Here is a 41,634-nt window from a genome sequence, read left to right as displayed (position 1 = left end):
TTGCAATGGTTGGAAGAATTTAAGAAATGTGTGGGCCCGAAGGGATTTGAACCCTTGGCCGCCCGGTTATGAGCCGGGCGCTCTACCAGGCTAAGCTACGGGCCCAGGAGCGCCGCCAGCAGGACTCGAACCTGCGACCATTCGATTAACAGTCGAGCGCTCTACCTACTGAGCTATGGCGGCATGAAGATTCCGATTTCAGAATCATATATAAAACTTTCTATCCTTGAAAATTATCTCCAACAATTATCCTAAAAAATATTTAATAAATACAAAATAGGAATCAAAGTGAACCATAGTATATATGATAAAGAAATTTGAAGTAGTTTGTCTATTCTTGTTTCTATTAAATTTTGCATGACTTTAGAATATAATAAGTATAATAGTGCAATTCCGTGAATTATAACGATTAGGAAAATCACGCTTGCAAACCCAAGTATGCCAAAATATGCTATTAAAATACTAGAAATAATAGAAAGAGATATGGATAAAAAAGATACTATTGAAGCATTTCTTTTTCCTAAAACAACGGTAATCGTTCTTTTTCCTATTTTTTCATCTGCTTCATAATCTGGAAAGCCAGCAAGAATTATTGCCCCAAAAATTGCAAAAAAAAGAGGTATTGATACTAACCAAGGAAGAAGAATACCTGGTGTAGGTGCCTGCAACAAAAATCCAGCCAATACAATGTAAAAGCTATGTGTTATTCCTACATCCATTTCTCCCAATCCTCGGTAGGATAATTTAAGAGGGGGCACAGTATAAGCCAAACCTAGTAACGCCCCAATTGACACTATATAGATTGAATATCTATTATAGATAAATGTTAGAAAAATCCCCAAAATTAGGGCTAAGACAAGGGAGATAACTATGGCATTTCTTGCTTGCTTGAAGGTAATCTTTCCTTCAACAATCATTCTAGATCCACCAGTAAATTGACTATAGTTTTTGTTGATTTTATCTGTTTCATAGTCATAATATTCATTTGAAACTACAGTTGCAAATTCTATCAAAAACATAGTGACGTATCCAAGAATATATGCCATAAAATTGAAGTTATCCAGAATCTTAAAAGAACATAAAGCACCTACTGTATACGCAAGCCAAGTCATGGGATAAAATTGTAGCCTAGTTATCTTAATCCAAGAAGTCAAGTTTCCTTTTTTTAATCCCATTTTATCTAATTTTTAAAATATATAAAAATTATAAATGTTTCGATTTATTTAGAAAATTAAATTTAGCTTCACCGAAAATTTTTTATATATAGTTAATTGAAATTAAACAAATTCTCATTGAGGATATTGCATATGGTGATTAAATGTTTGATACCGATTTAATTGAAAAACTCGTTTCTTCTGAAAACTATTTCAAAAAAAGGGAAGATGTACAAAAACTAAGACATAAAGCAATTAGGATGTCTCACAAGTATCATTTTGAAAACAATAAATTTTATCACGATTATTGTAAGTTAAAGGGAATTAATGGAGAGATTAAGCCTGAAGATTTTCATAAGATCGTAATACCTGATGGCGTATTTAAGTCGTATCAAATGGAATCGCCAGAAAAGAGCCCACAGGAATTTAAAAAATGGATTGATAGAATATCTTCAGTTCCTATAGACTTCACCCCTAAGGGCATGGGTTCACTGGAAAGTTTTCTTCAAGAATTTTATTCAAATGGAATGTTACTTGGTTTTAGTAGCGGTACTTCTGGGAAACTTACATTTTTGCCAAGAGACGAATTTACTAGGTCAATACTTATTAGATCTTACACTGAAGCAATTGATGCAACTCTAAAACTTGACAAAGGTAAGGAGAAATTCATTCTTGGAATTCCAAAAAAAACTTTTCTCCAAGTAGGATTCAATGGAAAAGTTGTTGCTGACTACATATCTCCGGGCAATGTCTTCCATGCATTCGAGGAATTAAAAGCTGATATAATAAGGCTTAGAATGAGGGGTCCAAGATCTTCTAAAGAGAAGGCAATGAATTATTTTATCAAGAAGATGCTCCCCAGGATTGAGAAGAATGCAATACGAAACATAGTAAATGAGCTTGAAAAAAATCAGGGGAAAAAAGTAGTCTTTATGGGGCCACCATTTTTAATAATTGACACTGCAAAATATGTTTTGGAACATGGAATTAATGCAAAGATTGGCGAAGATAGCTTTTTGGCTTCAACAGGTGGATTTAAAGGAAGATCAATTGTCAGCAGAGATAAAATGAATGAGTTGATTGAAGAGGCTTTTGGATTAGATCCAAAGAGATATATCGATCTTTATGGAATGACAGAGGCAAACTCAATTATGATTGATTGTACGGAAGAAAACAACAAGCATGTTCCTCCTTGGATGGAAGTAATATTGTTTGATGAGCATATGGAACCCATACCCCAAGAAGGTAAGGTTACTGGAAACTATGCGTTCCTCGAACCATCTTCAAGATCCTTCCCTGGATTTATTACTACAGGAGATAAATTAAAGGTAGACTATGATGGATGTCCAGGATGCAACAAAACTACTCCAATTCTTCTTAGCATTGAGAGACTCCCAAGAATTGAAAGTAGAGGGTGTTCTGGAGTACTTGCAAAAACGGTGGCTGGTTAAATGTCAGAGTTAAAAGGCTACTACTTACCTAACTCTCTAAAGTCAATTGAAAAAGAAATGGAATTTAGTGAGAAAAAAGTTAATGACTATACTTTACTGATACCAAGTATTAATCAGGATAACATAAAGGAAATAGTAAGAGGTCTAAAGGAAAATAGGAAAAAATACCTCACAGATATGCCATTTTCTGAGATTGCCAGGGCGTATGGAGAAGTATCAAGAACTTGGTCAGATAATAAATATGAAAAAAAGAAGATTGCTCTTGAGTTGTTACCCGTACTTACAAATCTTTCTCCAGAGTTAATAGAATTTTTTCAATTTAGGTCTATATATAAAATCGATGAAAAAACTATTAATTTCTTGTCAACTTTGAGCTTACCTCCTGAAGTCTTCAAAAGTTTCGCCCCAATTGAAGGGGCAAATACTTTTGTTAGGGCCTATGCAGGATTTAGAGATAAAATTGCCCTAAAAAAAATATCCCAATATGGTAAAGAAATAGAGTTAGTGACTTACATAACGCCTTCTAATGTTCCAGGTTTTATTGAAAGTCTGGGCATCTTTATTGCAAGTATTGTAAAGGCTTCGGGCCTAATTAAAACACCTTCAGTCCAACCTCTATTTGCACCGTTATATGCTGAATCTGTTGCAGAAAAAAGCAAAGAGATTGGTGAAACAATCGCTGTTGTTCCATGGGCGGGAGGGGACCAATCAATTGAGGACGTGATTTTCAGAAATTCAAATGTGGTCAGTGTTGTTTCGAGTACTCAAACAGCAATGTCCGTTAAGGGCAGAATAGATGAGCTAAATAAAGAAGGCATCTCCATCAAAGGTTGCTACCACGGTGGAAAATTTGGGGTAGAGCTAATTGCGAAAGAGATGGCAAATAGGGACGTTGCTGGGCTTGCTGCAATTGATGGAATTGGATATGAAGGTTATATGTGCGGGTCTCCTGCTTTTGGATTTTTTGTTGAAGAAGGCGGGGAGCTTAGTCCAATAGAATTCGCTGAGGCATTAGCCGATGAAATGGAAAAACTATCAAAGTCAATTCCCCAGACAAACTTTTTCAGAAAATTAAGGGAAGTTAAAATTGGAGAAATTATTTCGAGGCCAGAGTTTGACGGAGGTCAGAGGATTTTTTCATCTTCAGAACAAAACTTTGCAGTGATCTATGAATCTAAATTTAATCTAAATCCTATAGGGCAAAACAGACTAATCAGAGTTTTCGGTGTTAAAAGTCTTGAAGAAGTAATAGATAAAATGAAACCATGGAGAGAATATCTCCAGACTGCAGGAGTTGCAATAGGGAATAATAGGCTTCAAAAAATATCCGAGTTAATGGGAAAAACTGGATTTTCAAACATCAGAATTGCTGGAACTGTAGCCTTGCCGCGATTGGGGGAAGCATGGGATGGAAACTACCCCATCTATGAATTTTTTATTCCTGATTCGATCCATTGGACCTCTATCAATGCCATAGATTTTGAAAAAGAAATAATGGAACTTGCCAAACTCAAGGATCAAGTAATTGAAAGTGGAGTTTTTAATCCATCACTCGGAATTCATTGAAAAGCATTATATCTCCAAATTAATTTTTAATTTTTTCTATTTTGACGTGATAAAAAGAAATGTTTAAATACTTTGTATACTAACATAATATAGGTGCTCTAATGGTATATGCATATGTGTTAATAACTGTATCAATTGGAAAAATAAAAGAAGTTATTGAGTCTGTGAAGAAGATCGAAGGAGTAATAGAAGCTGATGTTATAACTGGACCATACGATGCAATTGCAAAAATAAAAGCAAATGACCTTGGGGAGTTAACAAAAACTGTAATCCAACAGATTCATTACATAGAAGGTGTAATTGATACAACAACTGCTATAGTAATATCAGTATAAATATAATTTATTTTTTTTGGTGGTCTCTTGAATAAAAGTACGGCTATTTGTGATGTTTCTCTTTTTGTTTCAAAAAGTAAGTATTCTCAAGCTGAATCATTGATGAAATCTCTTCATATCGAAGAGGTTATCATGCCAGAAGAACTAGTGGATATCCTTATGAAAGTTCACCGTGGTGAAGAGCTACTGGGTGAACAGGTAAGAGTATTATCTTACTGGGCAAAGGGGCCAGTTCCAAAAGATGAAGAGATAAGAACTTTTTATGAAACTCTTATTGAAAAAGGAATCAAAATTAGGACTATAAAAGAATACGTTCTAAAGAAAGAAGTTGAACTTGGTTACACAAAGTTAAGAGAAGGTATGGAAAAAGATGAAATGGAAGTCTATAATAAAAGTTGGAGAAATCTGTATAACAAATTCTCTGAAACAATGCCCGATCAAACTGCGATCATATGTTCCAAAATATTATCCCTTTCTCTAGTTTTCAATGAAAAGATTGTCGCCGTTAATAGGAAACTATTGAGATTCCTTTATGATTCAGGGCTTGAAGTATCTAAAGTTACATCTAAAATTGAAATTGATAAAAATACAGTTGAACACAATATAATTTTCTTAAATGTATATGGATCTAAAACATTTGAACCTCTCTTTTATGAAATAAAAAATTCTATAACAGAGAGTACAGAGATTCAAGTAGAGCTAGAAAAAGATGTGGGTTCAATATTGATGTTTAATCTATAATTCTTAAAAATTAAATTATTATTTTTATCAATTATAGCTATTAAAAACTATTCTGTTTATTTTTTAGATAGAAAGCTTTTTATATCACTTCTAATACATCAAAAAATAGCTATATTTTTAATGAGGTGTAAATTATGGCAGAGATTAGACAACCAATGAGTGTCCAACCTGAAGGCGCTCAGAGATTTATGGGCAGAGATGCTCAAAGAATGAATATTCTAGCTGGAAGAATTGTAGCAGAAACAGTAAAGACGACACTTGGTCCAAGAGGAATGGACAAAATGCTCGTTGACTCACTTGGAGACGTAGTTATTACAAATGATGGTGCTACAATCCTTAGTGAGATGGATATTGCTCACCCAGCAGCAAAAATGATTGTTGAAGTAGCAAAGACACAAGATGAAGAAGTTGGAGATGGAACAACAACAGCAGTTGTCATTGCCGGAGAACTTCTTAAGAAGGCTGAAGACCTTCTCGATCAGGATGTACACGCAACAGTAGTTGCATCTGGTTACAAAATTGCAGCTGAAAAAGCTGAAGAAATATTGAAAGAAATCGGTGACAAGATTACAATTAACGATGATGACGTTCTTCTTGAAATTGCAAAGACAGCAATGACTGGAAAGGGTGCAGAAAAATCAAAGGATACATTAGCACCTTTGGCACTTAGTGCAGTAAAACAGGTAGCAGTAAAAGAAAATGGAAACTACACAGTTGAAACAGAAGACATTAAGGTAGAGAAGAAAGAAGGTGGCAGTGTAGAAGATTCCAAACTCATCCAGGGATTAATTATAGACAAGGAAAGAGTCCACGATGGAATGCCAAGGAAACTAAAAGATGCAAAAATAGCTTTACTTGACTGTGCTCTTGAAGTAAAAGAAACAGAAACTGACGCAGAAATTAGGATTACATCCCCTGACCAACTTCAAGCATTCTTAGACCAGGAAGAAGCAATGCTAAAGAAGATGGTTGACCAGATTAAGGCATCTGGAGCAACAGTTGTTTTCTGTCAGAAGGGAATTGATGATTTGGCTCAGCACTACCTTGCAAAGAGCGGAATATACGCTGCAAGAAGAGTCAAAAAGAGTGACATGAAGAAACTAGCTAAAGCAACTGGTGCAAGAGTTGTAAACAAAATAGCCGACCTTGAAGCAAAGGACCTTGGTCATGCAGGCTCTGTCGAAGAAAAGAAGATCGGTGGAGACGAAATGACATTTGTCGAAGGATGCAAAGATCCAAAATCTGTAAGCTTATTGTTAAGGGGAGGAACTGAGCACTTTTTAGAGGAAGTAGAAAGAGCTCTTGAAGACGCTATAGGTGTCATTTCCACAGCAATTGAAGATGGAACAATATGTGCCGGTGGAGGAGCTGCCGAAATGGAACTATCAAAGAGACTTAACGAATATGCTGAGAAGATTAGCGGCAGAGAACAGCTAGCAGTAAAGGCATTTGCACAGGCAATGGAAATCATCCCAAGAACTTTAGCAGAAAATGCAGGTATGGATCCAATCGATACAATCGTTGCACTCAAAGCTTCACACGAGACAAAGGATCACAAGAGATTCGGAATCGATATCTTTGACGGTAAAGTTAAAGATATGATGAAAGCCGGTGTTGTAGAGCCACTCAGAATAAAAGAACAGGCTGTAAAGAGTGCTTCTGAATCCGCCATAATGATCTTAAGAATCGATGACGTTATCGCTGCAAGTGGAATAGGCAAGAGAAGAGGCATGGGCGGCGACGATGACATGGATATGGGCGGTATGGGCGGAATGCCCGGCGGCATGCCTGGAATGATGTAAAATAAAATATAATTTTTCTTTATTTTAATATTTTTATACAACTTTTTTCTTAAGACAATCTTTATTAATTTCTCTTGACTTTTTATTACATGGACTCTCAATCAATTCTAAAAAGATTAAAGGAACTTGCAGATCCTAGTGTATTGGATGGAATGTCAAGATATGGAATTAATACTTCTAAGGCGCTAGGAGTTACAATTCCTAAGATAAGATTCCTGGCAAAAGAGATGGGGAAAGATCATGAGTTGGCTTTAGAACTATGGAGTATAGATTTTCATGAAACTAAGTTTCTTGCTAGTATGATAGACGATCCACAAATGCTCACGTCTGAGCAGATGGAAGAATGGGCCAAAGATTTTGACTCTTGGGACGTATGTGATCAAACATGCAACAATCTATTTAGAAAAAGTTCCTTAGCTTTTGATAAATCATTCGAGTGGTGTAAAAAGAACGAAGAATTTGTTAAAAGAGCAGGATACGTTTTAATGGCAAACTTAGCAGTTCACGATAAAAATAGAAAAGATGAAGATTTTCTGAATTTCTTTCCAGAAATTTATAATGGCTCAATAGATGATAGGATATACGTCAAGAAAGCAGTTAATTGGGCTTTAAGACAAATTGGAAAGAGAAGTCTCTTTTTAAATAAAAAAGCAATTGAATGTGCAAATGATATACAGAAAATAGATTCTAAATATGCAAGATGGATTGCCACAGATGCGCTGAGAGAACTGAAAAATCCTAAAATAGTTGAGCGAATTAAAAAATGAAACTCCAAAAATAATTTAAAGAGTTTAAATATATTTTCATTCGGTGTAAATATGTTAGAATTACAAGGACTTAGTACTGAAGCTAAGATTGGAAAAATATTGATATTGGTTTCGCTTATACTTGGGATAGTTGGGGTATTGGGGATGCTCGCTGGATTTAGTTCCGTAGCTTTATTCCCGCTCAGATACACTAGAGGCATTCCCATATTTGCCGGATTCTTCATTGTTATTGCGGCAGTTATTAAAATTCTAGGCCTTATAGTAGGTTTCATGGCATTATCTTCAACAAATATCAAAAATTTCAACAAAGCAGGGATGTACGCCATAATATCTAGCTTACTACCTCCACTTGATCTAATAATGCTCATAGGTGGAATTTTGTGCCTTATTAGTAAAGAGGCAAAATAATTTACTTTTTTTTACCTGATTGATACTTTTAAGCTAAATTATTTAAATTCATATTTGGCATTTTTTTATAAGTAACTTGGTAGGGCCTTATAATGAATATATTTGACATTAATAAAAAATACAAGCTAATTTCGCTAGCAATTTTAATGACTATGACATTAGCTATTTTTTATCATTCCTTCTTTGTTTTAAATGAAGGTTTCCTCTTTGCAAATGTTTTCTTTGTACCTCTTGTACTTTCATGTATATGGTTTGGATATAGGGGTTTTTATGTTGCTTTTTTTATTTTATTGAATATGATAATTGCCAATCTATTGAGTCCATATGAATTCTTTGAAATTGGATTTATTTCAAGACTTTTAACATATATTATAGTAACTCTAATACTTAGTAGTGCAACAGAAATGAAAAATGAATCTGATGAGAAAATAAAAAATCTAAATGAAGCATTAAGGGTAATAAATAAGATTCTAAGGCATGACGTTCTTAATGATCTTACTGTTGTACTAACTGCCTGTGATTTCATTCAAACAAGTAATGAAAAAATGAAAATAAAAGCGACAAATGCCCTCTTTAAGAGTGTTGCCCTAATAGAAAATATGGGGGAGCTTGAAAATGCCCTTTTATCTGAGGAAGATTTGTCAAATAAATTAATCAGAAGTGTAATTGAAAGTGTTGTAAAAAATTATCCGGATATAAAATTTCAAATTACTGGTGACTGCATTGTTTTATGCGATGAGGCCATATATCCTGTAATTGATAACATTATTAAGAATGCAATTGTCCATGGTAAAACAGAAAGGATTGACATAGAGTGTAAAGAATCTGGGAAATATAACGTCGTTAGAATTGTCGATTATGGAGTAGGAATCCTGGATGATATAAAAGATAAAATATTCGAAGAAGGATTTAGTCATGGAGATGCTAGGAGCAGCGGGCTTGGATTATATATCGTCAGAAAAGTTATTGAAAGGTATGGCGGCACCATAACTGTAGAAGATAATAAACCAAGCGGAACTGTATTTATTCTTAAGTTCAAAAAAAGAAAATAATGTTGTAGTCTTTATCGAACTAGACTAAAAAGATTTATTTTCAAAAACTATTTAAATGTTTAATTAAATTAGTTCATTGTGACTCTAACAACAACCATAATTAGTTTTTTTTACAATCCAATTATTCTCCCAACGTTGATTGCTTATATATCATCTGTTGTTGGAAAAATAATTTACGAATCTACCAAAAAGAAAAGTTTGGCAATCCAAGTAGCCCTACAAGACGGTGGGATGCCAAGTTCTCACACAGCAACAGTTATTGGATTATCTACCGCAATATTATTGCATGAAGGAATGTCAACTGTATTTTGGGTTTCTTTAGTCTTTGCATTTGTAGTTATGAAGGATGCAACAGGCATAAGATGGGAAACAGGTCAACAGGCTAAGGTAATAAATCAGATGATGAAAAAACTACGTATGGGAAAGGTAGTTGACGAAGAATTAAAGGAATTGTTAGGGCATACTGAAGCCCAGGTATTAGGGGGATTTATTTTTGGAGTTTTATTTTCCTATTTAGGATACATGACCTTTTTTGGATAGTTTTTTAGATTTAAACTAATTATATTTTCATAAAAATAACTTTAAACTAATCTAAACTACTTAAGCTGAAAAACCTTTACTTTATCGCTTTTTTTAATAATTAAAAAATAACTTCTAACAAAGAAGTTTTTAAGTGAAATTCATTCATCTTTTTTATGGGTACCGACTATATCACTGTAAAAGGAGCTTCAGAGCACAATCTTAAAAATATAGATGTTCAATTTCCAAGAGATAAACTTATTGTTGTAACAGGTGTTTCTGGTTCAGGGAAATCCTCTCTTGCATTTGATACTATTTATGCGGAAGGTCAAAGACGCTATGTAGAATCTCTTTCTGCATATGCAAGACAATTTTTAGGCCTAATGGAAAAACCTGACGTTGAATACATCGAAGGATTATCTCCTGCAATCTCCATAGAACAAAAAACAACTTCTAAAAATCCAAGATCTACAGTTGGTACTGTTACAGAAATTTATGATTATCTAAGGCTTCTTTATGCAAGAATTGGAATACCTTACTGTGCAAATTGTGGAAAAGAAATTAAACAACAGACGGTAACAGAGATAACCGATCAGATTCTTTCTTATCCCGAGGGTACAAAAGTTACTATCCTATCCCCCGTAGTGCGTGGTAGAAAGGGGGAGTATTCAACACTTCTCAAAGAAATTAATCAAGAAGGTTTTGTTAGAGCAGAAGTTGATGGTGAAATAAAAGAACTAAATGTTGAAATAAGGCTTGAGAGATATAAGAAACATGACATCAATATCATAATAGATAGACTTGTCCTAAAAGATGGAATTTCCCCAAGACTTTACGAAGACATTGAGCTAGCATTGAAAAAAGGAGAAGGTATAGTTTTTGTAGACATAAATGATGAAAGAAAGACTTTCTCTGAACACTTTGCATGTACAGAATGTGGGATAAGTTTAGAGGAGATAACCCCTAGAATGTTTTCATTTAATAGTCCTTACGGCGCATGCCCTTCTTGTCATGGGCTTGGATTTAAGCAAGAATTCGATCCCGATCTTATTATTCCAAATAAAGATCGCTCTTTAATTGGTGGCGCAGTCGATGTATGGAACATGAAACTAGAAGGGTTCCGAAGACAGACCTTGGAAGCTCTTTCTAAAAAATTTAATTTTAGGCTCGATGTACCAGTTAAAGATTTGTCACAAAAACATCTTGATATTTTACTTTATGGTACTACTGATAAAGTAAGATACAATTATCGCTCTAGGAGTACACCTTCCTATTGGACATATGAAGGTACATATGAAGGGATAATACCATGGCTTGAAAGAGTATATAAAGAAACTGATTCCGAATATAGGAAGGAACAATTTGAGAAATATATCAGATTAAAACCTTGTGAAGTATGTAAAGGTAAAAGATTGAAACCTGAGGCTTTATCTGTAAAAATCCAAGATAACTCCATAATTGATGTTACTGAACTTCAAATTAGTAATTGTTATAGATTCTTCATTGAACTAGAAGAAAAACTTACTGAAAAAGAAAAAATTATTTCCAAACAGATACTAAAAGAAATCAAAGCTAGATTAGGATTCCTTTTGAGCGTAGGCCTTGACTACTTGACTTTGGATAGAAGGGCAGGAACTCTCTCTGGAGGGGAGTCTCAAAGAATTAGACTTGCAACTCAAATTGGGTCTCAACTTGTAGGGGTTCTTTATATATTGGATGAACCGAGCATCGGATTACATCAAAGGGATAATGCCAAACTTATCGTCATGCTCAAAAGATTGAGAGATATAGGAAATACTGTGATTGTCATTGAGCATGATGAAGAGATGATGTTATCTTCAGATTATCTTGTAGATATAGGGCCTGGAGCTGGAGTGCACGGCGGAGAAGTTGTTGCAGTCGGTTCGCCTGAAGAAGTAATGGAAAATCTGGATTCACTTACCGGAAAATATCTATCAAGAAAACTTAGAATTGAAGTTCCTAAAATAAGAAAACAAAGTAATTCTTATATCACAATCAAAGGCGCAAGGCAATTCAATCTAAAAAATATTGATGTAAAGATCCCTTTAGGTTTGTTTGTTTGTGTAACTGGGGTTTCTGGCAGTGGGAAAAGCACTTTGATTAATGAAATATTGTATAAAGATCTTGCTAAGAAATTTTATAGGGCAGTAGATAATCCAGGTGACCACGATGAAATTTTGGGAATAGAAAACATTGACAAAGTGATTATTATTGACCAAAGTCCCATTGGAAGGAGTCCAAGATCTAATCCTGCAACATACACCGGACTATTTACTCCAATAAGGGAGCTTTTCTCTGAACTTCCAGAATCAAAAAGAAGAGGATTTAAGAAAGGTAGATTTTCTTTCAACGTTAAAGGTGGAAGGTGCGAAAACTGTAGAGGAGATGGATTAATTAAAATTGAAATGCATTTCTTGCCTGATGTTTATGTTAAATGTGAGGAGTGTAAAGGAGAGAGATACAACAGAGAGACCCTAACAGTCAAGTACAAGGGAAAATCTATCTCTGAAGTTCTTGATATGACAGTTGAAGAAGCCCTACACTTTTTTGAAAATATTCCCTCCATAAGAAATAAACTTCAAACTTTATATGATGTAGGATTATCTTATATTAAAGTTGGACAACCTGCAACAACACTTTCTGGAGGAGAGGCGCAAAGAGTAAAATTATCAAAAGAGCTCTCAAAAAAAGCCACCGGCAAGACTCTTTATATACTAGACGAGCCTACAACGGGACTTCACTTTCACGATGTTAAAAAGTTGCTTGACGTACTTTTGCGTTTAAGAGAAAATGGCAATACTGTCTTAGTCATTGAACATAATATGGATGTAATTAAAACTGCAGATTACATAATTGACCTTGGTCCAGAAGGTGGCCAAAAAGGTGGAGAAATCCTAGTAGAAGGCCCGCCTGAAGAAATTATTAAATCTACTAAAAGTCATACTGGAAGATTCTTAGAAGAAGTATTAAAGCGAGATGGTGCTTTAATATAGACTAATGATAGCACTAAGATTAGGTCTGTAGTCTAATAAATAATTCAATTAGAGTGGGGGAACACTTATAAATCTTCTTTTTATCCGTTTTTATGAAAAAAATTTCAGTTCGGGATAAAACATTCTTAATACTAATCGGAATAATGTTAGTTATTAAATTATTCGATATTATTTTCTCACCTAATCATATCTACCCTGGCAGGATAGCTTCATTTTCCTGGATTGAAATTGCATTGGCATTTATTTTAGGTTATATAGGAATTAGGATTTCAGATAAAGTTGGGATACCTAGTATGTGGGATCCTAAAGTTTCAAATAAAAATAGATTTCTTCTGCCAATTGTAGTTGGAATATTAATTGGAGTTATCTTCATTACATTTGATTATTATGCAAAGATTGGAAACATGAGTGTGGGATTTCCCCTATCGATATTATTTTATTTGTGGGGAGGAATATATTCAGAGGCAGTTTTGCATTTATTTCCTGTTACCTTACTTGTTTTTCTTTTTTCTAGCAAATTACTAAAAGGTCGATATAACAAGGAAGTCTACTGGATTTTTTCAGTACTATTGGGATTAACCTCCGCATTTGGCATGGTTATGGCATTCAGTATTCCGGGAGTTCCAATCCACGCAAGTTCAGTATATGTGATATATTCTATTGGATTTTTGATATTTATTACTGAATTAACAGTTTTATATATTTTGAGAAAATATGGTTTTTTATCCGCAATTTCAACTAGACTTTCATTTTACCTAATCTGGCACATCATATGGCCTTTAATTTTTTATTAATTTCTAATTACTACTAGACCCCAATCATATTTTTAGTTATAATGTCTTTTAATAATTTTACTTCTTAGCCTAATTTCGCATCATTAATCATTGATTATCAAATTTATGTAATTATTGTTTATCAATATTGTTAAATTTATTTATCAATATCGAAAGCTTTATATACTGTTGCTGTATTAATAGATATGCACTAGAGGTGATAGATATGAAAAAAATAACTGCTATATTGGTGATGGGACTATTAATGGCCTCAATCGCCCCAATGTTAGGAGAAACGTGTTCAACGGACGAACAGAATACAACATGTCCAAGTAACACAACATCAGCAGTATCAAAAATTGTTGCTAAGAGTTTTCTTAACAACGTAAGAAATGGTACAATGGACTTTAATGGTAACAAGTTAGTCCACTCAATATTAACACCAATGGGAGATTTAAAATTGAACTCTCCACTACTAAAGAAGAACTTTGGAACATACGAATTTACAACTGAAAGAGATACCCCAGGATGGTACTCATATGATATTCAGTCATTAACAAAGACACAAAAACAATACGAACCAATGGTACCAAAAATCTACACCGAAAACACTTCTGATGAAGAGTAAAGGAATTATTTCCTTTTATTTTTGAATTTTCTTTACCATTTATTATAATGGATTCTATTTTCTTCAAATCTATTTATTCGAGGCTTTCCTTCATCCGGGTACCCTATTGAAATAAGTGAAACTGGAAATATATTTTCTGGTAAATGAAGTATTTCTTTGATACCGTTCACCCTTTCTTCATCTGGGTATACTCCTAGCCAACATGCACCAAGCCCAAGAGAATGTGCTGCTAAAAGTATATTCTCAGTTGCCGCCGAACAATTAATTGTAATAAATATGTCTCTTGAGATATTTAAGTCACCCGCAACTAGAATTGCCATTGGGGCTTCAAAGAGCATTTTTGAATTTGGATGAAAAGAAGGTATTTTATCTAGTATTTCCCTTTTATCTATTATTACAAAATGCCACGGCCTTTCATTTTTTCTTGAAGGTGCATTCATAGCTGCTTCTAAGATTTTTTTTACATGGTCTTCAGGCACCTTATTATGCCTGTATTTTCTAATACTTCTTCTCGACATAATAACATCCAAAAAATCCATAGTATCCCTGTCTATTATTTGGATTCTTAATATAAAAATTATATGGTTAATAGTGCAATAAATTTCAGCTTTAAATTAATTAGATATAACTCTTATTTCCCTCTTTCTACATATTATTCATTTTAAATCTTTTAATAAATTAGGTTATTTGATAAAAATCTTTTTTTTAAATAGAAAACCTTTTTAGAACTAAAAATAATAATGAGTAATAAATTATTAAAGTGATTTTATGACAAAAGAACTTTCTGCAGATATGATAAGAAGGACATTTGGTAAGGATAAAATAAAATGTAAAAGCAGTCAAGAAGTAGCTCCACTAGAGGACATTGTCGGTCAAGATAGAGCATTAAAGGCTCTAAAATTTGGACTCCAGATAAAAGAGAAAGGATTTAATATTTTTGTTGCAGGTTTTCCTGGAACTGGAAAAATGACTGCAGTAAAGAGCTTTCTGGACAAGCTTGCTGAAGATCAAACTTCTCCTTCTGACTGGTGTTATGTCAATAATTTTCAGGAACCATACGAACCTAAAGTCATTAAATTAAAAACTGGGCAGGGTAGAGTATTCCACAAAGATATGTCTAATTTCTTAAATGAGGCTAAAATTAACCTTCCAAAAGCCTTTGAAAGTGAAGATTTTGCCATAAAGAGAGAAGGAACTATCCAAAAAATTGAAGCCGAGCGTAATAAAATCTTTTCTGAACTAAATAAAAAAGCAGAGAAAGAAGGTTTAATAGTTCAAAGCACACCAATGGGATTTGTTTTTGTTCCTGTTGTGGGTGGTAGACCAATGACCGAAGAAGAATTTATCGCTTTGAGCCCTGAAAAGAAAGACGATATACAAAAAAGTAGAGATAAATTAAACTCTGAACTAAGGTTAGTATTTAGGCAGCTAAAAGAACTTGATACTAAGACATTTGAAGAAATAAAAGAACTAAATAAAGAAGTGGCTCTTTTTACAATAGGGCATTTGTTAGAAGATTTGAATAAAAAGTATTCTGACTATCCTGAGATTATTAACTATTTAAAGGATATGCAAGAGGATATATTGGAAAATATACCCTTGTTCTATAAACCAAATATTCCGCAAGCTCCAGTTCAAGCCCCATGGGCAGAAGAGTTACCATTTAGGAAATATATGGTTAATTTATTTATCGATAATTTTGAACTTAAGGGTAGGCCAGTCGTAGTTGAATTAAATCCTACATATCAGAATCTTTTTGGAAGAATAGAAAAAGAAGCACAATTTGGAATGCTGACTACAGATTTTACTATGATACGCGGAGGATCTATACACAAAGCAAATGGAGGTTATCTCGTAATCCCTGCTGAAGAGTTGGTTAAAAACCTCTTTTCATATGATGGATTGAAAAGAGCCTTGAATAGTGAAGAAGCAGTGGTTGAAGAAGCTGGGGAGAGGCTTGGATTTATTACTACAAAAGGATTAAGACCTGCCCCAATACCTTTGGACATTAAAGTTGTCATTGTGGGAAATCCAATGATATACCAGACTCTATTTTCTCTTGATCCTGAATTTAAAGAGCTATTCAAGGTAAAGGCGGAATTCGATATTAATATGGATTTCAACGATGGCAATATAAAAAATTATGTCTCATTTATATGCTCTCTTTGTTCAAAAGAAAATCTGTTACATTTAGATTCATCTGCCATAGGGAAGGTAATAGAATATGGCGCAAGACTGGCCGATGATCAGGAGAAATTATCTACAAGATTTGCGGATATAGCAGATATAATCCGTGAAGCTAACTTCTATGCAAAAGAAGATAAAAATAATATGATAAAAGATATTCACATTGTAAAAGCCGTTGAGGAAAAGAACTACCGATCAAATCTCATTCAAGAAAGAGTAAATGAGATGATAACAAGAGGCTTTTACTTAATTGATACTGAAGGGGAAGCAGTTGGCCAAATAAATGGTCTTGCAGTTCTTAGCCTTGGAGATTTTGCCTTTGGTAGGCCTTCTAGAGTCACAGCCACAGTAAATATTGGTAGAGGGGGAATTATCGATATTGAAAGAGAAGCTAAGATGGGAGGAAATATTCACTCAAAAGGTGTAATGATTTTAGGGGGATATTTGGCAGAAAACTTTGCACAAGATAAACCACTAAATCTTACTGCTCGACTCGTGTTCGAACAGAACTATGAAGGAGTTGACGGAGATAGCGCATCAAGCACAGAGCTTTACGCAATATTATCTGCACTTTCAGAAGTTCCAATCAAACAATATTTTTCAGTTACAGGGTCTGTAAATCAAAAAGGAGAAGTCCAGGCAATTGGAGGAGTAAACTATAAGATTGAAGGATTCTATGAGATATGCAAGGCTAAAGGACTCAATGGAAAACAAGGCGTTTTAATTCCAAGAAGCAATGTACAAAATTTAATGCTAAAAGAAGAAATTGTTGAATCAGTAAGAAATGGTAAGTTCCACATATACTCAGTGGATAACATCAAAGAAGGAATCGAGATACTAACAGGAGTTAAAGCTGGAGCAAAAGGAAAAGATGGCAAATATCCTGAAAATACAATATATGGAATGGTTGACAAACGTCTCAAAGAAATGGCCGAAAAAATGGAAGAATCTTCAGAAAATAAAAAAAATAATCATTAAATAATAGGAGGAGATTAAAAATGGTACAGGTAAAAGAAGTTGGTGAAATCTACAAATGTGAAATTTGTGGAAATATTGTAGAAGTATTGGAAGCAGGCGGGGGAGAATTAATCTGCTGTGGCGAACCAATGGTTTTACAGGAGTAGATGGTAAAAATGGTTAAGATTGGAGATAAAATTCAAGAAGCTGATTGGAAAAAGGAAAAACACGTGCCTGTAATTGATTGCCCAGATTCAGTAAAGGCAAATGAGGTATTCGAAGTCAAAGTTGCTATTGGGAAGGACATTGCACACCCAAATACCACTGAACATCATATCAGGTGGATAATGCTTTACTATCAGCCTGAAGGCGAAAAAGCACTATATCAAGTTGGAAACTATGAGTTTAATGCACACGGAGAAAGTACACAGGGACCAAACACAGGACCGGTATATACAAATCACGAAGTAAAAACATCTCTAAAAATAGCAAAGTCTGGAACATTATTTGCAGTTTCTCTATGTAATATCCACGGGCTATGGGAATTCTCAAAAGAAGTTAAAGTTAATTAATTTTATTTTTTTATTCATATCACCAAAAATCTTAAATAATACTTTTCACAATTTTAATTGACCATGGATATAGAAAAAAATAATACTTCTAATTATTTTGGTAAAATAATAACATATTTTAAAAAAATTTATTATTCAAATATAAATCTTGATCCTGTTTATCTTTATACAACCTTTATTCTATTGTTAATGTTATTCGGATTTTTAATAATTCTTTATGGGCTGCCAATTCAATTTATGTTTCTTGTTGTTGTTTTTATATTGTTTATATCTCCTTTTTACTCCCGGCGTATTTATTATTCTATGATAGTATTTGCTGATATTTTATGTTTTTTTATAATATATGATTCTTCAAGAATCAGTATTTTTACTAAGCAAACATTTATTCTAAATTCTGTCCAGACTTTAGTAGTTTTAACGATTATAGTGTTAATAGTTTCTGAAATAATGCATTGGGCAATCCCAAACTTACTGAAAGCAGAGGCAGCTTTAAAGATAAGTCAAGAGAACTATAAAGACCTTATAGACAATGCAAATTCAATAATATTGACATTTGATAAAAAAGGGAATGTCTCTTCAATGAACAAATATGGATTGGAATATTTTGGATATAGCGAGAAAGATATCATTGGGAAGAATATAATTGGCAATATTGTACCAGAATTTGATACCCAGGGCAGATCAATGGGGAATATTATTTCTGAAATATTTACCACTAAAAAAAAGTTTATATCTTCCTTGAACGAAAACATTAAAAAAAATGGTGAAAGAGTTTGGATTTATTGGACGGATACAACTGTCAAAAATTTAGATGGAAAAGTTGAGTCTGTTTTATCCATTGGTAGCGATATAACTGAATTAAAAATGGCTCTAAATCAAATTGAGAAAAACATTCAGTACTTCGCAACAGGGATAGATCAAATACGAAATCCATTAGCAGTAATAACTGGTATAGCCGAATTAAAAATCAAGGATCCAAATATTTCTAAGAAACTATTAAAACAAATAGATTGTATAAATGAGATAAATTGTAGACTTGATGAAGGGTGGCACGAGTCTGAAGAGTTTAAGAAATTTATTCAAAGTCGTGAAATGATAAGTTATCTCTATACAAGTGAAAAGGATAGTTCTTCCCATTAAAATATTATTTTAATTAAAAAATAAATATTTGTTAAAAATGCAAAAAGTATTAATCCGTTTAAGTTTTTGAAGGCGATTTTTACAGATTTTATTTTTGAATCATTGTTCAATCCCATTAAACTAAATAAGAGTGGTATCCAAGATAGCACAAATATTATTAGGAAGTTTATATTTAACTCAAACAGATTAATTATATGAAATATTGAGTAAGTTATTGATGAAAATAACGCTGCCAAAAATATAATTTTTAGGCTTAAATTCCTTCCATTTTTTGTTACAAAACTCCGCTTTCCACTTAAAGTGTCTGTTTCCATATCAGGTATCTCTACGCTTAAAATAAAATAAATGCCGTACATTAGAAGGGGGATAGTGAACAGCAAGTAAGAAGTATCTATGAAACCTCTCATTACGAAGTAACCCATACCAGGAACCACAAAACCTATTGCAAACATAGTTGATATTTCCCCAAGCCCTCGATATGACAATCTTAATGGGGGCGCTGTGTAAAACCAGCCTAGAAGATTTCCAAAAATTACGTATCCCAAAAAGACCAATGAATACTTGTAATAAAGTGTAAAGATAAACCCAAGAATAATTGAAATCATGATCAATGATATCGCCATCCATTTGGAAACTTTTCTAAGTGACGGGTCGCTCTGTAATATTCCGCTACCTCCACTTACACTTGTTTTTTCACCAAATTTATCAGCTTCAAAATCAAAATAGTCATTACTGTACGATACCGATAAATGGCCCAAGAATAGTATGAAATAACCAAAAATTAACTTCCCAAAATTTAATTCTGCCCCCATTAAGACTGCAAATAATGCCCCTACCAAGAAAAGGAACAACCCCCCAAACACAAAAAAGAATCTGCCAAGTTTTAGGATATTAATTATTTTATTTTGGATAGAAAATGACTTCATGTATAAAATAAAAACTTGATATATTTAATTTTTACGGAAATTAAAAATAATAAACTTTAATTAAAACAAATTAATTATAAAATTTACATGTGGGGAAGAAAAAAGATCGACATAAATAATTTTTTTCTAATTTAGCCGCCTAAGTAGATAATATTCATAAGACGAATATAAAATATATAAATGGGAAGGAATTCTATTATTTGATACATATGAAAACAAAAATCATTATTAATGAAATTGAACCTAAATATTTTGTCGATACATTGAAATACATTTTATCCTTACCCGTTAAAGGTGTAAAACTCGAAAAAATAGAATTTCCACAAAGCCTCTCAAATGAAAACTTTGAAGTTTCAGAAGAGTTAAAAATTAAAGCCAAAATGGAGAACGTTACATGGGAAGATATATCCAACTCATTAAAGGATAATATCTCTATAATGATAACATCTCAAAATAGAATAAAAGTAAATGATTTAGAATATATTAGAAAGCTTTGCGATTATGAAATAGAAGAACGCATTGAAGAAAATAAGATAATATTTTGGCCTAAAGACAGAGAAATATTGTAATTCATTTATTAATAAAATATGTAAATGTGGGATAGAGTAATGTATAAGCTACTCTTTAGATCCTACCTTTCAATATGTTTAAATATAATTAAAGTAATTATTATTGGGTGAATAATATGGCTAAAGATATATTAAGGGCAACTGTAAGTTGGCAAAAAGATATGGAATATTTAGGGGTAGATAGCGTCGGGCATGAAATCCCTTTTGCAGCTTCAAAAGCTTTTGGGGGCAGTGGAAATCATCCCATTCCTTTAGAAGGATTACTCGCTACAGCTGGTGCATGTATAGCTGTCAATACTCAAATTTTATTGAGACAAATGCAAAAGGATTATACGTATTTTAATGTAGTAGTTGAAGGAACTAGAAAAGATATCTATCCCCGAATATTTGAAAAAATTCATGCAAATATAAAAATAAAAGGAAAACTTGAAAAAGAGTTAGTTGAAGAAATAATAAAAGAAGTAATGACAAAATTTTGCCCTATAACTGTTATTCTAGGATTAACAGCAGAATTGACTTGGGACATTAAGATGGAGTAATTTTCCCATATTTCCTTTATTTTGATTAATTATTCTTGTATTAGGGTATTCAATGGTAATAATAAGTTTTTTAAAAGACTCTATCTTTGATAAATCATGAAAAGAGAACTTTTAATGGGCAATGAAGCTATTGCCTTAGGTGCTTTTGAAGCCGGTGTTGAAATTATTGCAGCTTATCCTGGTACTCCTTCTACAGAAATTCCAGAAACTGCTGCACGATTTGCCAAGCAGTATGGTGCTTACGTTGAATTTTCTACTAATGAAAAAGTTGCCCTTGAAGTGGGCATAGGTGCATCATGGGCAGGAAAAAGAGCCCTTGTTACAATGAAGCATGTTGGAGTAAATGTTGCTTCTGATTCATTGATGACTTTAGCTTATACGGGAGTTGATGGAGGATTAGTTATTGTTTCTGCTGACGAACCCGATTGTCATTCTTCTCAAAATGAACAAGATAACAGAATATTTGCAAGATTTGCAAATGTGCCTTGTTTGGATCCATCTTCTCCTCAAGAGTCAAGGGACATGATACTCTTCGCATATGATTTATCCGAATTATTTTCTACACCTGTAATTTTAAGGCCGACTACTAGAGTATGCCATGGTAGGGGTGACGTCGAGTTAGGGGAAATTAATATCCAAAAGCGAGAAGGAAAATTCACAAAAGATATCACAAGGTATGTAGCTGTCCCGTCACATGCAAGAATACAACACAAAAAACTTCTAGATAAAATAGAAAAAATAAGAGAATTCGTTGAAGATTCTAACCTAAACTATACCATTCCAGGAGAAGGAAAGGTCGGAGTCATTGTTATAGGGGCATCTTTCAATTATTTGATGGAGTCACTTCAGATATTGGGTATTAAACTACCTATATTAAAAGTTGGGATTTCCCACCCCCTAGCAAGAAATAAAGTTTTGTCATTCATTAAAGATTTAGAGAAAGTAGTAATTATCGAAGAACTTGAACCAGTAATTGAAAATGATGTAAAAATTTTAATCTCTGAAAATCAATTAAATTTGAAGCTATACGGTAAAACTATATTTCCAAGAACTGGTGAGTTTTCAACCGATCTTGTAACTGAAATATTATCCAAATTCTTTAGGATTGACTTTCCAAAAGAACAATCTAAAAATATTATTGTTCCAAATAGGGCTCCGCTGTTATGTGCAGGCTGTCCACATAGATCGACATTTTATGCAATAAAGAAAGTAACTAGAGGCAAAGCTATATTCCCTTCCGATATCGGCTGTTATACGCTAGGATTCTCAAGACCTCTCCAAACAGTTGACACGTGTATTTCAATGGGCGCAAGTTTTGGGGTCGCATGTGGATTTGCAAAATCAACTAAAGAACCAATAGTTGCAACTCTAGGGGATTCAACATTTTTCCACGCAGGTATACCTCCCTTAATCAATGCTAAATATAATAATTCAAAGATAGTGGCTGTAATTCTTGATAACTTAACTACTGCCATGACTGGCCACCAGCCCCATCCCGGAACACAGTTAACTGCCATGGGTGAACCTGCAGGATCTGTATCTATAGAAAAGTTGATAGCAGGCATGGACATTCCAGTTGAGGTTGTTGATGCAACCGACGTTAAAAGTATTGAAGAAGCTCTAAAAAGAGGGCTTCAAAGTGAACAGGTATATGTGATTGTGTCTCGTGGGCCATGTGTTCTTCTAAAAGGGATTGAAAAGAGGCCGATTTATAGGGTTGAAGTCTCTATGTGTCGTGCATGCAAAGCATGTATAAAACTATCAGGATGCCCTGCATTAGAATTTAAAGATGGCCACTCAAGCATTAATCCCTCAGTATGTACTGGATGCGGACTATGTGCATATATTTGTCCTGTAGAAGCAATTATTAGGTAATTTCTTACTATAATAATATGCCTTCTATCATTACCTCATATTGAATATCCTTTATAGTTATATTCTATATTTTTTTAAAAGTAATAAAAATTTTTATGTATATTATTTAATGCCGTTACTTTTTTATTATTAAAAAGTTCAATATAATGAATAGTACTATTAGAGATTACTTATACTTTGGAGGTAATTCATGTCTGAAATAAAAGTTGATGTAAAAGGTCAAACTTGTCCTGTACCCTTAGTTGAGTGCAGAAAAGCTTTGCGTAAAGCAGCCATTGGGGATATTGTTGAGATCGAGGGAACACATACCGCTTCTAAGAAAGAGATACCTATGGCAGTAAAGGCTTTGGGGTATAAGATTGTATCAATTGAAGAGGAGGGCAATACTTGGAAAATAAAGATATGCAAGGAGTAAATCACTCACATCTTAATAAAGCCACAATAATTGTTCATAGCGGAGACATGGACAAAATTTATAGTGCTTTAATAATTGGAAACGGAGCTTTATCAATGGGCATGGAAGTATCGTTATATTTCACTTTTTTTGGACTTCAGAGATTGAAAAAAGGTGCACTTGACAAGGGCCCACTCTCAAAGATGAACATGCTAGGTCTAGGAAAAATGATTATTAAAAAAAGAATGGAAAAAGCAAATGTTGCTTCTCTTGAAAAAATGATTACAGATTTCAAAGAACTTGGGGGCAAAATCTTGGCATGCGACATGACTATGGAAGTAATGGGAGTAAACCCTGAAGACTTAAGGCAAGACCTAATTAGTGATTATTGTTCAGTCGGAACTTACATCAAAGAAGCAATGGAGTCAAGAATGACACTATTCATTTAGTGTGGTGTTATAATGGAAAAAAATGTTTATTTGGACAACGCTGCCTCCACAAGACTTGATGAAAGAGTTCTTGAAGCTATGAAAAAATATTATTTTGATGTATATGCAGTCGCAACTTCAGAATTTGGTTATTCTTTAGGGATTGAAGCAAGAGAAGCTCTAGACGAAGCTCGGGGATATATAGCTAATTACATTGGTGCAGATTTTGAAGAAATCGTCTTTACTTCAGGCAGCACTGAATCAAGTAATATGGCACTTAAAGGAGTTGCAATGTCACTCAAAGAAAAAAAAGGGAAACATATAATCGTATCCAAAATTGAAGATTTCCCCGTTCTAAACAGTGCAAAAAGTCTTGAAAGGCAAGGATTTGAAGTAACTTATCTTGATGTTGACCAGTATGGATTAATAAATCTTGACCAACTTGAGAGCTCGATAAGGAAAGATACAATACTTGTTTCAATTCAACATGCAAATCAAGAGATTGGAACTATGCAAGATATCTCTAAAATATCAGAGATATGCAAGAATAAAGGCGTGCTTTTCCACACCGATGCAACCCATACATTCACAAGAGTCCCAATTGATTTAAAAAAAATTCCTATTGATTTGGTCACTTTGTCTGCCCATACTATACATGGGCCAAAAGAGACAGGGGCCCTATTTATTCGTAAGAATACTCAAATATCAAAGTGGATGGATGGAGGGTTCCAAGAGTTCAATAAACGTGCGGGACTTGAAAACATCCCGGGAGCAGTTGGATTTGCTAAGTCCATAGAGTTAGTAACTCCTGAAGAAAATAAAAAAATAGGGGAGATGCGAAATCATCTTATTAAGAGAGTTTTGTCAGAAATACCAGATACAACTCTCAATGGACATAAAGAAAAGAGGATACCTCAAAATGTGAATGTTACATTTCATTATGTTGAAGGTGAATCCATTACACTTCACTTGGACATGAGAGGATTTTCAGTTAGCACTGGGTCTGCATGTTTCAGTAAATCTCTTGAAGCAAGTCATGTTATAATGGGCATTGGCGGTGATCATGAGAGAGCACACGGTTCGGTCCGATTCACATTTGGAAGATATAATACCATGGAAGATGTTAATTCAATCGTTGAAAATATCTCAGAAGTCGTGAATGAGCTTAGAAAAATTAGCCCCTTGGGTAAAATAAATGAGGAGGAGAAATAAATGAAATTTCCATATAATGAAAAGGTATTGGAGCATTTTCGCCATCCACACAACGTGGGCAAAATAGAAAATCCAGATGGAAAGGCGACCGAGGGAAGTCCAGCTTGCGGCGATATGGTTTCAGTTTATATAAAAGTAAATCCAAAATCCAATATTATTGAAGATATTAAGTTTGAGTCTTACGGCTGTGCATCTAATATAGCGACAGGGTCAATTATTACAGACATGGCCAAAGGTAAGACACTTGAAGAAGCAAAGAAAATTACATGGCAACAAGCAACAGAAGCCTTGGGAGGATTACCTCCAATTAAAGCACACTGCTCTGTATTGGCAGTTGAAGGATTGAGGGCAGCTATCCAAAACTATGAAGAAAAACACGGAATTATAGCTGAAAAAGTTCCGACAACAATAGAAATTGTTAATAACAGATTGAAGAAAGTTATGAATCCATTAACGGGGCTTGACGTAGTTAGAACAAATTTAATTAAAAAGATTGAAATTGATAATGGGAAAGTACTTCTTACCATTGATTTACCTCTTAATCATCAATTCGCAGCCTCAATAAAAGAGGAGATTAAAGAAAAAATAGAAACTCTTTGGGATGTCAAAGAAGTAATCGTCGATTTTATAGAATAATTTTTTAGTTATTCTTAAAAATAGAATCCATTTTCATTTCTATAGAGTTATCAACTTTATTGAGTGATTGGATGGAAATAATAACTATCTTACTAATTGCTATCGGGCTTTCAATGGATGCGTTAGCTGTTTCTGTTACAAGTGGATTAATTATAAACTCGCCAAAAATAAAAGACGCTATAAAAATTGCAGGAGCTTTTGGATTATTTCAAGCTTTTATGCCCTTGATAGGGTGGGGTTCTGGGTTAAAAATTTCAGATTTTATTTCATCATTCGATCACTGGATAGCCTTTTTTATTTTGATTTTTCTTGGAATAAAAATTATATATGAGACTATGAAAAAAGAATCCAAAAAAGAACAATTCAATCCTCTTGACAATAAAGTATTGCTGGTTCTTTCTATAGCAACTAGCATTGATGCATTAGCCATAGGCCTAAGTTTTGCATTTCTTAAAGTCAATATTATTTTACCAATTTTAATAATTGGACTCGTGACTTTTATTATCTGTTTCATTGGATTTTTTATAGGCGATAAATTTGGCCATTTTTTTGAAAATAAAGTTAAGATACTGGGAGGATTAATCCTAATCCTCATAGGCTTTAGAATACTTCTTGATCATTTGTTTTACTAGATAAATTTTACCAATAAGTTAATATAACAATTAATCTAAGATTAATTAAAGTAATCTCATCAATTAAAAGGTATTATTATGAGTCAATCTGATGAAAAAATTTCCTTTGGCAATCCAATCATCATCGTAACTGTCTATTTAGTTATGGGCATACTTTGGGTTTTATTCTCTGATGTTTTTTTAGTAACATTAGTAACAGATGTTCCCAGTTTAGTTTTTTTTCAAACTTTCAAAGGCATTTTATTTATTATCTTAACTTCAATTTTGGTATTTTACCTTATTAATCGCGGATTTAACAAAATCAAATCTTCACAAGAAATAATATCTGATGCCGAAAGAAAACATAATATTATATTGGACACGGTTGGGGACATTATACTCTATGTGGATAAGTATGGAAAAATACTTGACATCAATAAAAGAGTTGAAATTAAACTAGGATATAAAAAAGAAGAATTATTGGGAAAAAGTTTTATGGATGTGGGTATTCTTGATGTTAAGTACGTTCCTAATTTGGCTAAAATGTTTAGACAAGGCATAGGCAATCATTCTGGAGATAAAATAGAACTTGAATTGAAACACAAAAATGGAACTCTCATTGCAGTTGAAGCTAACAATAAATTTATTATACAAAATGATGAAGTTGTAGGTTCTGTTACAGCATTTAGAGACATTACAGAAAGAAAGAAAGCCCTAGTCCAAATAGAAAATAATATAGAACATTTTGCACATCTTATTGACCATATTAGAAATCCCTTGGCAATACTCAATACTTTCACCCAAGTCAGAATCACTGATCCTGAAATAAAAGAAAGCCTAACCACGCAGATCGAAAGAATCGATGAAATTATAAAGCAATTAGATGAAGGCTGGATGGACACAGAAGATACTAGGAAGTTTTTGAAAAATTACAAGTAACTATAATAAAATAATTTATTTATTCAAATATCTCTAGCCATTCATTTATCCCTATATTTTTCTTGACAGATGATTTGATAATTTTTATTTTTGGATTTAGAGACAGACAATCCTTTTTCATTTTTTCTGGGCTTGAATCGACAGCTTCAGCAATGTCAATTTTGTTTATTACGCATATATCCGAAAATCTGAATATTGTGGGATGTTTCAGTACAATATCGTCCCCTTCACTTACACTAACTATAACAATTCTTTTATCCTCACCAAGAGTAAAATCTGAAGGGCATATCAAATTCCCAACATTTTCCATTATAAGGAAATCAAGATCTTGTAGGATTCCTCGTTCCTCAAGATATTCTAGTTCATGAGAAATCAAATGAGCATCTAAATGGCATTCCTTTCCGGTATTTAGGGGGATTACTAGGCAATCATGTTTTCTAAATCTGTTAGAATCATATTCGGCAACTACGTCCCCTGCTACAATTCCAACCCTTTTTCCTTTTTTAACTAATTCATCGATTGCAATTTCAATTAGAGAAGTTTTCCCTGAGCCTATGGCCCCCATTACATTATAAGATTTGATCCCATACTTTTTTAGAAGTGCTTTATTTTCGCTAGCTATCATTGAGTTTTCTTTTATTATATCTTTCTCAATCTCTATGTCTGCAGTTTTATGCATAATATTAAAAAATAAAATTTATTTAAATAATTAATCATATAAAAAGTGTCCATGTCAAAATAGAATAATTTTTGCAATATCAAATTTTAAAAATCGTTTACCAAAAGATTTATAATTAACAAATTAATCAATAAAATAGTTTGGACAACGTATGTTCCGGAGGGATTTATATTAGCATGGCAGTTTCTGAAGGTTATAATTATGATAAGATAGGTAACACTGATTATGCAGAAGAGCCATTAAATTTATCAGATAATGCGATAAAAGTGTTAGAAAGGAGGTACCTAAAAAAAGATCAAGAAGGAAATGTTGTAGAAAATCCAAATGATCTTTTTTTGAGAGTTGCTAAAAGCATTGCAATTGCAGATTTAATTTATGATGGCAATGCTGATGTTGAAGGATTAACTAGAGATTTTTATGAGATGATGACAAAGTTTGAATTTCTTCCAAATTCACCAACACTTATGAACGCTGGAAGGGAACTCGGACAGTTATCTGCATGTTTTGTTTTACCCGTTGATGATTCTATTGATAGTATTTTTGATGCAATAAAATATACTGCTTTAATACATAAAAGTGGGGGAGGAACAGGCTTTTCTTTCTCAAGACTCAGACCAAAAAATGACGTAGTCCTAACAACTAAAGGAATATCTAGTGGCCCAGTTTCCTTCATGACTGTATTTGATACAGCCACGGAGACGATAAAACAGGGTGGAACGAGAAGAGGAGCCAATATGGCCATTTTAAGAGTTGATCATCCTGATATCTTAGACTTTATTAAATGCAAAGAAGAAAATACTAAACTTAATAATTTTAATATATCTGTCGCAATTACAGATAAGTTTATAGAAGCATTTGAGAGTGGAAAAGACTACGAACTATTTAATCCAAGAAATGGAAAAATAGAAGGAAAATTAAATGCAAAAGAGGTATTTAATCTTATAGTTAATATGGCGTGGAAAAATGGAGAACCCGGCATAGTTTTCATTGATAGGTTAAATAGAGGGAATCCAACCCCTGCCATAGGTGAGATTGAAAGCACTAATCCTTGTGGGGAACAACCACTTCTCCCATATGAATCATGTAATCTTGGCTCCATTAATCTTTCAAAGTTCTTAAAGAAATCTTCTAAAGGATATGAAATAGACTTTGATCATCTAAGGGAAGTAATAAAGAAATCTGTTCATTTCTTAGACAATGTTATTGATGTCAATAGGTATCCTTTAGCTCAAATCGAAGACATGACAAAAGGTAATAGGAAAATAGGATTAGGGGTTATGGGATTCGCCGATATGCTACTTAAAATGGAGATACCTTACAATTCAGAAGGCGCAGTTGACCTTGCAAAAAATGTAATGAATTTTGTAAAAGAAGAAGCCACAGAAACTTCGAGAGACCTTGCTTCAAAGAGGGGGCCATTCCCAAATTTTGAAAAGAGTGTATTTTATGAGAGAGGAGAAGCTCCAATTAGAAATGCTACAGTTACCACAATTGCACCAACAGGCACTATAAGTCTCATAGCGGGCAGTTCAAGTGGAATTGAGCCAATATTTGCAATATCCTATATCAGGAATGTTATGGATAAAGATGAGCTTTTGGAAATAAATCCTGTGTTTGCCGAGATATCCAAGGAAAGGGGAATTTATAATCAAGACTTAATGAAGAAAATTGCAAAAGAGGGAACTCTAAAAGATATGGATGAAGTTCCTAATGACATTAAGAAAATATTTGTAACTGCCCACGATATTACTCCAGAATGGCACATCAGAATCCAAGCAGCATTTCAAGAATATACTGATAATGCTGTTTCTAAAACTATTAATTTTCCAAAGAGTGCAACTGAGAACGATGTTATGCAAGCGTACCTTTTAGCATATAGAAGTGGGCTCAAAGGAATCACTATATACCGAGATGGGTCTAGAGATGAACAAGTTTTGAACATTGGAAAAGTGAATAAAAAAGAAACTGCTATTCAAAAAGCTCCAAGACCAAGACCAAAAGTTACCAAAGGATTCACAGAAAAAATAAGAACTGGATGTGGCAATCTTTATGTTACAATAAATGAGGACGAATATGGGCTTTGTGAAATCTTTATGCAAATGGGTAAATCCGGAGGCTGTCCAGCAAGTCAAAATGAAGCAATAGCAAGATTAATCTCATTGGCTTTGAGATCAGGAATAAGAATTGAATCTATTCTAGAGCAGTTAAGACATATAAGGTGCCCAATGCCAACATGGGATGAAGGTATGCCAGTTCATTCATGTGCCGATGCAATAGCTATAGTTTTGGATAGATACATTAAGAAAGAACTTAATACAAAACAAGAAAGACTCGATGTTGTAGTAACCTCAAATGGCGGATCTAATCATACAGGAATGCCTGCGCAGTGCCCGGAATGTGGTGAAGTATTAGTTTTTTCTGAAGGATGCGTTAGCTGTAAATGCTGTGGTTATACAAAATGTTAAATTAATTTTTTTAATCATTTTTAAGAAGTGCTATCTCAATATATTCGTTATTTGTTGTAAAAGAGCGAAAAGATCTTTACTACTTCTTAATATCTCCCATAATTATACTATTTTATAGCCCCTTCTATGCATTAGTTAGATTCAAAGGATATCTAGCTGTTATCTTAAGAAGAGATCCAGTATGGAGGCAATCGATTATTTATCTATTAGACTTTTTAGATACTCTGAATATTCTTTTATATCCATTAAATTGATTTTTTCTTCAAGATCTGTAGACTTTATTTTGCATATCCAGGAATCATAAGGTTTTGTATTCAGTAGGTCTGGAGAATTTTCAATTTCTTTGTTAGTTTCTATTATGTTTCCAGAGATTGGGGAAAAAATGTCTAAAACAGTTTTGACAGATTCTATTTGGCATAATAATTCGAATTGCTTCACATTAGTACCAATTGCTGGAAGTTCGATAAATGCTATTTCTCCTATTTCTCTTTGCGAATAATCATCTATACCCACAATACATGTATCCCCATCAATCTTAATCCACTCATGTGTTTTTGAATATAATAAATCATCCTTAAACGAATATGTTCCTATTTCCATTAAAACACCAAATATTTCTTTTTCAGTATATTTAAAACTTTAACTAATTAAATATTTTATAACGGCAAGCCTTATAAATATTGTGAATATTTATTCATAAAGGTGATGTCATGAAAGTAGCTGTGGCAACAGATGATAAGATCAACATATCTCATCACTTTGGAAGAACCTTAGGATTTAGAGTATTTGATATTGACAGTAAAAAAATATTGAATGAAGAATACCGACAAAATATTGGAAAAAGCAACGGACAATGTGGAAGCTGTGACCATTCAAGCATGATTAATAACATTAAAGACTGTGATTTAGTCATTTGTTACGGAATGGGAATGGGGATATATAACGATCTTGTTAGAAACAACATTAGGGCTGTTATTACAGAAGAAGTAACTGTTGATGGAGCAATAAATAAACTTATTGAAGCTGATCTCATAAATAGGCTGGATAAATTACATTAAATTTAATTTTTTTAAATCGAAAGATAATTTAATAAGTTGGCATATTTTATCATTAATAGGAGATTAAATGAAACTTGTAATTATTGGAGGGGGTGCATCAGGTTCAGAAGCAGCTCTTGAAGCAAGAAAATTTGACAGAAGTGCCGAGATTACAATAATTGAAAAACAAAAATTTCCCCAATATTCTTTATGCGGGCTCCCTTATGCAGTATCCAGGGATATTGATAACTTTGATAAGCTTATAATTTTCCCGAAAGAATTCTATGAAAAACAAAATATTAAACTTCTTCTCAAAAAGGAAATCAAAAAAATTGATGCCCAATCTAAAAAAGTTATATTTAGTGATGACTCTGAAATAGAATATGATTCTTTAATTATTGCAACCGGAGCAGTTCCCTGCAATTATAAGATGGGCTATCAATACCCTAAAGGGATTTATTTCATAAGGACTATGGCTGACTCCATAGAACTATCTAATAAAATTGATAATTCAAAAAAAGCAATTATATATGCATATGGGTGGGGCTGTAAAGCAGGTTGTAAAGGCTGTATTTCTGGTAGAATATCCTTAGAAATGGCTTATGCTCTGAAGAAGAGGGGGCTTGATGTAACAATTGTTTCTAAAGAGGCTAGGCCATTAAGACAACAAATCGATAGCGACATGAGCGAATTAATTGTTGAATATTTAAAATCTAAAGAAATAAATCTGATAAGTGACAAAGCTAGTATAGATATAGTTGGTGAAGATAAATTAGAGGGATTAAAAGTAGATGATGAGTTAATTGAATCTGATATTATTATAATGGCTTCTGGGACCCGCACAAATACTTCTCTAGCCAAAGATTGTGGACTTGAAATACAGAAGGGGATTAAAACTAATTCAAAGCTTGAGACATCGATTGATAAGATTTATGCATGTGGTGATTGTGCAAGTGTTAAATACCATTTCACTAAAGAATCTTTTTCTTCTAGCCTGGGGACAAATGCAGTTAGAGGGGGGAAAATAGCAGGCATTAATTCAGTCGGGGGAACCCAAGAACTGGAACCCGTAATTAATATCGCAATAATGGATTTCTTTGATTTAAAAATAGGTGCATTTGGATTAACAGAAGATGATCTATCCAAAATGGGGGTAGAATATGTGAAAGCGAAATACAAAGGTAAATCAAGGGCAGAATACTATCCAGGGCATAAGGATGTTATTATCAAAATTTTGGCTTCTAAAGAAGGAGACATATTAGGATTTCAAGCTATTGGCGAAGAGGGGATATTTGCCCGAACACTTGCAGTAGGATTTGCAGTTCAGAAAGGTATTAAGATTAAAGAATTAGCAAAAATCGAAAACTGTTATAGCCCTCCCATATCCTCTACAATAGATCCAGTTCAAATTTGCGCGGAACTTGTACTAAAAAGAATAAAATAACATTTTATTTAAGTTCCCCATCTTTTAAATAAATTATTTTCAACGCTTATTTGATCCAAGATTCTTCCAACAACAAAGTTAATCATTTCCTCCATATTTTTTGGCTTGTGATAAAATGCGGGCATAGCAGGGAGGATAATTGCACCTTCTTCAGATAAAATTGCCATACTCCTTAGATTAATTGAAGTCAATGGAGTTTCTCGCGGAACAATTACTAATTTCCTTTTTTCTTTTAAGGCAACAGCAGCCGCCCTTGTGATTAGATTGTCTTGTATGCCTACTGCTATTTTTGAGATAGTAGAAATTGAAGCAGGACAAATCACCATGAAATTAAAAGGATGACTTCCAGAAGCAATTGGCGCATCTATTTCAATGTTTTTGTAGACTTTGTACGCGTATTTGTTTAAATTTTCTACTTTATATTCAGTTTCGTCTTCAATTATTTTTTTTGCACCTTCACTAACTACTAAATTTATCTTTCCTTTGAGATTTTCTAATAATCTGATGCCGTAAATAACCCCGCTGGCACCTGTTATTGCAAGAATTCCTTCCATACATTATATGGTAATTGTAACTATTAAAGATTTACCTTTCTAAAATAATTAAAAATATTCCGAAAGTTATATAAGTTACTCTTTAAGATTCCTTCTATAATATAATCCTTTTAATGGTGAATCTATGAGGATTCTTCTAATACATAGCGACTATTTAGAGTATGAAATAACTTCAAAGACAAAAATAGCTGAAGTAATTGAAGATTCTTTGAAACAGGGCAGAATGGAAGATTGTCTTTCTGTTTTTGCGGCTGTTGAAGAAGGGGATGACGACTCCGTAATTGAAAATACAATAAATGAGATAACAGAAGTTTCGAAATCTGTTAAATCGCAAAAAATTTTCCTTTACCCTTACGCTCATTTGAGCAATGAACTTGCCTCCCCTGACGTTGCAGTCAAAATTCTAAAAGATCTTGAAGCAAAACTAAAACCTAACTTTGAAGTAAAAAGAGCTCCTTTTGGATATTATAAAGCCTTTAAGGTTTCATGTAAGGGGCACCCATTGTCTGAACTTTCTAGAAGTATAAAATCACAGGGTAAGGGGGAAGTTGTTTCTGAAGCATTAAAAGCTGAAGAAAGGATCAAATCAAATTGGTTTATACTTGACCCTTCATTAAATCTTATACCTCAAAATCAATTTGATTTTAAGAATTATGAAGGCCTTAAAAAATTGGCGGAATATGAGGTAACCCATTCTAGAAAAGTCGATATGGTTCCTCCACATGTAGAGTACATGAAAAATTTAGAACTTGTCGACTATGAAAAAGGATCGGACCCGGGAAATTTAAGGTGGTACCCAAAAGGCGTTCTCATAAAGAGATTACTTGAAACACAAGTTACGGATAGCATCCTAGAATATGGTGGAATGGAAGTAGAAACACCAATTATGTATAGTATTACTCATCCAATGCTTTCAAAGTACCTAAATCGATTCCCGGCAAGACAATATATTGTTAAATCTGGTAATGATGATTACTTCCTAAGATTTGCAGCATGTTTTGGCCAATATCTTATGAAACACGACATGATCATATCTTACAAAGACCTTCCTCTAAGGCTTTATGAATTAACAAGATATAGTTTTAGGAGGGAGCAAAGAGGGGAGTTAGTTGGATTAAGAAGATTAAGGGCATTTACAATGCCAGATATGCATACCCTTGCCCCTTCAATGGACGATGCAAAGAAAGAATTCATCGAACAATTCAAATTATCAATGAAGTGGATGGATGAACTAGAACTTAAGTATGAAGTTGCCATAAGGTTTGTCAAATCATTTTATGATGAAAACAGGGATTTTGTCGATACTTTAATGTCATTAATCAAGAGACCTGTTTTAGTTGAAATGTGGGACGAAAGGCCATTTTACTTTGTCATGAAATTTGAGTTTAATTTTGTTGATTCATTAAATAAAGCTTCGGCCCTTTCAACTGTCCAAATAGATATAGAAAATACTGAGAGATTTGAAATCAAATATTTTGACGAAGATGGAAAAGAAAAATATCCTCTAATGTTGCATGCTTCAATTTCTGGCGCAATTGAAAGAAATCTATATGCACTTCTTGAAACAGCATATATGGAATCTAAAAAAGGTAAAAAACCAATGCTTCCATTATGGTTATCTCCTACCCAGGCAAGAGTCCTTCCAGTAGGGGAAGAGCAACTTCAATACTCTTTGAAAGTCTTGGAAGAACTTGAGAAAGCAGGCATAAGAGTAGATATAGATGACAGAGATCTAAGACTTGGTAAAAAGATAAGGGAAGCTGAAAAAGATTGGGTTCCGTACATTATTGTTATCGGAGAAGACGAAATTAAGAACTCTAACTTAAATATAAGATCTAGGGAGGATTCTTCTCAAAAGAATCTAACAGTTGAAGACTTTAAGAATACCATATTAGAGATTATCAAAGGAAAACCAACAAGACCATTACCGCTACCAAGAAAGCTTTCTTTAAGGGCCAGTTTTAGGTAGGCGTATAGAATGGAAAAAATAAAATGTGATGTATTAGTCGTTGGCGGCGGACTTGCAGGTTTAAGGGCCGCCATAGAAGCAAAAAAATATGTTAAGGATGTAATAATACTAACAAAAGGATATGTTGGAAAAGGCGGCTGTAGTTCAATCTCTGAAGGAATTTTAAATGCGCCTATTTCAGAAAATGATTCTTCTGAACTGTACTATGAAGACATAGTGAAGGGCTCGGCTAATGTGTCCGATCCCAAATTAGCAAGAATACTATCTGAAAATGCAAAAAATTCCATTCTTTCTCTTCAAGATTATGGAATTGAATTTAAAAGAGAAAATGGAAATCTTATTCTTAATCTATCGGGTGGCAATTCAGTTGCAAGAACTGTAAGAGTAGAACCACCCGGCCCAGGATGTGGAAGAATAATTCCCTTGAAACTAATGGAATACGCAAAAAATGATGGCATAAAATTCCTTGAAAAGACACATATGGTAAAACTCTTTGAAAAGAACGGCAGGGTTTTATCTAGTGTAGTATACGATGGAAACAATTTCTTAGAAATCTCATTTAAGTCTATTATTCTCTCTACAGGAGGTGCAGGAAATACCTACAGGAACTCCACAAATACATCTGATGTCGAAGGAGATGGATACTTTCTAAGTTTTGATGTTGGAGCATCTTTGATTGACATGGAATATGTACAATTTTTCCCTACAGTTGCCCTAAAATCTTATTTAGTACTACCCTTTATTTTTACCGATGGGGCTACACTCCTAAATAGTAAGGGTGAAAGATTTATTGGTAAATATGATTCAAATCTTTTAGAAAAAACAACTAGAGATGTAATGTCAAGAGCCATATTTACCGAAGCGCTTGAAGGCAGAGGTGTTGATGGGGGAGTTTATATCTCTTATAAAGAAGTTCCAGATAATATTCTTAAAACAAAATATTCAAAAGAATTAGACTTTTTCTTATCAAAAGGTATAGATCTAACCAAGGAAAATCTTTTAGTTAAGCCTTCATGCCACTTCTTCATGGGAGGCATAAAGATAAATCATAACTGTGAAACAAATGTCAAGGGATTATTTGCTTGTGGAGAAACTGCAGGTGGCGTACATGGTGCCAACAGACTTGCAGGTAACGCTCTAGCCGAAACATTGGTATTTGGAGAGATTGCAGGAAAGAGTGCTGCAGATTTTGCATTATCCAATAGCTTTGATCATGTCGAAATAAAATGTTTTACCGATTCCTTACCTCAACTAGGTGAAAATTCTTCCGAAAAAGACTTGATTAAAGAGATAAGAGAAATTATGTGGGTATATCTTGGAATTATTAGAGATGAAAAAGGAATAAAGGCCGCAATCAAACAGTTTTCTGAAATAAAAAATAAATTCGAAAAAATAAATTCTACACAAAATTACTTAGAATACTTTAAATTAAGAAATATTATTTTTGTAGCTCAGGCCGTAGCACTATCCGCTCTTGAAAGAAAGGAGTCAAGAGGGGCACATTATAGAAGTGATTATCCAAAAGAAGATAAGAATTGGAAAAAGGCAATCATAATAAAAAAAGGATTAGAAATAGAATACGAGGGGAGATAATTGTTATTAGCAATAATAGGAAGCCAGTGGGGAGACGAAGGAAAAGGGAAAGTTACTGATATTTTTGCTGAAAATTCGGATATCGTTGTTAGATTTCAAGGTGGAAATAATGCAGGGCATACAATAGTAGTTGGAGATAAGACTTACAAGTTTCACCTAATGCCCTCTGGAGCAGTACACAGGAAATCTCTAGTTCTGGGAAATGGAGTTGTAGTTGATCCTAAAGTATTGATTGAAGAGATTGAAAAATTAAAAAAAGATGGATTCAATCCAGATATCTCTATAAGTGATAGGGCGAATATAATAATGCCTTACCACAGGATTCTTGACGGAATTGAAGAGACGATGAAGGGCGCTCATGCAGCAGGAACAACAAGAAAAGGAATAGGCCCATGTTACTCTGATAAAATCTCTCGTTTTGGCATTAGATTTTCTGATTTATTAGATCTCGAAGTTTTTAGAGAAAAACTAAATTTAATCGTTCCAATAAAGCAAAAAATATTTGATGCATTTGGTGAAGATTTAAACTTAGATATTGAAGCTATATATGATGAATACGTTTCCTATAGGGGCTATTTGAAAAATTACGTAAAAGATACTTCAGTTTTTTTAAATAAAGCCTATGATGAGGGAAAGAATGTATTAATGGAAGGGGCCCAAGGAACCCATTTAGACATAGATCATGGAATTTATCCATTTACCACATCTTCCAACACAAATTCAGGAGGTATATGCACTGGAAGTGGGGTATCCCCTAATAAGATTGATAGAATTGTGGGTATAACTAAAGCATATACTTCAAGAGTTGGCGAAGGACCTTTCCCAACTGAGTTATTGGATAAAGAAGGAGATTTATTAAGGGAAAAAGGAAGGGAATTTGGAACTACAACTGGGAGGCCAAGAAGATGTGGATGGCTAGATTTAGTATTAGTTAAATATTCTTGCCTTCTAAATAACTTTTCCGGATTAGCAATAACAAAGATTGATGTCTTAACAGGGATGAAGAAGCTAAAAATCTGTTATGCTTATGATTATAAAGGAAAAACATTGTATGATTTCCCTTCAAATATGAGAATATTATCTCAATGTAAGCCTCTTTACGCCGAATTTGACGGATGGGAAGATTTTGATTGGAGTAAAATTAAAGATGCAAAATCTTTACCTAAAGAAATAAAGACATATACCCAATACATAGAAGAACAAACTAAAACACCAATCTGCATGATTTCATATGGTCCAAAAAGAAATGAAACTTTATTAATAAAAGATCTTTTTAGAGGAGTATAATTGTTTGGGCTTTTTAATAAATTCAAATATAAAATGGCCATTGTTGTTAGAGACGATCTAAAACTATCTAAAGGAAAACTTTCTGCTCAAGTAGCTCATGCTGCAGTAAGTTGTGCTATTAAATCTGAAAAAAACAAAAGTAAATATTTTTCTGAATGGTTTTCAGAAGGACAGAAAAAAGTTGTCTTGAAGATTGAGGATTTAGATTCCCTTCTTAAAGTTTTTAATGAGGCTAAAAGTGTCGGATTGACAACAGAACTTATTAAAGATGCAGGATTAACAGAGATCCCCCCTGGAACTATCACCGTACTTGGTATAGGGCCGGCACCTGAAGATGAAATAGATAAGATAGTGGGCAATTTAAAACTTCTTTAATCAAAATAATACAAAAGCTTATATAAATAATCTTTAAAAAATTATCTTAAGCAGTATTGGAGGTAATAAAAATGAAGAAAATATTTATTGTCATATTAACATTGATATTGGCGATTTCTGTGTTTGTATCTCCTATGTTGGCAGCAGAAAATACGCCCCCTGAACTTGAAAATGGAGTTTTATTGTACACTTTCAAGAATAATACTTTTTCGTATAAATTTCAAGTAGAGTACAAAGATGCAGATGGAAATATGCCCAGATATATGTTTGTATTCATAAATGGCTCAAGAAGAGAAATGATAAAAGCTGATGAAACAGATAATAACGCAAAGGACGGAATATTGTATATCTTACCCATGTACGAAGATGAACTTTTTGAATTAGCTCCAAAAGCTAAGGAATGGCAGATAGAGTACTGGTTTAGAACAAATGATGGGAAAGGTCCTGTAATCACTAAAGCTTCAAAACTATTTGTATTGGATACTGAATCAATGGGACTTACTACAAGTAACTCTGCCGGCGGGGGGTCCTCTGGTGGCTCTGGAAGCGGCTGTGGCTGTGGCAAATAAAAGGAACCAATACTTTTATATATCTTTTTTTTAAACCTATGACAAGGTGAAATTATGGAATTCTATGTATTCATAGCGATTGTAATAGGATTGTTAGTATTATTTTCTATAATTGAAGGTTTAAGTAGAAAAAGAGATACTTTGAACAAACCTCCATTAAAAGGCAATGAAAGAAATACTCAATATGTGCCTCAATCAATTCCAAAAAAATAAATAATATAAAAAATTATTTTTTTACTCTTTTCTTAGTATATTTTACTATTAAGTAGATTATACCAATTAGTATTATAATTGGTATAAAGAATCCACCCAATATAATAATGCCCGCAACAGAAGTTATAAATGCGTCTATAGCTCTGTCAAAGGCGTTCTTTATGCCCCACTCATGAATTACTTCTTGTGGTTCATATAGATTTATGTAAAATGTGCCAAATGAGGTCGTATTATCAAGGTATTTGATTCTCCCCTCATAACTTTCTATTTCGCCTCGGATCCTTCCTAGTTGAACTTCAATTGCCAAGACATCCTCTACATCTTCTGCCATACTAAGTAGTTCTGTATATCGTTTTTCCTGATTTCTTAAGTTTTTCAATCTAGCTTGTAAGTCCATATATTGCTCAGTAACATCGTATGAGGAAGTTTCTTTTGATTTTATCTTTCCAACCTGAATAAGAGAATCTCCAAACTCCTCAAATCTATTCTCAGGTATTCTAACTGTAATATTGCCACTTTTAGTTCCTGAATCTGAAGTCCACATATTTGAGTTAGTTACATAACCTCCAAAATTAGAGGATAATTCTTTTATTTTAGATATTGAAGAATCAAAACTTTCAACCTCAATGTTGGCATTACCATTTTTAACAACTTTTCGATCATTAGAGTTCAATTCACTTGATTCAGTATAAATTTGAGTGCCAGTCTTTGAGTACGCATCAGCTTGAGGCGTTCCTCCATATCCAGGGGATGAAGAAACTCCCTCTTCATACACTACTCTTTTTGAGTATATGTTTGACCCAAAAAATAAAGTTCCCACAAAAAATCCTGCCATTAGGATTGCAATTATACCTATTACACCGAATAGAATATATGATTTTTTCAATTCTATCACCAATAGAACATAATAATGGTTTATATTTATACATTTCGATATGGTTCAATTCATATTGAATCTTTATTGTTCAGTTTCAAAGTCTTAAAGAAATATTCTGTTATGGTGTCTCCTACTATACGCACCATTATCTCTTTATCTTCGGTATAAGAAAAAGCCCCCAATGATATCTTGGCAGCAGCAAAATTCATATGTCCACCAGCAGAACCTAATTTAGAAAAAGCTTTAGTAATTACCTTACTAATATCAATAACTTGATCTCTTGATCTGGCAGAAACATATGCGTGATCTTCAATTATCCCAATAACTAAGGATATGGTAATCCCTTCAAGTTTTAATAGCAAGTCTGCAGATTGTGATAAGGATTCACGGTTTTCTACGTATCCGACATTAGAAATAACGTATTTATCATATATTTTTTTATTATTTATTGCCTTAGACAATACATCAAGGGTGGATGAAGACATATTTGGATTTTCAATGATGTTTAAAATTTCTTTATTAACTTTAGGTTTTAAAAAATAAATTGCGTCTGTATCTTCTTTTTCGAAATTTCTTTTGAAATTATTGGTATCGACAAGGATTCCATACATTAGTCCTGTTGCCAGAAATTCATTCACTTCAACCCCAAAATCTCTCAAATATGAAGTCATAATTGTAGCGGTGGCACCAACTTTTGGTCTTATGTCTACAAATTCTGCATCTATCTTTTCCTCTTCAGTATAATGATGGTCAATAATAATGTCGGGCTTTATTTCTGAGGGAAATATTGTTGTATTAGAAAGATTTGGCATGTCAATAAGTGCAACTTTTTCATACTCTCTTAATAGATATTTTTTGTGTTCTGCTATCTTTTTAAAATCCCATTTTAAAAGTTCAACCATCATTTTATTTCCTTCATGGCCAATTTCTCCGCCATAATAAATATCCGCGTTTACCTTAAAGCTTTCTGCAATTGTTTTGAGAGCATAAGCACTTGACATAGCATCTGGATCAGGATTGTCATGCATTACTATTGCTAGAGATTTAGATTTTTCAAGAATTTTTTTTAACTGATCTTTATTTCTCCAATATGTTGCAACTTCAAGTTGATTTACTATTATTTGGGCCATTGACCTATCAGGGGTAACAACAAAATCAGCCCCCATTTTTTTAAGTCCTGAAATATGTTCTGAACTCGGAGCGTTAATTATTATTAAAGCTTCTTTATTTAATTCTCTTGATATTTTCAAAGCTTCAATATTCACTTTATGATCGGAAGTTGTAATTATAATCTCTTTAAATTTTGAAATATTAACGCCTATAAGATTAAAGGATTTTGTAAAATCAAAAAGATAAGTCTTGCAGCCAATCCTTTCT

At 33.4% G+C, this 41,634-nt stretch carries 40 protein-coding genes, 2 tRNA genes and 1 pseudogene; 33 read left to right on the top strand and 10 right to left on the bottom strand.

Annotated elements, in window-relative coordinates:
- Window positions 1-31: 31 nt before the first annotated feature.
- From HPY60_06520 to HPY60_06510, 3 genes are all read right to left on the bottom strand, one after another.
- A tRNA-Ile gene (locus HPY60_06520) sits at window positions 32-105 on the bottom strand.
- 5 nt (window positions 106-110) lie between these two features.
- Window positions 111-183, bottom strand: a tRNA-Asn gene (locus tag HPY60_06515).
- A 68-nt stretch (window positions 184-251) separates the two neighbouring features.
- A complete protein-coding gene (locus tag HPY60_06510; GenBank protein NPV50834.1) occupies window positions 252-1,175 on the bottom strand; it encodes a prenyltransferase in 924 nt (307 codons plus the stop codon).
- 143 nt (window positions 1,176-1,318) lie between these two features.
- On the opposite strand from HPY60_06510, the gene HPY60_06505 reads away from it, so the two are divergent.
- The 12 genes from HPY60_06505 (at window position 1,319) to HPY60_06450 (ending at window position 14,210) form a co-directional block, all read left to right on the top strand.
- The gene (locus HPY60_06505) at window positions 1,319-2,605 is read left to right on the top strand and encodes a hypothetical protein (protein NPV50833.1); all 1,287 of its coding nucleotides are present in this window, start codon (window positions 1,319-1,321) and stop codon (window positions 2,603-2,605) included.
- Window positions 2,606-4,171, top strand: coding sequence for a hypothetical protein (locus HPY60_06500; protein ID NPV50832.1), 1,566 nt, complete (start codon window positions 2,606-2,608; stop codon window positions 4,169-4,171).
- A gap of 101 nt (window positions 4,172-4,272) precedes the next feature.
- The gene (locus HPY60_06495) at window positions 4,273-4,506 is read left to right on the top strand and encodes an Lrp/AsnC ligand binding domain-containing protein (GenBank protein ID NPV50831.1); all 234 of its coding nucleotides are present in this window, start codon (window positions 4,273-4,275) and stop codon (window positions 4,504-4,506) included.
- 27 nt (window positions 4,507-4,533) lie between these two features.
- Window positions 4,534-5,247 (top strand): hypothetical protein, encoded by a 714-nt coding sequence (locus HPY60_06490; GenBank protein ID NPV50830.1) that lies wholly within the window; start codon window positions 4,534-4,536, stop codon window positions 5,245-5,247.
- A gap of 134 nt (window positions 5,248-5,381) precedes the next feature.
- Complete coding sequence (locus HPY60_06485; GenBank protein ID NPV50829.1) at window positions 5,382-7,049, top strand: thermosome subunit; 1,668 nt, start codon at window positions 5,382-5,384, stop codon at window positions 7,047-7,049.
- Between the two features lie 89 nt (window positions 7,050-7,138).
- On the top strand, window positions 7,139-7,816 hold the full coding sequence (locus HPY60_06480; GenBank protein ID NPV50828.1) for a DNA alkylation repair protein: 678 nt from the start codon (window positions 7,139-7,141) through the stop codon (window positions 7,814-7,816).
- 51 nt (window positions 7,817-7,867) lie between these two features.
- Window positions 7,868-8,224 carry a hypothetical protein gene (locus HPY60_06475; protein NPV50827.1) on the top strand — a complete coding sequence of 119 codons (357 nt, stop codon included), beginning with the start codon at window positions 7,868-7,870 and terminating at the stop codon, window positions 8,222-8,224.
- 92 nt (window positions 8,225-8,316) lie between these two features.
- Window positions 8,317-9,276, top strand: coding sequence for a HAMP domain-containing histidine kinase (locus tag HPY60_06470; protein NPV50826.1), 960 nt, complete (start codon window positions 8,317-8,319; stop codon window positions 9,274-9,276).
- Between the two features lie 78 nt (window positions 9,277-9,354).
- Window positions 9,355-9,816 (top strand): divergent PAP2 family protein, encoded by a 462-nt coding sequence (locus tag HPY60_06465; GenBank protein NPV50825.1) that lies wholly within the window; start codon window positions 9,355-9,357, stop codon window positions 9,814-9,816.
- A 155-nt stretch (window positions 9,817-9,971) separates the two neighbouring features.
- The gene (uvrA, locus tag HPY60_06460) at window positions 9,972-12,809 is read left to right on the top strand and encodes an excinuclease ABC subunit UvrA (protein ID NPV50824.1); all 2,838 of its coding nucleotides are present in this window, start codon (window positions 9,972-9,974) and stop codon (window positions 12,807-12,809) included.
- A 92-nt stretch (window positions 12,810-12,901) separates the two neighbouring features.
- Window positions 12,902-13,603: a hypothetical protein gene (locus tag HPY60_06455; protein ID NPV50823.1), complete on the top strand. Its 702-nt coding sequence runs from the start codon at window positions 12,902-12,904 to the stop codon at window positions 13,601-13,603.
- Between the two features lie 205 nt (window positions 13,604-13,808).
- Complete coding sequence (locus tag HPY60_06450) at window positions 13,809-14,210, top strand: hypothetical protein (protein ID NPV50822.1); 402 nt, start codon at window positions 13,809-13,811, stop codon at window positions 14,208-14,210.
- A gap of 32 nt (window positions 14,211-14,242) precedes the next feature.
- Here HPY60_06450 and HPY60_06445 read toward each other — a convergent pair whose 3' ends face one another.
- Window positions 14,243-14,773 carry a nitroreductase family protein gene (locus HPY60_06445; GenBank protein NPV50821.1) on the bottom strand — a complete coding sequence of 177 codons (531 nt, stop codon included), beginning with the start codon at window positions 14,771-14,773 and terminating at the stop codon, window positions 14,243-14,245.
- Window positions 14,774-14,978: 205 nt separating this feature from the next.
- On the opposite strand from HPY60_06445, the gene HPY60_06440 reads away from it, so the two are divergent.
- The 4 genes from HPY60_06440 (at window position 14,979) to HPY60_06425 (ending at window position 19,066) form a co-directional block, all read left to right on the top strand.
- Window positions 14,979-17,375 (top strand): AAA family ATPase, encoded by a 2,397-nt coding sequence (locus HPY60_06440; protein ID NPV50820.1) that lies wholly within the window; start codon window positions 14,979-14,981, stop codon window positions 17,373-17,375.
- Window positions 17,376-17,395: 20 nt separating this feature from the next.
- Window positions 17,396-17,521: a desulfoferrodoxin FeS4 iron-binding domain-containing protein gene (locus tag HPY60_06435; protein NPV50819.1), complete on the top strand. Its 126-nt coding sequence runs from the start codon at window positions 17,396-17,398 to the stop codon at window positions 17,519-17,521.
- Window positions 17,522-17,530: 9 nt separating this feature from the next.
- Window positions 17,531-17,926, top strand: coding sequence for a Neelaredoxin (locus tag HPY60_06430; protein ID NPV50818.1), 396 nt, complete (start codon window positions 17,531-17,533; stop codon window positions 17,924-17,926).
- 303 nt (window positions 17,927-18,229) lie between these two features.
- Window positions 18,230-19,066, top strand: coding sequence for a PAS domain S-box protein (locus HPY60_06425; protein NPV50817.1), 837 nt, complete (start codon window positions 18,230-18,232; stop codon window positions 19,064-19,066).
- Here the strand turns inward: HPY60_06425 and HPY60_06420 are convergent.
- Complete coding sequence (locus HPY60_06420; protein NPV50816.1) at window positions 19,063-19,992, bottom strand: prenyltransferase; 930 nt, start codon at window positions 19,990-19,992, stop codon at window positions 19,063-19,065. The genes HPY60_06425 and HPY60_06420 overlap by 4 nt on opposite strands.
- A 209-nt stretch (window positions 19,993-20,201) precedes the next feature.
- Between HPY60_06420 and HPY60_06415 the strand changes: the two genes are divergently transcribed.
- The 8 genes and pseudogenes from HPY60_06415 (at window position 20,202) to HPY60_06380 (ending at window position 27,195) form a co-directional block, all read left to right on the top strand.
- Window positions 20,202-20,561 (top strand): hypothetical protein, encoded by a 360-nt coding sequence (locus HPY60_06415; protein ID NPV50815.1) that lies wholly within the window; start codon window positions 20,202-20,204, stop codon window positions 20,559-20,561.
- Between the two features lie 116 nt (window positions 20,562-20,677).
- Window positions 20,678-21,100: an OsmC family protein gene (locus HPY60_06410; protein NPV50814.1), complete on the top strand. Its 423-nt coding sequence runs from the start codon at window positions 20,678-20,680 to the stop codon at window positions 21,098-21,100.
- A gap of 96 nt (window positions 21,101-21,196) precedes the next feature.
- Window positions 21,197-22,975, top strand: a complete 1,779-nt coding sequence (gene iorA / locus HPY60_06405) for an indolepyruvate ferredoxin oxidoreductase subunit alpha (GenBank protein ID NPV50813.1) — start codon at window positions 21,197-21,199, stop codon at window positions 22,973-22,975.
- Between the two features lie 190 nt (window positions 22,976-23,165).
- A complete protein-coding gene (locus HPY60_06400; GenBank protein ID NPV50812.1) occupies window positions 23,166-23,390 on the top strand; it encodes a sulfurtransferase TusA family protein in 225 nt (74 codons plus the stop codon).
- Window positions 23,378-23,818 carry an NAD(FAD)-dependent dehydrogenase gene (locus tag HPY60_06395; GenBank protein ID NPV50811.1) on the top strand — a complete coding sequence of 147 codons (441 nt, stop codon included), beginning with the start codon at window positions 23,378-23,380 and terminating at the stop codon, window positions 23,816-23,818. Before HPY60_06400 ends, HPY60_06395 begins: the two co-directional genes overlap by 13 nt.
- Window positions 23,819-23,830: 12 nt before the next feature.
- Window positions 23,831-25,645: pseudogene (locus HPY60_06390) on the top strand (aminotransferase class V-fold PLP-dependent enzyme).
- 71 nt (window positions 25,646-25,716) lie between these two features.
- Window positions 25,717-26,277 (top strand): manganese efflux pump MntP family protein, encoded by a 561-nt coding sequence (locus HPY60_06385; protein NPV50810.1) that lies wholly within the window; start codon window positions 25,717-25,719, stop codon window positions 26,275-26,277.
- Between the two features lie 78 nt (window positions 26,278-26,355).
- Window positions 26,356-27,195 carry a PAS domain S-box protein gene (locus HPY60_06380; GenBank protein NPV50809.1) on the top strand — a complete coding sequence of 280 codons (840 nt, stop codon included), beginning with the start codon at window positions 26,356-26,358 and terminating at the stop codon, window positions 27,193-27,195.
- A gap of 19 nt (window positions 27,196-27,214) precedes the next feature.
- Here HPY60_06380 and hypB read toward each other — a convergent pair whose 3' ends face one another.
- On the bottom strand, window positions 27,215-27,874 hold the full coding sequence (hypB, locus tag HPY60_06375) for a hydrogenase nickel incorporation protein HypB (protein NPV50808.1): 660 nt from the start codon (window positions 27,872-27,874) through the stop codon (window positions 27,215-27,217).
- 176 nt (window positions 27,875-28,050) lie between these two features.
- On the opposite strand from hypB, the gene HPY60_06370 reads away from it, so the two are divergent.
- Complete coding sequence (locus HPY60_06370; protein ID NPV50807.1) at window positions 28,051-30,339, top strand: vitamin B12-dependent ribonucleotide reductase; 2,289 nt, start codon at window positions 28,051-28,053, stop codon at window positions 30,337-30,339.
- 195 nt (window positions 30,340-30,534) lie between these two features.
- Here the strand turns inward: HPY60_06370 and gcvH are convergent, their stop codons facing one another.
- Window positions 30,535-30,939 (bottom strand): glycine cleavage system protein GcvH, encoded by a 405-nt coding sequence (gcvH, locus tag HPY60_06365; protein ID NPV50806.1) that lies wholly within the window; start codon window positions 30,937-30,939, stop codon window positions 30,535-30,537.
- A gap of 110 nt (window positions 30,940-31,049) precedes the next feature.
- Here gcvH and HPY60_06360 point away from each other — a divergent pair, with 110 nt between their 5' ends.
- Together HPY60_06360 and HPY60_06355 are read left to right on the top strand one after the other, a co-directional pair.
- Window positions 31,050-31,397, top strand: a complete 348-nt coding sequence (locus tag HPY60_06360; GenBank protein ID NPV50805.1) for a hypothetical protein — start codon at window positions 31,050-31,052, stop codon at window positions 31,395-31,397.
- Window positions 31,398-31,464: 67 nt separating this feature from the next.
- On the top strand, window positions 31,465-32,820 hold the full coding sequence (locus HPY60_06355; GenBank protein NPV50804.1) for an FAD-dependent oxidoreductase: 1,356 nt from the start codon (window positions 31,465-31,467) through the stop codon (window positions 32,818-32,820).
- An 8-nt stretch (window positions 32,821-32,828) separates the two neighbouring features.
- On the opposite strand, the gene HPY60_06350 is transcribed toward HPY60_06355, so the two are convergent.
- Window positions 32,829-33,374 (bottom strand): UbiX family flavin prenyltransferase, encoded by a 546-nt coding sequence (locus HPY60_06350; GenBank protein NPV50803.1) that lies wholly within the window; start codon window positions 33,372-33,374, stop codon window positions 32,829-32,831.
- A gap of 124 nt (window positions 33,375-33,498) precedes the next feature.
- Between HPY60_06350 and HPY60_06345 the strand changes: the two genes are divergently transcribed.
- The 6 genes from HPY60_06345 (at window position 33,499) to HPY60_06320 (ending at window position 39,380) form a co-directional block, all read left to right on the top strand.
- The gene (locus HPY60_06345) at window positions 33,499-35,343 is read left to right on the top strand and encodes a threonine--tRNA ligase (protein NPV50802.1); all 1,845 of its coding nucleotides are present in this window, start codon (window positions 33,499-33,501) and stop codon (window positions 35,341-35,343) included.
- A gap of 9 nt (window positions 35,344-35,352) precedes the next feature.
- Window positions 35,353-36,936, top strand: a complete 1,584-nt coding sequence (locus tag HPY60_06340) for an FAD-binding protein (GenBank protein NPV50801.1) — start codon at window positions 35,353-35,355, stop codon at window positions 36,934-36,936.
- Window positions 36,937-38,223 (top strand): adenylosuccinate synthase, encoded by a 1,287-nt coding sequence (locus tag HPY60_06335; protein ID NPV50800.1) that lies wholly within the window; start codon window positions 36,937-36,939, stop codon window positions 38,221-38,223. It abuts the gene before it with no gap.
- A gap of 33 nt (window positions 38,224-38,256) precedes the next feature.
- Entirely contained in the window at window positions 38,257-38,598 is a 342-nt protein-coding gene (locus tag HPY60_06330) for a peptidyl-tRNA hydrolase (protein NPV50799.1), read from the top strand.
- Window positions 38,599-38,669: 71 nt separating this feature from the next.
- Window positions 38,670-39,167: a hypothetical protein gene (locus HPY60_06325; protein ID NPV50798.1), complete on the top strand. Its 498-nt coding sequence runs from the start codon at window positions 38,670-38,672 to the stop codon at window positions 39,165-39,167.
- A gap of 54 nt (window positions 39,168-39,221) precedes the next feature.
- Window positions 39,222-39,380, top strand: a complete 159-nt coding sequence (locus tag HPY60_06320; GenBank protein NPV50797.1) for a hypothetical protein — start codon at window positions 39,222-39,224, stop codon at window positions 39,378-39,380.
- A gap of 13 nt (window positions 39,381-39,393) precedes the next feature.
- Here the strand turns inward: HPY60_06320 and HPY60_06315 are convergent, their stop codons facing one another.
- Together HPY60_06315 and HPY60_06310 are read right to left on the bottom strand one after the other, a co-directional pair.
- The gene (locus tag HPY60_06315) at window positions 39,394-40,266 is read right to left on the bottom strand and encodes a DUF4349 domain-containing protein (protein ID NPV50796.1); all 873 of its coding nucleotides are present in this window, start codon (window positions 40,264-40,266) and stop codon (window positions 39,394-39,396) included.
- A gap of 59 nt (window positions 40,267-40,325) precedes the next feature.
- Window positions 40,326-41,634: hypothetical protein (locus tag HPY60_06310; protein NPV50795.1), on the bottom strand; the 1,309-nt coding region annotated here is incomplete at its 5' end.

The sequence above is a fragment of the Methanofastidiosum sp. genome, assembly GCA_013178285.1.
Lineage (GTDB): Archaea > Methanobacteriota_B > Thermococci > Methanofastidiosales > Methanofastidiosaceae > Methanofastidiosum.
This window is presented reverse-complemented; position numbering and strand designations above follow the sequence as displayed.

Bases quoted from the DNA above. Each gene is read 5' to 3' on its own strand.
- HPY60_06425 (NPV50817.1), top strand. From the start codon at position 18,230: ATGATAGTATTTGCTGATATTTTATGTTTTTTTATAATATATGATTCT.
- HPY60_06360 (NPV50805.1), top strand. From the start codon at position 31,050: ATGAAAGTAGCTGTGGCAACAGATGATAAGATCAACATATCTCATCAC.
- HPY60_06505 (NPV50833.1), top strand. From the start codon at position 1,319: ATGTTTGATACCGATTTAATTGAAAAACTCGTTTCTTCTGAAAACTAT.
- iorA (NPV50813.1), top strand. From the start codon at position 21,197: ATGAAAAGAGAACTTTTAATGGGCAATGAAGCTATTGCCTTAGGTGCT.
- HPY60_06430 (NPV50818.1), top strand. From the start codon at position 17,531: ATGGTTAAGATTGGAGATAAAATTCAAGAAGCTGATTGGAAAAAGGAA.
- HPY60_06485 (NPV50829.1), top strand. From the start codon at position 5,382: ATGGCAGAGATTAGACAACCAATGAGTGTCCAACCTGAAGGCGCTCAG.
- HPY60_06325 (NPV50798.1), top strand. From the start codon at position 38,670: ATGAAGAAAATATTTATTGTCATATTAACATTGATATTGGCGATTTCT.
- HPY60_06400 (NPV50812.1), top strand. From the start codon at position 23,166: ATGTCTGAAATAAAAGTTGATGTAAAAGGTCAAACTTGTCCTGTACCC.
- HPY60_06345 (NPV50802.1), top strand. From the start codon at position 33,499: ATGAGGATTCTTCTAATACATAGCGACTATTTAGAGTATGAAATAACT.
- HPY60_06320 (NPV50797.1), top strand. From the start codon at position 39,222: ATGGAATTCTATGTATTCATAGCGATTGTAATAGGATTGTTAGTATTA.
- uvrA (NPV50824.1), top strand. From the start codon at position 9,972: ATGGGTACCGACTATATCACTGTAAAAGGAGCTTCAGAGCACAATCTT.
- HPY60_06450 (NPV50822.1), top strand. From the start codon at position 13,809: ATGAAAAAAATAACTGCTATATTGGTGATGGGACTATTAATGGCCTCA.
- HPY60_06480 (NPV50828.1), top strand. From the start codon at position 7,139: ATGGACTCTCAATCAATTCTAAAAAGATTAAAGGAACTTGCAGATCCT.
- gcvH (NPV50806.1), bottom strand. From the start codon at position 30,939: ATGGAAATAGGAACATATTCGTTTAAGGATGATTTATTATATTCAAAA.
- hypB (NPV50808.1), bottom strand. From the start codon at position 27,874: ATGCATAAAACTGCAGACATAGAGATTGAGAAAGATATAATAAAAGAA.
- HPY60_06410 (NPV50814.1), top strand. From the start codon at position 20,678: ATGGCTAAAGATATATTAAGGGCAACTGTAAGTTGGCAAAAAGATATG.
- HPY60_06440 (NPV50820.1), top strand. From the start codon at position 14,979: ATGACAAAAGAACTTTCTGCAGATATGATAAGAAGGACATTTGGTAAG.
- HPY60_06500 (NPV50832.1), top strand. From the start codon at position 2,606: ATGTCAGAGTTAAAAGGCTACTACTTACCTAACTCTCTAAAGTCAATT.
- HPY60_06350 (NPV50803.1), bottom strand. From the start codon at position 33,374: ATGGAAGGAATTCTTGCAATAACAGGTGCCAGCGGGGTTATTTACGGC.
- HPY60_06415 (NPV50815.1), top strand. From the start codon at position 20,202: ATGAAAACAAAAATCATTATTAATGAAATTGAACCTAAATATTTTGTC.
- HPY60_06420 (NPV50816.1), bottom strand. From the start codon at position 19,992: ATGAAGTCATTTTCTATCCAAAATAAAATAATTAATATCCTAAAACTT.
- HPY60_06455 (NPV50823.1), top strand. From the start codon at position 12,902: ATGAAAAAAATTTCAGTTCGGGATAAAACATTCTTAATACTAATCGGA.
- HPY60_06470 (NPV50826.1), top strand. From the start codon at position 8,317: ATGAATATATTTGACATTAATAAAAAATACAAGCTAATTTCGCTAGCA.
- HPY60_06395 (NPV50811.1), top strand. From the start codon at position 23,378: ATGCAAGGAGTAAATCACTCACATCTTAATAAAGCCACAATAATTGTT.
- HPY60_06510 (NPV50834.1), bottom strand. From the start codon at position 1,175: ATGGGATTAAAAAAAGGAAACTTGACTTCTTGGATTAAGATAACTAGG.
- HPY60_06435 (NPV50819.1), top strand. From the start codon at position 17,396: ATGGTACAGGTAAAAGAAGTTGGTGAAATCTACAAATGTGAAATTTGT.
- HPY60_06380 (NPV50809.1), top strand. From the start codon at position 26,356: ATGAGTCAATCTGATGAAAAAATTTCCTTTGGCAATCCAATCATCATC.
- HPY60_06495 (NPV50831.1), top strand. From the start codon at position 4,273: ATGGTATATGCATATGTGTTAATAACTGTATCAATTGGAAAAATAAAA.
- HPY60_06330 (NPV50799.1), top strand. From the start codon at position 38,257: ATGGCCATTGTTGTTAGAGACGATCTAAAACTATCTAAAGGAAAACTT.
- HPY60_06355 (NPV50804.1), top strand. From the start codon at position 31,465: ATGAAACTTGTAATTATTGGAGGGGGTGCATCAGGTTCAGAAGCAGCT.
- HPY60_06370 (NPV50807.1), top strand. From the start codon at position 28,051: ATGGCAGTTTCTGAAGGTTATAATTATGATAAGATAGGTAACACTGAT.
- HPY60_06340 (NPV50801.1), top strand. From the start codon at position 35,353: ATGGAAAAAATAAAATGTGATGTATTAGTCGTTGGCGGCGGACTTGCA.
- HPY60_06475 (NPV50827.1), top strand. From the start codon at position 7,868: ATGTTAGAATTACAAGGACTTAGTACTGAAGCTAAGATTGGAAAAATA.
- HPY60_06385 (NPV50810.1), top strand. From the start codon at position 25,717: ATGGAAATAATAACTATCTTACTAATTGCTATCGGGCTTTCAATGGAT.